The organism is Citromicrobium bathyomarinum (assembly GCF_038594485.1).
Taxonomy (GTDB): domain Bacteria; phylum Pseudomonadota; class Alphaproteobacteria; order Sphingomonadales; family Sphingomonadaceae; genus Alteriqipengyuania; species Alteriqipengyuania bathyomarina_A.
This window is the reverse complement of record NZ_JBCFZG010000001.1, coordinates 843,166-900,086: the sequence shown is the minus strand read 5'-3', so window position 1 is coordinate 900,086 and position 56,921 is coordinate 843,166. Positions and strand designations below refer to the sequence as shown.

Genomic DNA, 56,921 nt, shown 5'->3' with positions numbered 1-56,921 from the left:
GGGAGGATTTGTGAAGGAAACCGCTTACGCCAAGATCAACCTTGCGCTGCATGTCCGCCAGCGGCGTGAGGATGGCTATCATGAGCTGGAGACGCTGTTCGCCTTCTGCGAGCATGGCGATGTGCTGAGCGCTTCGCCCGCCGAGCGAGACAATCTGCGCACCCTCGGCGAATTCGCGGAGGTGGTCGGCGATCCGGGCGACAACCTCGTCGCGCGCGCGCTCAATACGTTGCCGCATCCGGGCGGCCTATCCATCACCCTCGAAAAGAATCTCCCCGTCGCGGCGGGGCTGGGCGGCGGTTCGGCCGACGCAGGCGCGGTTTTCCGGCTGATCGAGCGCACGCATGGCCTGCCAGACAATTGGCAGGAGCGCGCGCTGAAACTCGGCGCGGATGTGCCTGCCTGCGTGCGCAGTGAGATGGCGCTCGGGCGCGGGGTGGGCGAAGACCTCGCGCCGCTGGAGAACGATCTTGCGGGTACGCCCGTGCTGCTGGTCAATCCGCGCGTCGCGCTTTCCACCGGGCCGGTGTTCAAGGCGTGGGACGGGCAGGATCGTGGGGCTCTCCCCGAAGGGACGGCGCGCAAGATCGCGCTCAACGGCCGCAACGATCTCGAAGCGCCCGCCATCTCGATTTGCCCGGTGATCGCCGAGGTGCTCGGCGAACTGCGCGCCACCGCACCGATGCTCGCGCGCATGTCGGGCTCAGGCGCCACCTGCTTTGCGCTCTATGCCACCGCCGAAGCGCGCGATTCCGCAGCGCGTGCGATCGCCCGGCGGCACCCGGGGTGGTGGCAGATGGCAACCGCACTTAGATAGGGTACATGAGCGAACGGCATTCCCCCTTCATCCAGATCGGAACACCCCAGCGCGGCGGCATCGTCGCGGTCGCCGACCATGCGAGCAATTTCGTCCCGGACGGCATCGACCTGGGCATTGCGCCCGATCTGATGGAGCAGCACATCGCGATCGACATCGGCACGGCGGGCGTGGCCGTGCGGCTTGCGCGTCAGCATGGGATCGCCGCGCATCTGGCCAATGTCAGCCGCCTCGTGATCGATCTGCACCGCAACGAAGGCGACAAGGGCCTCGTTGTCACGAGCAGCGACGGACACACCATTCCCGGCAATATTGGCGCCGATTTAGAGCGACGGATCGCGGCCTATCATCGGCCCTATCACGATGCGTTCGCGCAGATGGTGGCCGAGGCGCAGCCATCGCTGATCCTCGCGATCCACAGCTTCACACCTGTCATGGGTTCCACAGGCGAACGCCGCCCGTGGGATGTCGGCCTGCTGTATAATCAGGACGATCGCGCGGCGCGGATTGCCATCGAATTGTTCGAGGGCATGGGCTTTACCGTCGGCGATAACGAGCCCTATTCGGGCAAACAGCTCAATGCGACGATGGATCGACATGCGGAGGCGAACGGCATTCCCTATCTGACGATCGAGCTGCGGCAGGATCTGGTCTCTCGCAAGAGCCACCAGGCCGTGTGGGCCGACCGGATCGCTCAGGTCGCCCAGCAGGTGCAGGCGGCGCTCGCCGCGACGCCGGAAACCTGATGATTACCTTTTGCGCCTAAACCTCCTCGCTCTCCGGGTTGCAGGAGACGTTTGAAGGTCATGTGGATGCGAATTGCTGCTGCACTCTGCGTGGCCGGGATCGCCGTATTGCTCGTCACTTGCGGAGGCGACGTCGTCGCCGGTGCAGGGGGCAGCAATGCGGGCGACCCACCGGGCACCTCGGCCCCGCCTTCCAGTACCGATGGCACCGGCAGCACGAGCCTTCCGCCGCTGGAAAGAACGACGATCGCCTGCGCGCTCGACGGATCGGGTGCTTTCGACAGCACATGTTCGGTCGAGCGGGTCGAAGTTGAGGGCGCGCGCCTGCTGACCGTGTTTCACCCGGACGGCGGATTTCGGCGGTTCGAGCAATTGGCGGACGGTTCCGGCCTCGCAGCGGTTGCAGGCGCGGACGCGGTGACGCAAACGCTCAAGGGTGACACGCTCGAAATCGCCATCGCCGCAAATCGCTACCGATTCCCCGTCGATTCGGAATGACGGGGCGCTCGCGCCGCGCCAGATCCTGACCGTCGAACAGGTGCGCGCTGCCGAGGTGGCGCTGTTCGAAGCGGGTATCGAGGAATGGGCTCTGATGAGCCAAGCCGGGCAGGGCGCGGCCGACTGGATCGCGCGGCTGGCTGCCGGTGGCCCGGTGACTGTGCTGTGCGGCCCGGGGCATAATGGCGGCGACGGCTATGTCGCGGCGGCTGCCCTGCGCGCCCGCGGCCTGCCGGTGAAGGTAGTCGCCCCGATTGCGCCGAAGACCGATCTCGCCAGGCGCGCTGCGGGCACGTTCGATGGAGAGGTGCTGGAGAACGGGGAGGGCCTTCATGGAGCGGTATTCGTCGATGCGATGTTCGGCATCGGCCTTTCGCGTCCGCTGACCGACGAACACCTCGCGCTGATCCGCAGCCTCCATCATGCGAATACGCGCTCGGTGGCGCTCGATGTGCCGAGCGGTATCGAATCCGACAGCGGGGAGGGGCCGGACGATCTTCCGACCTTCGATCTGACGCTGGCGTTCGGGGCGTGGAAGCCTGCGCATTTCGGCGGCGGTGCGCTGGCAAAGATCGGTGCGCCGCGCCTGGTCGAGATCGGCGTGCCCGATCAATCCGCCAGCACGATGCTCTCGCGCAATGCGCGCATCGCCGCTCCCGATTTCGGCGCCTACAAGTACACGCGCGGCCTTGTCGCGGTGGTGGGGGGTGCAATGCCCGGTGCCGGGCTGCTGGCTGCACGCGCTGCCGCGTTGGCGGGGGCGGGCTACGTCAAATGGATGAGCGCGCACGACCACCCCGGCCACCCGCCCGATCTTGTGCGCGACGACTCGCCGCTGGAAGAGGCGCTGTCCGACGAGCGGATCGGCTGCGTGCTGGTGGGACCGGGCCTTGGCCGTGACGACGATGCGCGCGAAAGGCTGAAGGCCGCGCTCGATTGCGGGAAGCCGCTGGTGCTGGACGCCGATGCCCTGCACCTGCTGCGTCCCGCCATGCTCGCCGACCGGAACGCGCCCATCCTGCTGACGCCGCACGCGGGCGAGCTGGGGACGCTGTGCGAAACCTTCTCTGTCGATGGCGCGACCAAGTGGGCCCGCGCAGCGCGGCTTTCGCAGGAGACCGCTTGTGCGGTGCTCGCCAAGGGTCCCGACACGCAACTGGCCTGCGACGGGCAGCTCCGCTTTTTCCCGCCCGGATCGCGCTGGCTCTCGGTCGCAGGATCGGGCGATGTCCTCGCCGGGATAGCCGCCGCGCGCCTCGCGGCAGATGACGAGACGATGCGCGCCACTTGCGAGGCAGTGCATCTGCATGGCCGTGCGGCGCGCTTCGCCGGGCCTGGATTCACTGCGGGAATGCTGGCCGAAGCGGTCAAGCCCGCGCTGGCAGAGATGATATGAGCGACCCAATTCTCCGCATCGCCGCCAAGGGCGATGGCCTGACCGAAAGTGGTCGTCACGTGGCCGGGGCCGTCCCCGGCGACACGGTCGATGCCGCTGGCACGATTACGCCCGGACCCCACCATATCGACCCCCCGTGCCGCCATTTTCCGCAATGCGGCGGGTGCGAACTGCAGCAGGCCGACGACGAGGTGCTCGCGCAATTCGTCGGCGAGCGGGTCGCTTTTGCTGCAGAATCGCAAGGACTGGAGCCGGGCGTGCTCTCGCCGCCGCATCTCTCGCCGCCGCACACGCGTCGCCGCGCCTCGCTTCATGCACAGCGCGCAGGCGCAAAGGTCGTGATCGGTTTTCGCGAGGGCGGATCGCACCGGATCATCGACATGGCCGAATGCCATGTGCTGCACCCAGCGCTGTTCGCGCTGGTCGATCCCTTGCGGCGTCTTCTCGGTCATTGGCAGGGAAGGCTAGCCGCCGACATCCAGCTGACGCTGGTCGATCAGGGTGTTGCGGCCGAGATCAGGGGAATCGTCCCCGACGGCCTCGCCCAGACCGAAGCCTTGCTCGATTTCGCGCGCGACAATGGGCTGGCGCGCCTCTCTATCGACGAGGGCTTTGGTGCGGAGCCGGTGTGGGAACCTCAACCCGCGACGGTGACGCTCGGCGGTGTGCCGGTCGATTTCCCGCACGGCGCGTTCCTTCAGCCGACGCAGGACGGCGAGGCGGCACTGCTTTCTGCCGCGCGTGAATGGACTGCCGGCGCGGGCACTATTGCCGATTTATTTTCAGGGCTGGGCACCTTTGCCTTCGTGCTGGCCGGATCGGCGAAAGTGCTGGCGGCGGAGGCCGACAGGGCGGCGCATCTGGCGTGTCAGGCGGCGGCGCGCAGCAATGGCAAGGCAGTCCATTCGCTGCACCGCGATCTCTTTCGCGATCCGCTGACGGCGCAGGAAATCTCGAAGTTCGACTGCATCCTGCTCGACCCGCCGCGTGCGGGCGCGCGCAACCAGATCGACATGATTGCGCAGAGCTCTGCCAGCCGGGTGGTCTATATCAGCTGCAATCCGCAAAGCTGGGCGCGCGATGCGCGGCGGCTGGCTGATGCGGGCTTCCGCCTCGCGGAGCTGCGCCCGGTAGGGCAGTTCCGCTGGTCGACGCATGTCGAACTGGCGAGCCTGTTCCTGCGCTAGGCGTGCGGCCTCAGCTGCGCAGGGCTTCGACCAGCCGTTCTTCCAGCCATTCCTTTGCGTGTGGCTCCGCGAACGCATGGCTCGCGCCCTCGCAACACGCGATCCGCGCATCGTCGGCCGGCCATGCGCCCTGGAATGCCTGCGCGGTGCGATCCGCGCTGGCGAGCAGGATGGTCACAGGCCCGTCGAAACGTTCAAGCCCGGCCCGCATTCTCATCGCGAGATTACCCGGCGAGGGCGCGGGGCGCGCCGCCTTGACGATGCCCCCTGCAAGCTTTCGCATATCGACGCCGCCGCGCAAAAGCCGGGCGACCTCGCGTGGATTGCGCAATTTTTCAGCATAGCGCGCGCGGATCGCCTGCGGAGGAGGGCTGTCGTCGGCATCGTCCTCGATGGTCCACGGATTGCTGAGCACCAGCCCGTCGCACCCCGCGCCGCTCGCCAGCATCAGCGCGCTGGCCGCGTCGCAATTTCCGAGCGCGAAGACCCGGTTCACTTGCGGAGCGATTGCCCGGAATGCCTCGATCGCGGCACGAATGTCGGGCTCCGATTGGGTGTAGCCGAGGTTCTCGCCCTCGCTGTCGCCGATCCCGCGACGGTCGAAGCGGAAGACCGGAAAACCGCGCTTGGCGATGGTCTGCGCGAGGCGTGCCTGACCGCGAAATGCGCCGGAGCGGATCTCGTTGCCGCCGCTGACCAGCAGCAGCCCGGTCGTCAAAGGCGCCGTGTCGAGCGTAGCGGCGAGCGTGGAACCCTCGCACGAAAAAGTGAGATGAAGGCGGCGCCTCATGCGCTGTCTCGCATCGCGATGGCGATTACGGCTGCGAGCGCGTCCGCCTGTGCCGCGTCGAAATCGGGCTCGGCGCGCAGCCAGAGCGGGCGACCGCCGATGGTTTCCTGATCGAGCAGTGCGACGCCATCCTCGCGGGTTGGCAGCTCAGCCGTCTCGAGCGCGGCGAACATCTCAGGCCCGATCTGCCATCCGGCCAGCGCGATGCCTTCGCTGCGGCCGGTGGCCTCGATCTCCTCGCGGGTTTCAGGGTGCCCAGCTTCCTTGCTTGCGATGACCCGCGCACGCACCATGCTGCGCAAAACCTTCGGCCCGTCTTGCGGTGCATAATCCCAGCCCGGCAGCCCGGCAGGGCGCAGCAAGGCGCCGCCACGAACCGTCAGAACCGCGCTGGCACGAAAATGCTCAGCCGCTTCGGCAGTGGCAGCACGCCATGCGTCGAGCGTCTGCTCGGCCAGATGTGCACGGCTTTCATTACAGCCGGGAAGATCGGGCATGAAGGAGTCGATCCCCGATCCATCGAGCCTGCGCAGCACCTCGACCAACTGGTGGCGCAGTTTGTTCGCTTCTTCGAACAGCGGCGGGATGACGAGCAGCCGCATCGCGCGCCCGGCATCGAACGCCAAGGCGGCTTCGTTCCGCGTCCCGCCATCGACGGTGGGGCTCGGCCATTCGATGAATTTGAGCGGTGTCGTCACGAGGTGACGGTCTTCGCCTCGGCGAGGGCGAGCAGGCCGCCGTAGGTCTCCAGATGATCGCCATCGACCTCGTCGTCTTCGATGATGATATCGAAGCGGTCTTCCATCTCGGTCAGGAGATCGGCGACCGCCTGGCTGTCGAGCTCGGGCAGGTGGCCGAAGAGTCCGCTGTCGGGGGTCAGTTCGGCAGCACGCTCTTCCGACAGGCCCAGCACATCGCGCAGGATCGCACGGAGCGTGGAATCGATCTTCGAACGTGCCGGACCTGTCTCGTCCGTCTGCGGTGATACTTGTGCGGTCATGGGCCCCGTGTACCTGCCATGAAAGTGGCGGCAGCCCTAGCGCCGGGGTTTGACACTGGCAAGGATGGCGCGCGCGGCGCGTTTGGCGAGCGGTGGCCACGCCTCCGGCCGCGAGGGGTTCAGCGCGTCGAGCCGATACCGCGGGCGGACCTCTTCCATCCAGTCGCGCTTATACGCATCCGAACCAGTACCGAAGTCGATGAGGGTCACCTTGTCCCTGTCAATGACGTGCTCGAACAGCGCGGCAGACAGGGTCGTGCCAGGCGAGATCGGCTTGGCGCTTTCGAGATGGGCGAGCTTGTGGATGTAGGCGACGCCGCTCTCCACCGTCCAGAACTGCGCCGCGACGGGGGTGCCTTCTGCATAGGCCACGCCTAGCCGGATACGCCCCGCTGCGCCTTCGTCTTGCGCGAAGCGGCGCAGCAGATCGGGTTCGTCCTCGCTCGGCTTCCAGCTTTCGGCGTAGATGCTTTCATAATGATCCCAGAGTCTTGCGTCGAAATACTCGACGATTTCGACCTCGACCTTTTTCGCCTTGCGCTTCAACGTGGTGCGCAGGCGTCCCGGGCGGTCGGTCCAGTATTCCGCGAAGCTGCGGCCCTTGACGTGCAGCACGTGGTTCTCGTCGCACTGGTCAAGTGACACCGCCCATCCGGCCTTGCGGAAGGCGCGGGCGAGGCGGGTAGCGGAACCGTCTTCGTCGGGCAGCGGCCAGAGCGTCACACGCGGAGCCTCGCGCTTGAGGTCGCGGGCGAGGGTAGCGAGTGATGCGTCGCCCGCTGGCCCAACGGGCACGTGCGGACGCCAGGTGAAAGCGTACCAGTTGCGCAGCGCTTCGATACGTCCGTCGACTCGGTTCAGTGCGAGGCTGGCGTGAGAACCATCCGTCTCGACTTCAGCCTCGAATGCACCGGCGCGCGAATCGGCGAGCAGGGCGAACCACTCCGGCCGGTCGAAGGGGGATGTGGCAGCACACCCGCGGGCTGGCGGTTGCGCAGCTTGCACAATAGTAACCTCCTTGTGATAGCGACCCGTCTCAGCATTCACGAGGCCAGAACTCCCTTCCGATGACCACGCCAGATCCAACCCCTTTTCCGATCGACCACGTTATCGAACGCGGCGGTGATGCGGACCCGGCGCTGGCTTTGCGCGAAGGCACCCTTAGCTTCGCGGACTTAAGAACCCGTGTCGGTGAGTTGGCGTCATGGCTGCGCGAACAGGGCGTTGAGCCCGGAGCACGGATCGCCTCGTGGGGCGCGAAAGGCGAACTGACCTGCCTGCTGCCGCTGGCTGCGCCGCGCGCCGGGCTGGTGCATGTCCCGATCAATCCGATGCTCAAGCGCGCGCAGGTGGCGCATATTCTGGCCGATAGCGGCGCTTCGCTGCTGATCGGCACTCCCGCGCGGCTCGCCACGCTGGAAGCGGGAGATGTGCCTTCTGAATGCGCGATCATCGGAGAAGTCGAGGCACTGGATGCCTCGCGATCCTTCGATGCGATGCCCGCATCCGACGCCGAACCTGAGGAAATTGCGGCAATCCTTTACACGTCGGGCTCGACCGGCAAGCCCAAGGGCGTCGTATTGAGCCACGCGAACATGTGGCTCGGCGCGGTCAGCGTGGCGTATTATCTTGACCTGGAGAGCGACGACGTCACGCTGGCGGTACTGCCGCTCGCGTTCGACTACGGCCAGAACCAGCTGTTTTCGACGTGGTATGCGGGCGGCTGCGTCGCTCCGCTCGACTACCTGATGCCGCGCGACGTCACCAAGGCGGTCGCAAAGCACCGTGCCACCACGCTCGCTGCCGTCCCGCCGCTGTGGCGTCAGCTTGTGGAGGCGAAGTGGGAAGACGGTGCGGGCGACAGCCTTAAGCGCCTGACCAATTCGGGTGGCGCGCTGACGCCGGACCTGATCGACGCGATGCGCGAAACCTGGCCGCAGGCGGATATCTACCCCATGTACGGACTGACCGAGGCGTTTCGGTCTACCTTTCTTGATCCCTCACTGGTCGCGGCCCACCCGACATCGATGGGCAAGGCGGTGCCGTTCGCGGAAGTGCTGGTGGTGAAGGAAGATGGCAGCCCCGCCGCCGCAGGCGAGGAGGGCGAGCTGGTCCATTGCGGGCCGTTCGTCGCAAAAGGTTACTGGCGCGATCCCGAGCGGACGGCGGAACGGTATAAGCCGGCGCCCGCGCATTCCGAATATGGCGGCACGGCGGTGTGGTCGGGCGATTATGTGAAGCGCGACGCCGACGGCTTGCTCTATTTCGTCGGGCGGCGCGATGCGATGATCAAGAGCGCGGGCAACCGGATCAGCCCGCAAGAGGTAGAGGATGCGGCGCTTGCCACAGGACTGGTCGCCGATGCCGTGTGTTTCGGCGTGCCCGATGCGATGCTGGGGCAGGCGGTGCATCTGGTGGTGCGCGGCGCGGGCGAAGAGGACGCGCTGAAGGCCGCACTCAAACGCGATCTGCCCAGCTTCATGCAGCCGCACGCGATCGAGTGGCGCGAACTGCTGCCGCTCAATCCCAATGGCAAGATTGATCGGACCGCGCTCTATCGCGAAGTCTCCGAAAGGCTCGCCGCATGAGCAGGCGCGATCCAAATTCGGCCAAGCCGCTCGGCCCGATCCCACAAGGGTTCGAGGCGATCGACGGAGAACTCGCGATCGGCGGGCGCAAGGTGAGCGATCTGGTCGATGAGGCTGGTGATACTCCGCTGTTCGTCTATTCGCGCGACATGCTCGACGCGCGCATGGCGGCACTGCGCGCTGCAATGCCCGATCGGCTGGCGATCCACTATGCGGTCAAGGCCAACCCGCGCCCCGAGGTAATCGCCCACATGGCCACGCTGGTCGACGGGTTCGATCTGGCATCGGGCGGAGAACTGGCGATCCTGCAAGGCGTGGGCATCGGTTCCGATCACATCAGCTTTGCCGGGCCGGGCAAGCGCCCGCGCGAAATTCGCGCGGCGATCGAAGCGGGCGTGACGCTGAATTGCGAGAGCGAAACCGAAGCGGCCCGCGCCCTCGAGATAGGGCGAAAGCTGGGCATTCAGCCCAAACTCGCGGTGCGGGTGAACCCCGATTTCGACATGCGCGGATCGGGCATGAAGATGGGCGGCGGGGCCAAGCAATTCGGTCTGGATGCCGAGCGCGTTCCTGCGCTGATCCGCCATCTGATCGAAAATGGTGCGGATTGGCGCGGCCTGCACATCTACACCGGCAGCCAGACGCTGGAGGCCGATGCGGTGATAGAGACGCAGGGCCATGTGCTCGACCTCGCAGCGCGGATCGCGCGCGAGGTTGGTCAAGCATGCCCCGTGCTCAACCTGGGTGGTGGGTTCGGCATCCCTTATTTCGCGGGCAACGAACCGCTCGATATCGATGCTGTCGGTGCGGCGCTGGGTGAACGTTTCGCGGATCTGCCCGAGGAACTGGCGGACACAGAAATGGCAATCGAACTCGGCCGCTATCTCGTGGGCGAGGCTGGCGTGTATCTGACGCGGATTGTCGACCGGAAGGAAAGCCACGGCGATCTTTTCCTCATTACCGATGGTGGCCTGCACCACCAGCTTGCCGCTTCGGGCAATTTCGGGGCGGTGGTACGGCGCAATTATCCGCTCGTAATCGCCAGCAAGTTCGACGCGCAACCTGTTGAAATTGCGAATGTTGTCGGTTGCCTGTGCACCCCGCTCGACAGGCTGGCGGACAAGGCGGAACTGCCCCGCGCCGAAATCGGCGATCTGGTCGCTGTCTTCTGCGCCGGGGCCTACGGCGCGACCGCGTCGCCGATGCATTTCCTCGGCCAGGGGCCCGCTATCGAAATGCTGGTCTAGAGAAGTTCCTCCCCTCTCTTAGGGGAGGGGAGATGTTCGTTTACCTTTCGCTAACCCGCCGTCCCGCTTCGGGACCGCGCCCTGACTCTTCCATTAGCTAACGGGATATTCACCCTTTTTGGCGAGGAACGATCCCAAATCGTCGGCCCGTAATGGTGGCGCGCTTCGCGGGCGCGTCATCTGGCCGACACGAATGGAAGGATCGATCCCATGCGCACAGGCGCAATTGCCCGGTTTGCCGCTCTTGTCTTCGGATTGCTGGCGCTCGCCGGATGTGTCGGCGGCGGTGGCGGGCCTCAGCTGCCGCCCGCCGCATTCGTGGCGACTCAGGAAGGGCCGAGCCAGGAATATGTGATCGGCCCGCTCGACGAGCTGTCGATCAACGTCTGGCGCAATCCCGAGCTGAGCGCGACCAATATCCAGGTCCGCCCCGATGGTCGGATCAGCATTCCGCTGGTCACCGACATGCCTGCCGTGGGGAAGACCCCGGCGATGCTGCAGGAGGATATCCGCCTGCACCTGTCGCAGTATATCGAACAGCCGATCGTCTCGGTGATCGTGACCAAGTTTGCGGGCACGTTTAGCCAGCAGGTACGGATCATCGGCGCGACCGAGAAGCCAGCGTCGATTCCCTATCGCGCCAACATGACCGTGCTCGATGCGATGATCGCGGTCGGCGGGCTCAATGAATTTGCGGCGGGCAATCGCGCGAAACTCATCCGGTTCGATCCGCGCGTCGGCCGCCAGCGCGAATATGCGCTGCGCCTGGCGGACCTCCTGCGTCGTGGCGACAGCAAGGCCAATGTCATGCTCGCTCCCGGGGATGTGATCATCATCCCCGAAAGCATGTTCTGAGGGGCTAGCACGCAGTGAACGAACTTTTCGACGAGGTACGCTCAGCGCTGTACTCCGCCTGGAGCCGCAAGTGGCTGGCACTGGGCGTGGCGTGGGCCGTGTGTCTGGCGGGCTGGCTGTTCGTCGCTTCGATCCCGAACACCTATGAAAGTCGCGCCAAGATCTTCGTCCAGCTGGACGACGTCCTGTCGAAACAGATCGGCATCGCGGGTAGCGACATGACCGATATTGCGCGCGTGCGACAGCGCCTGGCGAGCGCCTCCACGCTCGGGCAGGTGATCGAGTCGACGCGGCTGGGCGAGGGCATAAACTCGCCGCGCGCCATGGAAAGCGCCATTTCGGGCCTCGCCGAGCACGTGAAGGTGCGCAGCGAGGAGGACAACCTCTTCGAGATCACCGCCGACATGGGGCAGGCCCGCTTCACCGACGCCGAAAATGCCAAGCTGGCGCAAGACGTTGTCCTCAAGCTGCTCGATATCTTTCGCGAGGCGAATGTCGAAGGCACGCGCGGCGAGGTGAGCGACGCGGTCGCGCTGCTAGACGAGCAGCTCGATGCGCGGGCGAAGGAACTGGAACAGGCCGAAGCCCGCAGGACTGCGTTCGAATCGGAGCATCCCGAATTGATCGGCGGCGCGGCTGGAATTTCGACCAAGCTGCAGTCGGCGCGTTCCGAAATGCGCGGCGTCGAAGCGGATCTTGCCGCTGCGCAAAGTGCGCTTGCCGCGATTACCGGCCAACTTGCCAGTACGCCGAGGACGATCCAGGGAATGGGCGGTGCCGGCGGCGGCAGCGCGCTCGACCAGGCCGAAGCGCAGGTCGCCGAGTTGCGCGCGCGCGGATTGAAGAACAGCCACCCGGACATGCAGGCGGCCCTGCGGCAGGTGCAGATCCTGCGCCAGATGGGCGGCAGCGCGGCGTCGGCCGGCGGGATGCCGAACCCGGCCTACAGCTCGCTCGTCTCGATCCGGGCGGAACGGCAGGCGAATGTGCAGGCGCTGCTGGCGCGCAAGGCAGCGTTGCAGGCCGATATCTCGATGACCATGGCCGATCAGGTCAGCGAGCCTGGCCTCGCAGCCGAAGCGCAGCGGATCGGGCGCGATTACGAGGTGCTGAAGAAGAAATACGACGAGCTTTTGCAGGACCGCGAGGAGATGGAACTGCGCAGCCAGGTGGAAAGCCAGCGCAGCTCGTTCCGCTTCGACATTATCGACGCGCCCGGCGTGTCGTCGCGCCCGGCAGCGCCCAATCGCCCTCTGCTGCTCCTTGCGGTGGCCATCCTGGGCGTCGGCGCAGGGCTGGGCAGTGCGATCGCGCTGACCATGCTGAAATCGACCTTCTCGACGAGCGCGGGGCTGAAAAGATCGCTCGGCCTGCCGGTGATCGGGACGATCTCCAAGATCGTACCACCTTCGCGAAAGGCGAAGGAGGAACGCCAATTGCGCCTGTTCTACGCAGGGTCGGGTGCGCTCGCCGGACTGCTTGTCGTGCTGCTTGGCATCGAGTTCGTCCAGGTCGGCCAGGTGATGGCGTGAGGAGGCAGACATGACCGAACACCGTCCGATCAAAACATCCAAGGATGATGACAGCAGCTCGCTGCTCGAACGTGCCAGCGGCGCCTTTGGGCTGAACAATCTCGGGGCGGCGCCGATGCCGACCAGCTTCGACGACGTGCCGATGAAGCGCGCGCGCCCCTTGCGCAAAAGTACCGTCGAGAGCGCACCAGTCGCGCCGCCGCCTGCGCCCGCGTCGCCGCCCGATCCCGAAACGATCGCAATCGAAGACGCGGCTCCCCAGGCCAGCCTGCCGATACCCGTACGGCCCGCCGCACCGCCGCCTGCCGTCATCGAAGGCAATGCCAAGGCGATCGCCTTGTCTGGCGAGCCCATCGAGGTCGATTTCGCCCGTTTGAGGGAGCGTGGCTATATCGATCCCTCGGGTCAGGCGTCGGGCCTGGCGGAGGAATTCCGCATCGTGAAACGGCAGGTGCTCGATGCCGCGCGCCATGGCGCAAGGGGGCTCGCCCGCCGTATCCTGATCACATCGCCCCACGCTGACGAGGGCAAGACTTTCTGCGCGGTCAACCTCGCGCTTTCGCTTGCTGCGGAAACCGATCTCGAAGTCGTCCTGATCGATGCCGATCTGGCCAATCCGTCGATCAAGGAAGTGTTCGGCCTGCCCGAACGCGCTGGTCTGATGGACGTGCTCACAAATCCCGATCTTCTGGTCGAACAGCATGTTCTCCAGACCGATATCGGCGGTCTCTGGCTGTTGCCGCCCGGTCGCCAGGGCAACTACGCGAGCGAAGCACTGTCGAGCCGTCGCACCGCAGAAGTGTTCGAACGCCTGACCGCTCAGGCCCCCAACCGGATCGTGCTGATCGACAGCCCGCCCGCGCTCGCCGCATCGCCCGCTGCCGAACTGGCGAAGCATGTCGGCCAGACGATCCTGGTCGCGCGCGCCGACCGGACTGGGAAGAGCGCGCTGGAAGACGCAGCTCAGCTGCTTTCCGCCTGCCCGGACATCAAGCTTGTTCTGAATGGCGCGAATTTCAGCCCGAGCGGTCGCCGTTTCGGGAGTTATTACGGATGAGGATCCTTCCCATGACCCGCCTGCCCGTTCTCGCGTCCTTGATTGCTGCCGGGGCGCTGCTGCCTGCACCCGCCTTCGCCCAGTACGGGTGGAGCGACGACGAGGTGACGACCAGCAGCGGATCGACCGCCCAAGCTTCTTCCTATCCGTCGGGCGATCAGGCCGATGGCGGATATGACGACAACGGCGATGGCTATGGCAATGGCGGCGGTTCGCGCCCGGCCGGTGCGCCCGTGCGCCAGCGGCTGCGGATCGATCCCTATATCGAAGCCAATCAGATCGTCACCCAGCGCATCCAGCCCGACAGCGAAACGTCGGTCTATGGCGGAGTTGCCGCCGGGGTCGATGCGTCGGTCCAGGGCCGCCGCGCGGGCGGTTCGGTATCTTTGCGCTATGACCGCGTGATCAGCTACGGCGACGACCTGTCGCCCAATGTTTCCCCCAGCGACAGCCTGTCGGGCGTGGCCCGCGGCTATGTGGCTGCCGCACCGGGGCTGACGCTGGAGGCGGGCGGCCTCGCGGCACGCACGCGGGTGGATTCCAACGGCGGCAGCACGATCGCCAGCGGCCAGCCCATCGACAGCGATAACGAGGCGCGCGTCTATTCGCTGTACGCGGGGCCGAACCTGTCGACCAATGTCGGGGCTGCGCAAGTCTCGGCCAATTATCGTTTCGGATACAACCGCGTCGAAGAACCTTCGGCCACGCTGGTCGACAATACGGCCACCTTCAGCGACGTCGCAGAGGAAAGCGTCGTTCATTCGGCCAATGCCCGGATCGCGGTCGATCCCGGCCGTGTGCTGCCGGTTGGTGTCGCAGTGGGTGCCGGCGCGTTTCAGGAAGAAGTTTCCAATTCCGACCAGCGCGTGCGCGATTTCTATGGCCGGGGAGACCTCACCTTCCCCGTCGGCCCGGGTCTCGCCGTGGTTGGCGGCGTCGGTTACGAATATGTGCAGGTCGCCAACCGCGATGTGGTTCGCGATGGATCGGGCAATCCGGTGGTCGGCAGCGACGGACGTTACCAGACCGACGACAGCTCGCCGCGCAAGATCGCGTTCGAAACGGAAGGCCTGATCTGGGATGTGGGCGTGGTCTGGAAACCGTCGCGTCGCACCCAGCTGGAAGCGCACTACGGGCGCCGTTACGACAGCGACACCTATTACGGCACCTTCAGCTGGCGACCGAGTTCGCGGTCGGCGTTCAATGCGTCGGTCTACAGCGGCATCAGCGGCTTTGGCGGGGTCCTTACCAACTCGCTGGCCAACCTGCCGAGCGGCTTCATCGCCTCGCGCAACGCCCTTACCGGCGATTTCAGCGGTTGCGTTTCGGGTACGGGCGCTGCCGGATCTGCCGATTGCCTTGGCGGTGCGCTAAGCTCGGTTCGCAGCGCGGTGTTCAAGAATCGCGGCGTCAACCTCGGCTACTCGGCGACCAATGGGCGGGTCACGACCGGTTTCGGTATCGGTTACGACCGTCGCAGCTATTACGGCGCACCGGGCACACTACTCGCGGCGGCCAATGGCCAGGTTGATGAGAGCTTTTACGGCAACGTGAGCCTGGGTGCGCCTCTTGGCCCGCGCGGCTCGGTCGCGGTGAACGGGTACGCCAGCTACCTGAAGCAGGCCGACGAGGCGCTGAGCGATGCGCTGCTGCTGGGCGCTTCGGCGGCCTACAGCCGGTCGATCCTCGGCAACCTTTCCGCCCGCGCTGCGCTGTCGCTCGACACGATCGACAGCGAACTTATCGACGAAACCAACGCATCGGCCCTGTTGGGCCTGCGCTACGACTTCTAGACGCCTGAGGGACTACGCAAGATCATGTTCGACCAGTATTACGGTTTCTCGGGCCGACCTTTCCAGCTGACGCCGGACCCGAATTTCTATTTCGAGAGCATCACGCACCGCAAGGCGCTGAGCTATCTCGGTTACGGGATGGCGCAGGGCGAGGGCTTCATCGTCATCACCGGCGAAATCGGATCGGGCAAGTCGACGATGGTCGCGCACCTGATGCGCAAGGTCGATCCCAACCAGATGACGGTCGGCCAGGTGGTGACCAGCAATCTCGATGGGTCGGAACTGGTGCATCTGGTGGCGCAGAGCTTCGGCCTCGACGTGGCCGGACAGGACAAGGCGAGCGCGCTGGGCGCGATCGAGGCTTTCCTTCACGAAGAAGCCCGCGACGGTCGACGCTGTCTGCTGGTGGTCGACGAAGCGCAGAACCTCAGTTTCGAGGCGCTCGAAGAGCTGCGGATGATGAGCAATTTCCAGTTGGGCTCGCACCCGCTGCTGCAACAGCTGCTGCTGGGCCAGCCGGAATTCAAGCAGACGCTCGCCCAGCACGACAGGCTGGAACAGCTGCGCCAGCGCGTGATCGCGGCCCATCACCTCACGGCGATGGAGGTGCAGGAAGTCGCACCCTATATCGAACACCGCCTGTCGCTGGTGAACTGGAAGGGTTACCCTTCCTTCGATCCCAAGATCTTTCCGAAAATACATGAGGCAAGCGGCGGTATCCCGCGCCGGGTCAACCAGATCGCGACCCGCCTTCTGTTGATGGGTGCGGTCGAGCAGCGCAGCCAGATCGACTGCGCGATGCTGGATCAGGTCGTCGAGGAAATGGCGCGCGACAACCGGTCCGAGGAGGCCCAAGAGCGCAAACCGGCATTCTCCCGGCCAGCTATCGATCTTTCGTCTACCTCAGCGCCGCCGCGTGCTCCGGCTGCAACCCCGGCTCCCGCGGCGACACAGCAGCAGAACAATGCTCCTCCGAGGCCGAACGACGACGAAATCTCCGATCTTCGGGCAGCGATCGCCACCCTGTCGCGCGCCATTGAGGGTTCGCCGCGCACGGATGGCGACCTCGCCAAGCGTGTGGAGGCGCTCGAAACGCGTCTTGAAGAGCAGGAACAGAGCGTTCGCTACCTGCTGCAACTATTGATCGAATGGCTCGACAAGGACGGTCGGCAGAAGGCCGCCTGACGATGGACCTCGCGCCTGACCACCAGCCTCATCCGCCCGCACCGAAGGTCGTCAACGGCCTGTCGGTCGACGTAGAAGACTGGTTTCAGGTCGGCGCCTTCGAGACCACCATCAAGCGCGGCGACTGGGATGGCTGCGAGTTGCGGGTCGCGCGGAATGTAGACGCTATCCTCGCGCTGTTCGAACGCGCGGGGGTGAAGGCGACGTTCTTTACGCTCGGCTGGGTGGCCGAACGCGTGCCGCAGGCGATCCGCGCGATCGTCGCTGCCGGGCACGAACTCGCCAGCCACGGCTACGATCACCAGCGCGTGTTTACCTTTGCACCGTCCGAATTCGCCGAAGACCTGAAGCGGTCGCGCGGCATTCTGGAGGACATCGGCGGCACCAAAGTGACCGGCTACCGCGCGCCCAGCTTCTCCATCGATGCGCGCACGCCGTGGGCGCACGAGGAGCTCGCCGTGCAGGGCTATGCCTATTCGTCCAGCGTCGCGCCCATCGCGCATGATCATTACGGCTGGCGCGAAGCACCACGCTTTGCCTTCCGTCCGGTGGCGGGGGCAAATCTGGTCGAAATGCCGGTGACGACCGCGATGCTTGGCCAGCGCAGGCTGGCGGCTGGCGGCGGCGGATTCTTCCGCACGCTGCCTTATGCATTCTCGCACTGGGCCATTTCGCAGGTGAACCGCGAAGAGGGCCGCCCGGCGGTGTTCTATTTCCACCCGTGGGAAATCGACCCCGGCCAGCCGCGCGTGGACAATGCGCCGCTGCGCTCGCGCCTGCGGCACTACACAAAGCTGGCGGCGATGGAGGGCAAGCTCGAACGCCTGCTGCGCGACTTCGCGTGGGGCAGGATGGACGAGATTGTCGCTGCCGGGACCCCCGAACGCGAAAGGGAAGCGGCATGAACGCGCCCTTTGCTCCCGAGCGCGCGGATGCGACCATTATCTCGCACGCCGATTTGCATGATGACGCGCTGTCGGACCGCATCGCCGCTTTCGTCGAAGATCGGTACGGGAGCCCGTTCCATCTGCCCGAATGGCTGGTCGCGATCGAACGCGGAACGGGTCAGCGTGCGTGCGGGCTTGTCGCAGAGCGGGCAGGGCAGATCATCGGATGGCTGCCGCTGACGCTGGTTCATTCACCTCTGTTCGGGCGCGCGCTGGTTTCGAGTGGCTTTGCCGTCGATGGCGGGCCGATCGCGAGCGAACCGCATGTGGCGCAGCGTCTTGCGGATGCAGCGTGCGAGCTTGCCGTGCGCCATTCCTGTGCCGAGGTCGAACTGCGCGGCGGCGCAACGCCTGGCGGTTGGGAAGTGGTCACTGGCAAGCATTGCGGTTTCGTCACCGATCTGGCCGCTGACGACGAAGCGCAACTGCTCGCGATACCGCGCAAGCAGCGCGCCGAGGTCCGCAGGAGCCTGAAGAACCCGCTTACGGTCACCGTCGGAGTCGCAGAGCGCGACCGCGAGGCGCACTACGCCTGCTATGCGGCGAGCGTGCACAATCTCGGCACGCCGGTATTTCCGCGCAGCCTGTTCGATGCAGTGCTGCGCAACTTCCACGAGCGCGCCGATATCCTGACTGTTTGGGAAGGTGACCAACCGCTCGCCAGCGTGCTGACGCTTTACCACCAAGGCACGGCCTATCCGTTCTGGGGCGGGGGCGTGTGGCGCGCGCGAGAGGCCCGCGCGAATGAGCGGATGTACTACGCGCTGATGTGCCATGCGCGCGACGCGATGGCCTGTGCGCGCTTCGATTTCGGTCGCTCCAAGACCGGCAGCGGGCCGTATCACTACAAGAGAAACTGGGGTTTCGAGCCGCAGCCACTCGCCTATTCGCGGTGGAGCGCACCGGGGGCAGAGGCGCGCGACGTCGACCCGACCAGCGATGCCTTCGCGCGCAAGATTGCGCTGTGGAAGGCATTGCCGCTTCCGGTGGCCAACCGGCTCGGCCCGATCATCGCAAGGGGGCTCGCATAATGGGCGAAACGCTGTTCCTCGCACACAGGGTTCCGTTCCCGCCCGATCGGGGAGACAAGATCCGATCGTTCCACGTGCTGCGCGCGCTGGCCAGGCTGGGCCCGGTGCATGTCGGCACATTCGACGATCGCTCCGGCTATGGCGACGAGTTTCTCACGGGCATCGCCGCCAGCCACCACCTCGTCCCTGCGCGCAAGCGCGACATGATCGCGGCGGCAGAGGCGATGGCTAAGGGTCAGCCCGTCAGCCTTGCGGCCTTCGCCAATGATCGCCTGCACGAATGGGTGGCACAGGTGCTCCATTACCGCCCGATCGATGCAATCTACGTGTTCTCGGGCCAGATGGCGCAATATGTCCCGCCGCATTTTCCCGGGCGCGTCGTGCTCGACCTGTGCGACGTCGATAGCGCCAAGTTCGAAGCCTATGGCAATGCCGGGCATGGGCCCAAGGCGTGGATTCATGCGCGCGAGGGCAGGCTGCTGGCTTCTGCCGAAGAGCGCTTTGCGCGCGCTGCCGACACGACGCTGCTGATCAGCGAGAACGAGGCGAACCTTTTCCGCACCCGCGTATCGAACATGCACCAGATCGACCTGCGCGTGATGCGCAATGGGATCGACGCGAACTTCTTTGCGCCCGATGCGGTCAAGGCGGAGCCGACGCTTTACGGACCGGGGCCCAACATCGTGTTCACCGGACAAATGGACTACGCGCCCAACGTCGCCGCGGTGGAGCGGATGGCGCAGCGTATCCTGCCCGCGATCCGCGAGGTGCATCGCGATGCCGAGTTCCACATTGTCGGCCGCGCGCCCACTCCGGCGGTGAAGGCGCTTGGCAAGCATGCCGGGGTTACCGTGTGGGGCGAAGTGCCCGATGTGCGACCTTATCTGGCCGAGGCAGACATCGTCGCTGCGCCGCTGACGATTGCGCGCGGTATCCAGAACAAGGTGCTCGAAGCGATGGCGATGGCCAAGCCCGTGCTCCTCTCGCCCGAGGCGGCGACCGGAATCGACGCCGAGGATGGCGTACATTTCGCTGTCGCGGAGGGTGACCGGATGATGGCTGGCCGCGCGCTCGCGCTGATAGACGACCGGGCGAAGGCTCGCGCGATGGGCGAGGCGGCACGTGCCTTCGTGCTTGAGCATCAGGGCTGGGCTGCGATGCTGTCCGGCCTGGGGGAGCTACTGCGGCCTTCGCTGGCCGATCCGGTGCGCGATGCCGCCTGAACTTGCCCAGGGGCTGGATCGTCGGTCGAAGGCGGGAGCGTTCAAGCGCCTGCCAGCGGCATGGGCAAATTCGCTCGGCTGGCTAGCGCTGGCGGGGTTCGCCGCACTTCTGCTCACCTCACCGCAGTGGATCGCGATGGGGCACCAATGGCTGACCGTCTCGGCCTACCAGCATATCCTCTTCGTGCCGCCGATTATCGGCTGGCTTGTCTGGAACCGGCGGACTGTCCTGGCACGGATGACCCCGCGTGCGTGGTGGCCGGGGCTGGCGCTCGTGATCGGTGCGTTGCTGCTCTGGCTCGCCGGATCGCTGACTTCGATCGATATCGTGGCGCAAGGCGCTGCGGTGCTGCTGTTGCAGGGCGTGACGATCGCAATCGTGGGGCCGAGGGTCGGTGCAGTGCTAGCCTTTCCGCTCGCCTTTGCGTTCTTCCTGGTGCCCTTCGGCGAGGAGATCGTGCCGCCGCTGCAGGCTCTAACCGCGGAGATGGTCATCGGCCTGACCCACCTGAGCGGCATCGACGCGACGATCGACGGCGTATTCATCGCCACTCCGGCGGGGCTGTTCGAAGTCGCTGCCGCATGCGCAGGCGTGCAGTTCGTGGTCGCGATGGTCACGCTCGGCGTGCTGGCCGCGAAGGTCGGGATGAGCCGCTGGCCCCGCCGGATCGCTTTCATGGCGCTGTGCGTGATCGTCCCGATTCTCGCCAACGGAGTGCGCGCGTGGGCGATTGTCGCGGTTGCGCAGGTTGTCGGTGCAGAGCGGGCCGGCGGGATCGATCACATCGTCTATGGCTGGTTCTTCTTCGCCATCGTCGTCGCGCTGGTGATGGCGCTGGGGTGGCGCTGGTTCGATCGCGATCCGGAGGCGGAGGGTGTGGCGTCCGCCGCATGGGCGCGTGATCCGCTGATCGCGGCGCTCGATTCCAGGCACGCCCGCGCCAGTACGATGGCACCGATACTTGTCGCAGCGATCCTGCTGGTGGGCCTGTGGGCAGGGCTTGCGCGCGCGGGCGAGGCTTCTCTGCCAAGTCTCGAAGCCCCGGAGATTGGCGGGTGGACGCTGGTCGAGACACCGCAAAAACCAGCGTGGCAACCTGTCGGAAGGGAGGCGGGCGAACGTTTGCACGCGATCTATCGCAACCCGCAGGGCGAGGAGGTCGATCTTTATCTCGCCGGATACGTCGGGGAGGCCGATCCGACGGCGAATGCCGAGGGTGCCGTCCCCCCCGATACCGCATGGCGATACGTCACCGCGGTGGCGGTACCGTCGCCCCTGAGGGGTGAGGAACTGCTCGCCTTCGGTAGCGAAAGGCGGCTTGCATGGTCCAGCTATGTCGCGCGCGGCAATGCGACAGCCGATCCGCTTGCCTTTCGTCTTGCGGGGTTGGGCGACAGGCTGATGCTCAGCGCCGAGCCGCGCTGGCTGGTCATCATCTCCACAGCCTCGCCATCGACCGCGCAGGCGGGCGATCTGCTGCGTCGCTTCAACGACGAGTCGGGCGGGCCGGCGGCGCTGGTGGCAGCGGCGCTTTCTCGGTAGGGCACGCGAATGTGCGGCATTGCTGGCCTTTTAACCCATGATCCCGGCGCGCCGATCGACCTTTCGGTCCTGACGCGAATGCGCGACGCGATGCACCACCGCGGGCCCGACGGGGCGGGGATATGGAGCGACGATGGCGTTGGGCTCGCCCACCGCAGGCTCTCGATCATCGACGTGGAAGGTTCGCCGCAGCCGATGCATTCGGCTGACGGGCGGGCGGTCATCACCTTCAACGGAGAGATTTACAACTATCGCGAATTGCGCGGCGAGCTGGCGGCGCTGGGGTACCGCTTCAGGACGCAGGGCGATACCGAGGTGATCCTTGCCGCCTGGCGCCAATGGGGCACCGATTGCCTGCAACGCTTCAACGGCATGTTCGCTTTCGCGATCTACGACCGAGCCACGCGCAGCCTTTTCCTTGCGCGGGACCGGTTCGGGGTGAAGCCGCTTTTCACGGCGACCTTGCGCGACGGCACATTCGCATTTGCATCCGAACTCAAGGGCTTGCTGGCAAATCCTGCGGTAGATCGTAAGATCGATCCGCTCGCGATCGAGGACTATTTTGCGTGGGGCTACGTGCCCGATCACCGTTCGATCCTTGCGGGCGTGGAGAAGCTGCCCGCAGGCCATTACCGCATTGTCGAGCATGGCAAGGGCCCGTCGTCTCCGGTCGGCTGGTACGATGTGTCCTTCGATCAGCAGCACCGGATGCCCGAAGCCGACGAGGGTGAAGCTATCCGCGCGCTCCTGAACGATGCCGTCGGCTCGCGCATGGTCAGCGACGTTCCGATCGGGGCTTTTCTGTCGGGCGGGGTGGACAGCTCCACCGTCGTCGCACTGATGGCGAAGCAGGCCGATCGCCCGATAACGACGTGCTCGATCGGCTTCGATGTGGCCGAGCTCGACGAGACCGAGCATGCCCGGCTGATCGCAGGGAAGTTTGGCACCCGACACCACGAACGGATCGTCGATCCCGGCATGTTCGACAGGATCGATGCGATCGCGGCGATGTTCGACGAACCCTTTGCCGATGCGTCGGCCCTGCCTACTGCAGAGGTGTGCGCGCTCGCTCGCCAGCATGCCACGGTAGCGCTCTCGGGTGACGGCGCGGACGAGGCCTTTGCAGGCTATCGCAGGCACGTGTTCCACGCCGCCGAACAGGGCGCGCGCGATCTCCTGCCGGCACCGGTTCGCAGGGCCCTTTTCGGTCCGCTAGCGGCGCTTTACCCGAAGGCGGACTGGGCGCCGCGCCCGCTGCGCGCCAAATCGACCTTCCAGGCGCTCGCGATGTCGGGGGAGGAGGCCTACGCCCATGCCCTGTGCGTGATGCCGCCGACGGCCCGCGATGCGATTTTCTCATCAAGGATGACCCGCGATCTTGGCGGATATCGCGCCGAGCAGCCTTTGATCGACCTCATGCGGTCGGCGCCTGCGCGCCGCGGCCTCGACCGGGCGCAATACGCCGATCTCAAGTTCTGGCTCCCCGGTGACATCCTGACCAAGGTGGACCGGACCAGCATGGCCGTCAGTCTCGAAGCGCGCGAGCCGCTGCTCGACCATCGACTGGTGGAATTCGCAGCCGGCCTGCCGCAAGCGAGCAGAGTGCGTGGGACGGAGGGGAAGGTTGCGCTCAAGCGGTCGATGGAAGGCCTCCTGCCGAACGACATCCTGTATCGACGCAAGCAGGGGTTCGTCCTGCCGATCGCGCACTGGTTCCGCACCGATCTGAGCGAGGCGGCCCGTGCCGCAGCGCGCAGCGAAACTCTGCTCGACACTGGCTGGTTCGACCCAAAAGCTCTGTCCCGGCTCGCCGAAGACCATATTGCCGGTCGCCGCGATTACGCTCGCGAACTGTGGCAGTTGCTGATGCTGGAGCGAAATGTGAGTCTTTTGAGCAACAATTAGACTCGTTCCATCGCAAAAATGATCCAAATTTGGGTTATGGTAAATAAATCGTTGCCGCCGAGTCCCGCACGGGTCTAGTTTCGCATTGCGCAGCGGGCTTCCGCCCGTCCGTCAAGAAGAACACGGGGGTCGCAATGAACCGGGTCAGCACCAATTTCGAACAGCACATCATCCTCGATGAGTCGGGGAATCCGATGCTCGTCGAGGATGCGCCGGCGATCAGACCTGCCCTGTTCGCACTGTCCGAACTGCGGGTCGAATATGATAGCGATACCAAGGCGCTTTGGACGCATATGGTGCCTAAGGGCCGCCCGAGTTTCACTCCGTCGATGCTGTGCGATTTCGAGCGTTGGCAGGATTTGATCCAGGCGAGTTTCGGCCCCGACGATCTGCGCTATCTGGTGCTTGGCAGCCATGCGCCGGGGGTGTTCTGCTACGGCGGCGACCTCGCGCTGTTCCGCGAACTGATCATCGCGGGCAATCGCTCGGCGCTGGTCGATTATGGCCATCGCTGCTGCCGTATTCTCCACCGCAACATCAACGCGCTCGGTCTGCCGACGCTCACCATCGGGATGGTGCAGGGCGATGCGCTGGGCGGCGGGCTCGAGGCACTGCTTTCGTTTGACTTTATCATTGCCGAGGAAAGCGCGACTTTCGGGCTGCCCGAGATCATGTTCGGCCTGTTCCCCGGGATGGGCGCGCATGCATTTTTGAGCCGCCAGCTCGGCTCCGTCGAGGCGGAACGGCTGGTCACATCGGGCAAGACCTTGTCCGCCCGCGAGATGCTGGACCTCGGCCTTGTGCATGACGTGGTGCCCGACGGGACCGCGGAAGACGCGGTGCAGACCTTCATCCAGAAGAACGACCGGCGTCATGCAGGCTTGCTCGGATCGCGGCGTGCGACGAAGCGCAACTGGAACCTTTCGCTGTCCGAGCTGACCGACATCACCGAAATCTGGGCCGATACCGCGCTCAGACTGACAGAGCGCGATCTCAAGCTGATGGGCCGGCTCGCCGACAAGCAGCGCCGCACATCGTCGGCGCGCAGCGTCGAGCCGGCCTGACGCGTCAGCGCGAATCGACCAGAACCACTTCGGCGTCTTCCAGCGCCTTGACTGTCAGCACGCCTTCATCCTTCGTGGCAATGCCGTCTCGCGGACCGGCTTCATGGCCGTTGACCTTGATGCGCCCGGTCGGCGCGACCAGGTATTGATGACGGCCCGGTGCCGCCCGCCATTCGGCGGTTTGCCCGGCTTTCAGCGTTGCGGCGGCAACCTTCGCATCGGCTCTAATGGATAGAGCACCGTCGGCTTCGGGTGTCCCGCTGGCGAGAATCTCGAACCCGCCATCGCGGCTCGCCTTGGGAAATTCGCGCTGGTCCCAGCCGGGGGCCTCGCCCTGGCTATCGGGCAGGATCCAGATCTGGAAGAGCGTCGTCTTCTCGTCTTCCACGTTGTATTCGGCGTGGGTGATGCCGGTCCCTGCGCTCATCACCTGAACGTCGCCCGCAGCGGTGCGGCCCTTGTTACCGAGCGAATCCTCATGCGTGATCGCACCCGTCCGCACGAAGGTGACGATTTCCATGTTGTCGTGCGGGTGGGGCGGGAAACCGCTCTGGGGCGCAATCGTGTCGTCGTTCCACACGCGGATGCGGCCCCAGCCCATGCGGGCGGGATCGTAATAGCTGGCGAAGCTGAAATGGTGCCGGGCATCGAGCCAGCCGTGGTCTGCGGCACCGAGGGTGTCGAAGGGTCGGATATCGATCATGCGAGTATCTCACATCGGCGGGGAGAGATTGTCCGCCGGGACGAGGCTGATGTGGTGCGCAAATCCTCCCCTGCAAGGGGAGGGGGACCAGCCGCAGGCTGGTGGAGGGGCTTGCGGGCAGTGCCCCTCCGTCAGCGCAAAGCGCTGCCACCTCCCCGGCGCGGGGAGGATCAGGATTGCCCGTGCCCCAGTGCCATGTAATCCGCGCTCTGCATTTCGCGCAGGCGGCTCACGGTACGTTCGAATTCGAAGCTGCCGTCGCCTGACGGATAGAGTTCTTCGGGTTCGGCGGCGGCCGTTGCGAACAGCTTCACCTTATGCTCGTACAGCGCGTCGATCAGCTTGGTGAAACGGATCGCTTCGTTGCGGTTCTCCGGACCGAGCGCGGGAATGCCGACCACGATGACCGTGTGAAATGCCCGCGCGATCGCGAGGTAATCCGCCGAGCCGCGGTTCTCTCCGCACAGCCGCTTGAAACTGAACACGGCGACGCCTTTCAGGCACTTGGGCACATGCAATGTGCGACCGCCGCCAAGGTCCAGCTCGCCGCTGGGGACGTGCTCCGCATCCTCGGGATTGTAGTCGGTCAGCCGGAAAAACGCCTCGCGCACCTGCGCTGTCGCGGCATCGCCCAGCGGCGTGTGCCAGCTGTCGAGACCGCCAAGACGATGAAGCCGGTAATCGGTCGGGCCATTGAGCGAGAGCGTGTCCAGTTCGCGCTCGACCAGTTCGATGAAGGGCACGAACAGCGAGCGGTTGAGCCCGTCCTTGTAAAGATCGTGCGGCGGGCGATTGCTGGTGGTGACGATGGTCACCTTGTGCTGCTCGATCAGAGGAGTGAACAGCCGCGCCATGATCGCGGCGTCGGCGGTATTGGTCACCACCATCTCGTCGAACGCGAGGCAGCGGACGTCCTGCGCGATCCGCTCGGCCACCCGCCGCACCGGGCCTTCGGTCTTCTTCTCGCGCTCTTGTGCGATCATCGCGTCGACTTCGAGCATGAAGGCATGGAAGTGGACCCGCCGCTTGCGCTCGATATCGAGGCATTCGAAGAACAGGTCCATCAGCATCGATTTGCCGCGCCCGACGCCGCCCCACATGTAGAGGCCTCGCGGGTTCTCCGCCTTGCGACTGCGGAGCTTGCCTAGCAGGCCCTTGCGCTCGCCGGTCGCTTCCAGCTCAGCTTGCAGCCGGTCGAGCCGCTCCACCGCCGCGCGCTGGTCGGCGTCGTCGCGCAGTTCGCCTGCGGCAAGCAGAGCCTCGTACCGTTCGAGCACGCCGGTCAAGTCAGGCGCCGCCTCGTGAGGAAAGCTTGCGCACAATGCCCGAGAAGCTCGCGACCATGTGATCTTCTTGAACCACCTGGCCACGCAGGAACACCATGCGTCCGGTCTCGCGCACGATTTCGGTCACGGCGTCGAGGGGGTGTTCGGGTTTGCCCGCGCCCACGAACTGCGTCGACAGCTCCAGCGTGACCGACGGACCCGCTTCGCCGTTGCCCAGTGTGTGGACGGCCGCGAACAGGGCGATGTCGATCAGGGCCAGCGTCGCCGCGCCGTGGATGATTTCCTGCAAATTGGTGTGGCGATGCTCGGGGACCATCCGCAGGCGGCAGACCTCGCCGCCGGGGGCAGCCTCGCGCCGGGTGATCAGCTCGCCCAGAATGGCGTAGTTGAAGCGCGTGCGGTCGACCGGGTTCCAGCTGTACCAGCCGTCGCCCCCCGGAATCTCTTCGTAGTCGAAGTACTCGCTAGCCCTGCTCACCGGTCGTTCGCGCGCGCGATCAGATCGCGCGCTCGGCGATCATCTTCTTGGTTTCGGCGATCGCCTTTGCGGGGCTGAGGCCCTTGGGGCACACATTCGCGCAGTTCATGATCGTGTGGCAGCGATACAGCCGGTACGGATCTTCCAGCTGGTCGAGCCGCTCGCCGGTCATCTCGTCGCGGCTGTCGGCGAGCCAGCGATAGGCCTGCAACAGGATCGCCGGGCCGAGGAACTTGTCGCTGTTCCACCAATAGCTGGGGCACGCGGTCGAGCAGCAGGCGCACAAAATACACTCGTACAACCCGTCGAGATTCTCGCGCTCTTCGGGGCTCTGCAAACGCTCCTTGCCGCTCGGCGTCGGGCTGACGGTTTGCAGCCAGGGACGGATGCTGGCGTATTGCGCGTAGAAATGCGTGAAATCGGGCACCAGATCCTTGACCACTTCCATGTGCGGCAGCGGGGTGATGCGGATATCGCCTTTCAGATCCTCGATCGCGGTGGTGCAGGCGAGCGCGTTGGACCCGTTGATGTTCATCGCACACGATCCGCAGATGCCTTCGCGGCACGAGCGGCGGAAGGTCAGCGTCGGGTCGATCTCGTTCTTGATCTTGAACAGCGCGTCGAGGACCATCGGCCCGCACGCATCCAGATCGAGCTCGAACCGGTCGTAATGCGGGTTTTCGCCGCTGTCCGGGCTGTAGCGGTAGATCTTGAACTTCTTGACCCGGCCGGAACCCTCCGGCGCGGTGTGAACCTCGCCCTTGTCGCGGATCTTGGAATTCTTGGGGAGGGTGAAAGTCGCCATAGGAAGGTCCTGAATTCTGCTTGGGTCTCACCTAGCGCCTGCGGCGGAAGGTGCAAGGGCACTAAAGCCTGTCTTTTCGGTTCGCCTGACACACCTGACACAGTGTCCTGAAGAGGAAAACGCAACCGGGGCATCCGGTGCGAAGACGGCAGGGCACGGGTTTAAAGGACATGACGGAAGTAGGACAGCAGCTTGACCGGGCGATCGTATTCGGCGCGAGCGGGGGAATAGGCTCGGCGCTCGTCGCCGAACTGGTGGCGCGCGGCGTGGGGACGGTGTTCGCGGCAGCGCGCACCCGGCCGGCCGCATTGCCCAAGGGAGCGATCTGGGTGCGGTTCGATCTCGATAACGAGCGCACGATTGCCGCGGCTGCACAGGCGACGGGCAGCATGCCGCTCGATTGCGCGATCGTCGCCAGCGGCGTGCTGTCGCTGGAGGGACGGGCGGGCCCCGAGCGCAGTTACAAGCAGGTCGAAAGCGAGGCGATGGCGCGCGTCCTGCACCTCAACACCATCGGCCCCGCGCTGATCGCCAAGCATTTCCTGCCACTGCTGCCGCGCGATCGGCGCGCGGTGTTCGCTGCCCTCTCGGCACGGGTCGGCTCGATTTCGGACAACCGGATCGGTGGCTGGCATTCGTACCGGGCGAGCAAGGCGGCGCTCAACATGCTGGTGCGCAACTACGCGATCGAACTGAGCCGTACGCACAAGCAGGCGGTGTGTGTCGCACTGCATCCGGGGACGGTCGATACTGCGCTGTCCCAGCCGTTTCAGGCAAACCTGCCCGAAGGTCAGCTGACCGCGCCTGCCGAGGCTGCGCGCAACCTGCTTCGGGTGCTCGATAGGCTGACGCCGGAGGATAGCGGCAACATGTTCGATTGGGCGGGGGAGCGGGTGGAGTTTTAGAGCGGCCCGCTCACATCGCACTAAACCGCTCCTCCCCCTTGAGGGGGAGGCTGGGTGGGGGTGTACGGCGCGTGGCTTGGTCGTACAAATGCCGAGAGCGCCGAACCCTCACCCCCGGCCCCTCCCCAAGGGGAGGGGAGAGTTTGCTCTAAACCCCAGCGCGCTTGGCGGTTTCGAGGATAACCGCCGCGAATCCTTCGGGGTCGTCTTCCTGAATGAAGTGATGGCCGCTGAGCGTGTGGTGCAGCGGATTGTCCTTCGCACCCGGCACCTTTTCGCGGAACTTGGTATCGCCGCCGCGCGTGATCGGGTCCTTGTCCGAAAAGGCGCAGGTGAAGGGCTTCGCGAAGGTTTCCAGAACCTCCCACGCCTTGATCTGGTCGGGCACCGCCTCGTTTTCGCCGAGCGGGACGAGCGAGGGGAAAATGCGTGCACCCGCCTTGCTCTGCCGATTGGGGAAGGGCGCGTCGTAGGCGCCGACCTCGGCCTTGCTCAGCGTGCGGACCGTCGCCTTTTGCAGGATCTTGCCGACCGGGAAGATCGGGCTGTGTTTCGAAAACGCCCGCCATTTCCTGAAGGCGTCTGGCGCGGGGTCGCCAGCCGGCAGGCCGCCATTCGACAAGACGACGCCTGCGAACCGATCGGGCATCTCGGCAACCAGCCGCAAGCCGATCAGCGAACCCCAGTCCTGGCAGGCGAGCACGATGTTCCTGAGGTCCATCGTTTCGACCCAGTCGCGCATCCACGCGACGTGCAGGGCGTAGGAATACTCGCTTTGCCGCGTGAGCTTGTCCGACTTGCCGAACCCGATCAGGTCGGGTGCGAGCACGCGGTAGCCCGCCTCTACAACGGGGCCGACCATGTGGCGATAGAGGTAGCTCCAGCTCGGTTCGCCATGCATCATCAGCACGGGCGTCGCGTCGGCATCGCCTTCGTCGATATAGTGCATCCGCAGCCCCTCGCGCAGCAGGTGATAGCGCGGCTGGAAGGGGTAGTCGGGCAGGTTCGCGAAACGGGAATCGGGCGTGCGGTGGACGAGGGGCATCTTGGTTGGAGTTCCTTCTACATCCACCGCACGCTGTTCGTTACGCCCCGAAGGTGCGCTGCCACCAGCCACCACGGCGCGGCTTGTCGTCGTCGCCTTGGCTGCCAGCGCTGCCGTCGTTCGACGCTGCCTTGGGTGCGGGAGCCTTCTCCGCAGCCGCCTGAGGATCGGCAGGCGTATCCTGCGGCCCGGCAACCACGGCGATATCGTCGTTCAGCTGCTCCTTGGGGGTAGCAGCCTTGGCAGCAGGCTTCGCCGCCTTCTTGGCCGGAGCCTTGCGCGGCGCACGCGCGGCGGGCTTCTTCTCTGCTCCATCGCCATCATCCGCCTTGGTGTCGTCGGCCTTCTTGGCGGTGCGACGGCGCGGTTTCGGCTTCTCCTCGGCCGTCTCGTCCGCGGGAGAAGCCTCGGCAGTGTCGGCCTTCTTGGCCCGCGAAGCGCGCTTCTTGGGAGCCGGCTTCTCGTCGGCCTTTGCCTCTTCGGCTTCGGCGGGCGCGTCGTCGGCCTTTTTGGCGCGCGAACGGCGCTTTGGCTTGGGCTTTTCCTCGGCTGTGGCAGCATCGGCGGTCGCGAGCGCATCATCCGGCCCGGCGACAACCGCCATGTCCTCTACCACGTGCTCGGAAACCGCTTCCTGGCCTTCGTTGCCGTTTGCATCGTCCTGCTTCTTGCGGCGACCGCGACCACCGCGACTGCGACGCTTGCGCGGCTTCTCGTCGCCATCGTCGCCGTTCGAGTCCGACTCACTGCTCGGCTGATCCTCGTCCGAAGAGGAATCGTCGGACTGGTCGTTCGAATCCTCGCCTTCGCCGTTTTCGCGCCGCTTGTTGCGACCGCGGCCACCGCGACGGCGCCTGCGCTTTTTCCTGGGGCGACCGTCTTCGTCGGTCCCGTCATCGGAGCGGTCGTTGGAACGGCTGCCGCGCTCGTCGCGGTCTTCGCGCTCATCGTCCTCGTCGCTGTCCGCTGCGTCTTCGATGTCGTCATCGGCGTCTTCGATCACGATCGGCTCGAACCGGGGTGCCTCGGTCGGCTTGGGGCCAGAGCTGGCGACCGTCATCTTGGCGCCTTCGTCCTCGCCTTCCGGAACGATCTCGACCTTCACGCCATAGCGTTCCTCGATCTCGACCAGATCGGCGCGCTTGGAGTTGAGCAGGTAGACGGCCGCTTCGGTGCTGGCCGACAACGTGATGATCGTGCCCTTGCCCTTCGCCGCCTCGTCTTCGATCAGGCGCAGCGCCGACAGACCCGCGGAGCTGGCCGTGCGGACGAGGCCCGTGCCGTCGCAATGCGGGCATTCGCGCGTGGTCGCTTCCAGCACGCCTGTGCGCAGGCGCTGGCGGCTCATTTCCATCAGGCCGAAGCCCGAAATGCGCCCCACCTGGATGCGCGCGCGGTCGTTCTTGAGCGCGTCCTTCATCGCGCGCTCGACCTTCCGGATGTTGGAGTTGTACTCCATGTCGATGAAGTCGATCACGACCAGGCCGGCCATGTCGCGCAGGCGCAGCTGGCGGGCGATTTCCTTTGCCGCTTCGAGGTTGGTGGCGACCGCCGTCTGCTCGATCCCGTGCTCCTTGGTGGAGCGGCCCGAGTTGATGTCGATCGACACGAGCGCTTCGGTCGGGTTGATGACGAGGTAGCCGCCCGATTTGAGCTGCACAACCGGTTCGTACATCGCGCGCAGCTGATCTTCCGCGCCGTAGCGCTGGAACAGTGGCACCGGATCGGAATAGGCTTTCACCCGGCGCGCATGGCTGGGCATCAGCAATTTCATGAAGGCGCGGGCGGACTTGTACCCTTCCTCACCCTCGACCACGACCTCTTCGATCTCGCGGTTATAAATGTCGCGGATCGCGCGTTTGATCAGGTCGCTGTCCGAATGGATCAGCGAGGGCGCGCTGGAGCCCAGCGTGCGCTCGCGAATCTCGTCCCACAACCGGGCAAGATAGTCGAAGTCGCGCTTGATCTCGGTCTTGGTGCGGCTGAGCCCGGCGGTGCGGACGATCAGGCCCATCGTGCGCGGCAGGTTGAGGTCGCCGACGACCTGCTTCAGGCGCTTGCGGTCCGAAGCGCTGGAAATCTTGCGCGAAATCCCGCCGCCGTGCGACGAGTTCGGCATCAGCACGGTGTAGCGGCCCGCGAGGCTGAGATAGGTGGTCAGCGCAGCGCCTTTGTTGCCGCGCTCTTCCTTGACGACCTGCACCAGCAGTACCTGGCGGCGCTGGATGACGTCCTGAATCTTGTAGCGGCGACGCAGCGCCTGGCGGCGCGCGCGCGCTTCGTCGACTTCCTTGGCGCGGCTCGAATTGCCCTTGCCCTGGCGACGCGGACCGCCACGGCCCCGACGACCGCCGCGACCGCGCCGACCGCCATTGTCTTCGCTCGATTCCTCTTCGTCGGAATCGTCGTCGTCATCATCGTCGTCGGAGGAAAGCTGGCCTTCCTCGATCGTGGAGACACGATCCTTTTCCGACGTATCGATTTCCTCGAGCCCGTCTTCGGCGAGGTCTTCGGCCAGCGCTTCGGCGGATTCTTCGTCCTCGGCGTCGTATTCCGCGCCGGGCATGTGGCCCGCTTCTTCCTCTTCGGAACGCAGCCGCTCTTCTTCTTCGGCGGCTTCCGCCTCTTCGGCGAGCAGCGCGTCGCGGTCTTCCTTGGGAATCTGGTAATAGTCGGGGTGGATTTCGCTGAACGCCAGGAACCCGTGGCGATTGCCGCCGAAGTCGACGAACGCCGCCTGCAGCGACGGCTCTACCCGCGTAACCTTGGCGAGGTAGATATTGCCCTTGATCTGTTTGTGTTCAGCCGACTCGAAGTCGAATTCTTCTATCCGGTTGCCCTTGAGAACGGCCACACGGGTTTCTTCCGTGTGGCGCGCATCGATAAGCATGCGCTGTGCCATGGTGTAATCTCCACGCACCTCGCCTGCGTCAGCCTGGTGGGGCCATCGCGGCAGGGCGCGTTATCTGTCTTGAAAAATCGCCCGGCTTTGGAGCCTGAGCGGGATGGAAAATCCGCCGCCCGCCCGGTGAGAGGCTGGCGGGGAGCGTATGTGTCTGCTGCCAGGCGCACGTCTGCCTTTTGTGTGGCCCCTGCAACGTGCCCGACCGCACGGCCAATGGGCCTTGCGGTTTCGAATTTGCTGGGGGTGCGCATTGGTTGCATCAACCTGTTGTCTTGTCTTGCCACCGCCCGGGAAGAATAACCCGTGCGGTCGATATCGTCGTCCCGATCGCCTGCCGCCCCGTGTCGATCGGAAAAATCCAACCGTCTGAACGAGGGTGCGCGCCTCGCGACCCGAAGGGGCTAGCATCGCGGGACAAGCGCGGCAACTCTATTGCGCAGGCGCGCCTCGGCAATTTACAAAGCATCCGGGATGGGCCGCTTCTTTCAAATTCTCGCAATCTTCCTGCTGCCGGTGGTGCTGGTGGGCGGGGTGTACCTTGCCGGGCTGACCATTCCCGTGCCGCATCTGGGCCGCGATTACGTGATCACGCTGGTGTTGCCCAAGGCCGGGCAGCCGGTCGACCTTCCCAAGATCTATGGCCCGCCGGACAATTCGCGTCCGCTGGTGGTGATCGATGCAGGGCATGGAGGGTTGGACCCTGGCGCGGTCTCCGGCGGGCGTCAGGAGAAAGACCTTGTCCTCGCGCTGGCGCTCGCGCTGCGCGACAAGCTGGTGGCGGAAGGGGGTGTTCGCGTGGCCCTTACCCGCGAGGACGATACCTTCCTCGTCCGCCAGGAACGCCCAGAGATCGCCCGCCGCATGAACGCGGACCTGTTCATTTCTCTGCATGCGGACAGTGCCGGCGATTCCGAACAGGCCTACGGCGCCAGCGTCTATACCCTTTCGCGCGAAGCATCGAGCGAGGCTGCGGCGCGGTTCGCCAACCGCGAAAACAATGCCGATCTGCTCAACGGCGTAGTGGTCAAGAACCAGAGCGACCCGGTCAACGACATCCTCGTCGACCTGTCGCAGCGGCGTGTTCAGGAAACCAGCCGCGAGTTCGGCCGCCTGATCGAGCGAGAGGGGAAGGGCGTGCATCGCTTCCATTCGCAAAGCCAGCGTTCCGCCGCGCTGGCCGTGCTGCGCGCGCCCGACGTGCCTGCGGTGCTGTTCGAAGTCGGCTTCCTCACAAATCCGGAGGATTCGGCCCGCCTGACGTCGGCGGAGGGGCGCGAGGAGTTCGCGACCTTCCTCGCCCGCGCGATCCGCATTTTCTTCGCCCGCCAATCGACCAGCGGAGGCTGAGCGCGGCGATGTTCACCATTGGTTATGGCGGTGTGCGAAAGAGGCGTGCTAAGGGCCGCTGCGCATCATGACCGAGATCACACTAGACCATCTAAGCTATCGTATCCGGCGCGGATCGCAGGATGCCTTTGCCGAGTTCAAACAGACCTGGCACGACAACTGGGCCGTGCGCTGGATCAGCTATGGCGCAGGCGCATTCCTGCTGCTGCTGGTGATCGCATGGCTCCTGATCGGCCGCAATCTGCCCGATGCCTCTGCATTGCAGGATTACGAGACGCCGCTGCCCACCGTGGTGAGGGGAGATGACGGCGAAATCGTCGGCAGTTACGCCCGCGACAGGCGCGTGCAGCTCAACTTCGTCGATTTTCCCAAGCCGCTGATCAACGCGTTTCTTTCGGCCGAGGATGAAACTTTCTGGAGCCACAACGGCGTCGACATCACGGGCACGCTGAATGCCGTGATCGACTACGCCCGCAAGGCGGGGACGGACGAGCGCGCGGTAGGCGGCTCCACGATCACGCAGCAGGTCGCCAAGAACGTGCTTTTGAGCGATGAATACTCGGTCACCCGGAAGGTGAGGGAAATCCTCGTCGCACGGCGGATCGAGCAGACGCTTACCAAGCCCGAGATCCTGACGCTTTACCTCAATGAAATTCCGCTGGGACGCCGCAGTTTCGGCGTGCAGGCGGCGAGCCGCGCCTATTTCGACAAGGATGTCGAAGACCTGGAATTGCAGGAAATGGCGTTTCTCGCGATCCTGCCCAAGGCGCCCGAACGCTATGGCCGCAAGAAGTACGAGGACATGGCGATCGAGCGGCGCAACTGGGTGCTCTCCAAAATGGTCGAAAACGGCTGGGCGACACCCGAAGCGGCCAATGCCGCAAAGGCCAAGCCGCTGGGGCTGACCAAGGGAGCGAGCAGCATCCGCAATGCCGACGCGGGCTACTTTATCGAGGAAGTGCGCCGCCAGTTGCTCGACCGCTTCGGCGAAACCGCCGATGACGGCCCAAACAGCGTCTATGCAGGCGGGCTGTGGGTGCGCACCTCGCTCGACCTCGAATACCAGAAGGCGGCGCGCGACGCGCTGCGCAAGGGGATGCTGCGCTATCACGGCGGGCGCGGGTGGAGCGGCCCGGTCGCGACGCTCGACCCGAGTAAGGGCGATCTCGGCAGCCAGCTCGCCAGCTCAAACATCGGCATCAATTACAAGGATTGGCGCGTCGCGGTTTTCACCGGGTCGGGTCAGATCGCATTTTCCGGTGGCGAGAGTGCCAGACTGGGCAACGCGCCCAGTTCGTTGCGCGTGGGCGACGTCATCGCGGTGCGTCCCGATGGCAATGGCTGGCGGGTCGCGGTCATTCCCGAGGCGTCGGGCGGGATCGTAGTCGAGGAACCGCAGACCGGCCGCATCATGGCGATGCAGGGCGGGTGGGACAGCCGGCTGGAAAGCTTCAACCGTGCCACGCAGGCCAATCGCCAGCCCGGTTCGACCGTCAAGCCGTTCGTCTACGCCACCGGGCTGGATCAGGGCATGACCCCGGCGAGCCAGATCGATAACAGCAGCTTCTGCGCCTATCAGGGCGCACAATACGGGCAGAAATGTATCCGCGGCGGCCGCGCGGGCACCTACACGCTGCGCTACGGGCTCGAAAACTCGCAGAACGTGATGACCGCGAACATCGCCAACGAAGCGGGCATGCCCAACGTGATCAAGACCTACGAGCGGGTCGGGATCGGCTCTTACAAGCCCTATATCGCGTTCGCGCTGGGGGCGGGGGAAACGACGGTCGAGAAAATGACCAATGCGTTCTCCACGCTCGCCAATCATGGTCGCTACAACGATCCCACCGTGATCGACTATGTGCAGGATCGGCGCGGCAAGGTGATCTGGCGTTCGGACAAGCGCGATTGCGAGAAGTGCAATATGTCCGAATGGGATGGCTCGGCGATGCCGCGCCCCGGCCCGATGGGGCGCCAGACGGTCGATCCGCGCACCGCTTTCCAGATTACCCACATCCTCGAAGGCGTCATCACCCGCGGTACGGCAAAGACGCTGCGCGGGACGGGGCTGCCCCTGTTCGGCAAGACCGGCACGACCACCGGGCCGAAGGACGTGTGGTTCGTCGGCGGAACACAGCAGCTGATGGTCGGCACCTATCTGGGCTTCGACCGGCCGCGCAACATGGGCGGCTATGCGCAGGGCGGCACGGTCGCCGCGCCGATCGTGAAGGATTTCATCGAGGAAACGCGCGATCGCTGGCGCAGCAATCCGGCTGTCGCGCCCGCGGGTGTTCGCATGGTTCGCATCGATCGCCGCACCGGCGGCCGTGTCTACGACCAGTGGCCCGGTACCGACGACAACGCGGCGGTGATCTGGGAGGCGTTCAAGCCCGATACCGAACCGCCCCGGTCGACTCGCGCGTCGGAAATCGCGGCGCAGCGGCAGGAACTGCTCGACCTGATCCGGCGTGCCCGGCGCGCCCAGGCGAACATGAACCAGGCTGCCGAGCGCGAGGAACCGCCCGAAAGCTTCGTCGAGGAACAGGGCGGCATCTACTAGCCGCCGCCTCACCAACCCCCGGGCCGATACACGGATCGCGGCTTGCCTTGCTGGCCACGCCGCCGTAGCGCTGCCCGCCCGTTTCTGGAGAGAATACCATGCGTGCCGAAGGGCAGGCCCATATCGACCGGATCGAAGCCGCGCTGGCGCTCGTGCGCCGGTCGCTCGACTGGGAGCGTGCGCTGCGCGAACTCGACGAGCTTAACGCGCGGGTCGAGGACCCGACCCTGTGGGACGATCCCAAGCAGGCGCAATCGATCATGCGCGAGCAGAAGCGGCTCGAAAGCGCGATCGGCACGGTGAATACGATCTCGTCCGAGATGGCCGACGCGATCGAGTTCGTCGAAATGGGTGAGGCCGAAGGCGATGACGACATCGTCAACGAAGGGCTGGCCAGCCTCGGAAAGCTGGCCGCGCGCGCCGATGCGGACAAGGTGCAGGCGCTGCTTTCGGGCGAGGCGGATGCCAATGATGCGTACCTGGAAGTGCACGCAGGTGCCGGCGGAACCGAGAGCCAGGACTGGGCCGAAATGCTCATGCGGATGTATGTCCGCTGGGCGGAAAAGCGCGGGTTCAAGGTCGATACGGTGGAGTATCAGGCGGGCGAACAGGCCGGGATCAAATCGGTCACGCTCCAGATCAAGGGCGAGAATGCCTATGGCTACGCCAAGACCGAAAGCGGCGTGCACCGGCTCGTGCGGATCAGCCCGTATGACAGCAGTGCCCGGCGGCACACCTCGTTCAGCTCCGTCTGGGTCTATCCGGTGATCGACGACGATATCGAGATCGAGATAAACGAGAGCGACCTCAAGATCGACACCTACCGCGCGTCCGGCGCGGGCGGGCAGCACGTCAACACGACCGACTCTGCGGTTCGCATCACCCACCAGCCGACGGGTATCGTCGTCGCCAGCCAGAACGACCGCAGTCAGCACAAGAACCGCGCGACCGCGATGAGCATGCTGAAAGCGCGGCTGTTCGAGCGTGAGATGGCCGAGCGCGAAGCCGTGGCGTCGGGCGAATATGCCGAGAAAACCGAGATCGGCTGGGGCCACCAGATCCGCAGCTATGTCCTCCAGCCCTATCAGCTGGTGAAGGACCTGCGCACCGGTGAAACCTCCACCGCGCCCGGCGACGTGCTCGACGGCGCCATCGACCCGTTCATCTCTGCCGCGCTGGCGCAGCGCGTGACGGGCGAAGCGGTCGAAGTGGAAGACGTCGAATAGCAAGGCGATTGCGGCTTGGCTCTTGCGGCTAGTCGCGTCTAAGTGCGCCGACATGATAGTGCGGGTAGCATCCTTTGTTGCGATGAGCATGGCGCTTGCGCTGGCAGGCTGCGGTCCGGCGGATGATGCTGCCGAGCGTCCTGAGACCGCGCGCGCATTTCCCGAGCCCGACCGCCCGGTTTCCGAAGTGGGTTCCAACCAGTTTTCTACAGAAGACAAGCGCGACAGCCAGGGCGAGGCCCAGAAGGTGATGGACACGGCCGATATCGAGCCGGGCATGACCGTGGCCGATATCGGTGCGGGCGAAGGGTACTACACGGTCCGGCTGGCGGAGCGGGTGGGCGAGCATGGCCGGGTGCTGGCGCAGGATATCGACCGCGGTGCGCTGGAGCGGCTCGGACGGCGGGTTGAGCGGGACCGGCTCGACAACGTGTCGATCAAGTTCGGTGCCGCCGACGATCCGCGCTTGCCCGAAGATAGTTTCGACCGGGTACTGCTAGTCCACATGTATCACGAGGTGGAGGAGCCGTACGCGTTTCTATGGCGTCTCTGGCCCGCGCTCACGCAGAACGGGAAGGTGATCGTGGTCGACATGGATCGCCCGACGGACCGCCATGGAATCCCGCCCGCGCTGCTCTCCTGCGAGTTCGAACGCGTCGGATATCGTCTCGACCGGATCGAGAACGCGCCGGAGATTTCTGGATACTTTGCACAATTCAGTCGCGGCGCTACAAGGCCCGACCCAGACGACATCGTACCCTGTACAGGGCAAGGCAGCGCGGCAATGGCCGACGAGGCGAAATCGAGGGGCTAAAGCGCGCCCCGATCTGAGATAATTGGAAATTTCATGGCATTCAAAGGACTGCGACCGATCGAATATGGTGGTCGCGAAGTGTGGCCGCTGATCGAAGGCGGCAAGGGCGTTTCGGCCACCAACCACCTGAGTTCGGGTGCATGGGCCGCTGCGGGCGGGATCGGCACCGTGTCTGCGGTCAACGCCGACAGCTACGATGAAGATGGCAATCCGATTCCGCAGGTCTATCCGCAGGCGACGCGCAAGGAGCGGTTCGAACAGCTGGTTCGCTATGCCATCGATGGCGCGACCGAGCAGGTGAAGCGCGCGCACGAGATCGCGGGCGGTAAGGGCGCGATCAACATCAACGTGCTGTGGGAAATGGGCGGCGCGCAGCAGGTGCTCGAAGGGGTGCTGGAAAACTGCAAGGGCCTGATCACCGGCGTCACCTGCGGCGCAGGCATGCCCTACAAGCTGGCCGAGATCGCGGCGCGCTTCAACGTCCACTACCTGCCGATCGTGTCCTCCGCGCGCGCTTTCCGCGCGCTGTGGAAGCGCAGCTATTCCAAGGTGCCCGACTTGATGGCGGCGGTGGTCTACGAAGACCCATGGCTGGCAGGTGGGCACAACGGCCTCTCCAACGCCGAGGACCCGACTAGGCCCGAAGACCCGTACCCGCGCGTAAAGGCGCTGCGCGATACGATGCGCAAGGAAGGCGTCTCGGAAGACACCGCCATCGTCATGGCCGGCGGTGTGTGGTTCCTTCGCGAATGGGAAAACTGGATCGACAATCCGGAGCTGGGCAAGATTGCCTTCCAGTTCGGTACGCGTCCCTTGCTGACAGAGGAAAGCCCTATCCCGCAGGTGTGGAAGGACATGCTCCGCACGGTCGAGCCGGGCGATGTGCTGCTGCACAAGTTCAGCCCCACCGGGTTCTATTCCAGCGCGGTCAAGACGCCGTTCCTCTACGATCTGATGCACCGCAGCGAGCGGCAGATTCCGATCTTCAAGCGTGACGAGGAAGACGGCACGATCCCGCTTTCCGACCACGGCAAGGCCAAGTATTTCTTCGTCCACCCCGGCGATCAGCGCAAAGCGCAGGCGTGGATGCACGAAGGCTTTACCGAAGCGCTTAAGACGCCCGACAACACGGTCGTCTTCGTGACCCCGGAAAGCGCCGAGCAGATCCGTGCCGACCAGCAGGGCTGCATGGGTTGCCTGTCGCACTGCCAGTTTTCGAGCTGGAAGGATCACGACGATCACACCACCGGGCGCCTCGCCGATCCGCGCAGCTTCTGCATCCAGAAGACCCTGCAGGACATCGCGCATGGCGGCGATCCGGACGAAAACCTCGCCTTTGCAGGTCACGCGGCGTATCGGTTCAAGCAGGACCCGTTCTATTCCAACAACTTCACGCCCAGCGTGAAGCAGCTGGTAGACCGCATCCTGACCGGAGACTGACCCTCGTGACCCAGCCGATAGACGGAAAACGCGACGATTCGCTGGCACCGTCTTTCGGCACGTGGCTGCGCGAACTCCCCAACCTGCCGATCATCTGGTCGAGCCCGGTCCGTCGGGTCCGGCTGCCTGCATCGGCGGGAGATAGCCTTGCGCAGAGGCCGCGACCGCCCGTGCTGGTCCTGCCCGGCATCCTGTCGAACGACGGCGCCACCTCGCTGATGCGGCGCACGCTCAATGCGGTCGGCTATCCGACCTATCCCGCGCGGCTGGGCCTGATTACCGGCATTACCGAAGAGGTTTTCGCGCGCGCCGAGGCACAGCTCGATCATGTCTTTCGCGAGCAGGGGCGGCCCGTGATCGTGATCGGGATCAGCCTTGGCGGATTGTACGCCCGCGTGCTTGCGCAGCGGCATCCGGAAAAGGTCGCGATGGTGATGACGCTCGGCACGCCATTCTCGGGCGACCGCCGGGCCAATAACGCCTGGCGGCTCTACGAGGCCATCAACGACCACTCGGTCGATAATCCGCCGCTGCCCGACGACCCGCGCCAGAAGCCGCCTATGCGCACGATCGCGATCTGGTCGCCGCTCGACGGGGTGATTGCGCCCGCGTGTTCGCGCGGGGAGGAGGGCGAGTGCGACCGGGCGATCGAGGTGCGCGAAAGGCACTTCGAATTCTCCGCCAGCCGCCGCTCTATCGAGCGTATCCTCGCGATCCTCGAAGAAGAGGTCGCCGCGCTCTAGGGTTCGAAATCCCAGCCGCGTTCGCCGTGGGTCGTGATATCGAGACCGGCTGCCTCACGCTTCTTCTTCACCCGCATCGGGGCGACGATGCCGATACCGAGCGCGAGGATTGCCGTCATCACCGCGCTCCAGAGCGCGACCGCAGCAATCCCCACCGCCTGCGCGCCGAGCTGCCCGAGTGGGGTCATCCCCGGGGCATAGCCGGTGCCGCCGAGCGCCGATGACACGAACAACCCGAGTAGCAGCGTGCCGAGCATCCCGCCGACGCCGTTGATCGCGAAAACGCCCGCCGCGTCGTCGATCCCCCATTTGCGAATCTGGAGGAGAGCGCCGAAGCACACGACCGAGGCCAGCGCACCGAACAGGATCGACGCACCGGGCGAGATGTAGAGTGCCGCAGGCGTGATCGCGACCAGTCCGGCCAGCGCGCCGCTGGCCCAGCCCATGCTTGTGGTCTTGCCGTTGCCGATCCGCTCTATCAGCAGCCAGACCAGCGCCGCCGTCGCTGCCGCGACATGGGTGTTGATGATGGCGGTCGAGGCATCGTCGGTCGCGGCGAGGGCAGAGCCTCCGCTGAAGCCGAACCAGCCGACCCACAGCAGGGCAACCCCCGCCATCGAAAGGATCGGCGCGTGGGGGGGTGAGGGTGTTTCGGGGAAACCGTCGCGGTTGCCCATGATGATGGTTGCGACAAGAGCGGAAACGCCAGCGCTCGTCTGCACCACCAGGCCGCCGGCGAAATCGAGCGTGCCGAATTCGCTCGCGAGCCATCCGCCGCCCCATACCCAGTGGGCGATGGGGGCATAGACGACCACGCTCCACGCAGCGCAGAAGATCACCACCCATGAAAACCGCGCCCGACCGGCCCATGCGCCGATCATGAGGGCGGACGCAAACAGGGCAAAACCCATCTGGAACAGCACGAAGGTGCTTTCGGGAAGCGTGGTGCCGATCCTGACGTTGGTCAGCTCGATCAGCATCCATGCGCGGCCATTGCCGACCCAGCCGCCGGTCACGTCGCCAAAGGCGAGCGTGTAGCCGGTCACGATCCATAGCAGCGAAACGAAGCACGCCACGGCGCCGATCTGCATCGCGACGGAGAGCACGTTTTTTGCGCGGCCCCGGCCAGCATAAAGAAGCACCAGCCCCGGCAGCGACATCATCAGGACCAGCGCAGATGCGGCGAGCAACCAAGCCGTATCGCCGGTGTCGTTAACGACGATTTCCCCCACATCCTGCGCATGGGCGGGCACTGCGAGCAGTCCCGACAGAATCAGCGCGAGCGACAGGAATCTTGGCATCGGGCAGGCGTCCTCAAGCAGGCATGGCGCGTCGGAAGGCTCGCCGACGCGTCGAGAACAAGCCTCATAGGCCCGATTTTGCGCATATGTGGTTAATCTAGAGAAGCGCGTCGAGCACCTGATCGGGCGGCCGGTGGCCGTCGGCCCAGAAGCGGATATTGGCGATCACCTTCTCGCCGGAGGCGGCGCGCCCTTCGGCGGTGGCGCTGCCGATATGCGGCAGGGTCATCACGTTGGGATGGTCGAGCAGGCGCTGGTCCACCGCAGGCTCGTCGGGATAGACATCCAGCCCGGCCCCCGCGAGATGGCCCGATTGTAGCGCCGCGATCAGCGCCTCCTGATCGACCAGATCGCCGCGCGCGGTGTTGATGAGGCAGGCATCCGGCTTCATCCGCGCGATCGCCTCCGCATCGATCATGTGATGGCTTTCCGGGTTGGAGGGGCAATGCAGGGTGAGGATGTCGGTCTGCGACAGCAATTCGCCGAGGCTTTCGACATAGGTCGCGCCGAACATCCGCTCCACCGCTTCGGGCAGCCGCTTGCGGTTATGGTACGCGATATTGAGCCCGAAGGCCTTGGCTCTGTGCGCCACTGCCTGGCCGATCCGGCCCATGCCGACGATGCCCAGCACCTTGCCCGCCAGCTTGCGACCGAGCAGGGCGGTGGGGGCCCAGCCGCTCCATTCGCCGCTGCGGACCAGCGAGACGCCTTCCCGCATCCGGCGCGGCACGCCGATGATCAACGCCATCGCAAGGTCGGCGGTGTCCTCGGTAAACACGCTGGGCGTATTGGTGACGGTGATCTTGCGTTTGGCTGCTGCCGCGAGGTCCAGATGGTCGGTCCCGGCACCGAAGCTCGCGATCAGCCGCATCCTGTCGCCTGCGGCGTCGAGCATTGCGGCGTCGATATGATCGGTGACTGTGGGCACCAGCACATCGCATTCGCGCATGGCCGCGATCAGCTGTTCGCGCGTGTAGGGCGTGTCGCTTTCGTTGAAGCGGCAGTCGAAAAGCTCCGCCATGCGATCCTGCACCACGGGCGTAAGGGCGCGGGTCACGATGACACGCGGAGTGCCTTCGATACGGCGGGCGGGGTGTTCGGCAGCGCTGGACATGTCCCGTCGTGATTGGCGCTTGGTGCAAAACTGGTCAAGCGCAGTAACGAGCCAGCTTGTCAGCCGACCGGCGCTTGCGGTAAAACCTGCCGCCATGCTGAGACGCGCCATTCCGCTCGCCATGGGCCTCGCCCTGATCACCGGCACCCCCGCCGGGGGCAAGAACGACGACGTGCCCTATTGGGCGACGATCGACGTGACCGTGGCGAACATGCGAGTCGGCCCGAGCCGGGAATACCGGATCGACTGGGTTTACAAGCGCAAGGGCTTGCCGGTGAAGGTGCTGCGGATGCGCGAAGGCTGGCGGCTGGTGCAGGATCCGGACGGCGACAAGGGCTGGATCGCCGCACGTATGCTCAGCCGCGAACCCGGCGGCATGGTGATCGGCAAGGGGCTCGCCGAGATGCACGAGAGCGGCAGCGTCGGATCGCCGCTCATGTGGAAGCTGGAGCCGGGCGTCGTCGGGACCCTGGGCGATTGCGTGGCCAACTGGTGCGAGTTCTCGGTCGGCAAGCGGAGCGGCTTCGTCGAGGCAAGCCGCCTGTGGGGCGCGGGCGAACCTTAGCTGCTTCTAAATCCTCCCCATCATGATGGGGAGGGGGACCAGCCGCAGGCTGGTGGAGGGGCACCAAGCGCGCTCGCGTTGTCGCCCCCACCCCTCGATCCCCTCCCCCGAAGGGGAGGGGAGGAGGTTTTTAAACCATCTCCACCGCAACGGCCGTCGCTTCGCCGCCGCCGATGCAGAGCGAGGCGATGCCGCGCTTCTTGCCCTGGTGCTTGAGCGCGTTGAGCAGCGTCACGATGATCCGCGTGCCGCTGGCGCCGATGGGGTGGCCCAGCGCGGTGCCGCCGCCGTTGACGTTGATCTTGTCGTGCGGGATGCCGATGTCGCGCATCGCAAACATCGCGACGCAGGCGAAGGCTTCGTTGACTTCCCACAGGTCGACATCGTCCGCGCTCCAGCCGGTCTGTTCGAGCAGCTTTTCGATCGCGCCGATAGGCGCGACTGTGAACTTGCTCGGCTCCTGCGCGTGCGCGGCGAGGCCGACGATCTTCGCCACCGGCGTCTGACCGTTTTCCCTGGCAACGCTTTCGCGGCTGAGGACCACGGCAGCTGCGCCATCGGAAATGCTCGAAGAGGTCGCCGCGGTGATCGTACCGTCCTTGGCGAAGGCGGGGCGCAGCTGCGGGATCTTGTCCGGGTTGCCCTTGCCGGGGGCTTCGTCATGCTCAACCGTGGTTTCGCCCTTGCGGGTCACGATCGTGACGGGGACGACTTCGCCATCGAAGGCGCCGCTCTCGATCGCGGCATTGGCGCGGCGCAGCGATTCGATGGAATAGTCATCCATTTCCTCGCGGGTCAGCTGGTATTCGTTGGCGGTGTCCTGCGCGAAGGTGCCCATCGCGCGGCCTTCCTCGTAGGCATCTTCCAGCCCGTCGAGGAACATGTGGTCATACGCGGTATCATGGCCGAGCCGCGCGCCGCTGCGATGCTTTTTCAGCAGGTAGGGCGCGTTGGTCATGCTCTCCATGCCGCCGGCAACCACATAGTCCACTGTGCCGCTGGCAAGTGCTTCGGAACCCATGATGACGGTCTGCATGCCGGAACCGCACACCTTGTTCACCGTGGTCGCCTGAACCGACTTGGGCAGGCCTGCCTTGATCGATGCCTGACGGGCCGGGGCCTGGCCGAGGCCTGCGGGAAGCACGCAGCCCATGTAGGTGCGGTCGAACTTGTCCACCGGCACGCCCGAGCGGTCCACCGCCGCCTTCACCGCCGTCGCGCCGAGATCGGTCGCAGTGGCGTCGGCCAGTGCGCCCTGCATGCTGCCCATCGGGGTGCGCGCATAGGAGAGGATGACGATCGGATCTGCTTCGGAAAACTGGGGCATTGGTAAGTACGTGCCTTTCTGTTGTCGCAACGCTTTGGCTCAATTCGCGTTCGATGTAATAGCACTGCCAAGAAACACAATCGGAGAGCCGAGACATGAGCGAGACCGCACCCCAGACCCTTGATCGCATTCTCGAAACGCAGCGCAGGGCCTTCGTCGCGGCGCGTCCGGAGCCGCTCTCGGTTCGACGCGACCGGATCAAGCGGGCGATCTCGATCCTCTCCGATCACGGCGAGTCGCTCGCCGAAGCGATGAATTCGGACTTCGGCAGCCGCAGTTTCAAAGGATCGATGATGACGGACATCGTCAGCACGATCGGCTTCGGCAAATACTGCCTCAAGAACATGGAGCACTGGGCCGCGCCCGATAAACGCTCGGTCCGCTTCCCGCTCGGCCTGATGGGTGCGAAGGCGGAGGTCCGCTACGAGCCCAAGGGCGTCATTGGCATCATGAGCCCGTGGAATTTCCCGGTGAACCTCAGCTTCGGCCCGCTGATGCAGGTGCTCGCCGCAGGCAACCGCGCGATGATCAAGCCGAGCGAGTTTACGCCCGCGACCAGCGACCGGATGCGCGAACTCGTTGCCGATGCTTTCGGTGAGGAAGAGGTGACGGTTGTGACCGGCGGCCCCGACGTGGCGCAGGCGTTCTCGTCCCTCCCGTTCGACCATCTGGTGTTCACCGGATCGACCGAAACGGGCCGCAAGGTGATGGAAGCCGCGGCGAAGAACCTGGTGCCCGTCACGCTGGAGCTGGGCGGCAAGAGCCCGACGATCATCGGCAAGGGCGCCGATCTGACCCGTGCGGGCGAGCGGATCGCGCTCGGCAAGATGCTCAACGCGGGGCAAATCTGCCTCGCGCCCGACTACCTGCTGGTGCCCGAGGATCAGGAGGAAGGCGTGGTCGCGGCGGTGCAGCTGGGTGTGCACGAGATGTACCCCACGCTGCTCGACAACGAGGATTACACCGCGATCATTTCCGACAAGCATTTCGAGCGGCTCAAGGGAATCGTCGAAGACGCAAAGGCCAAGGGAGCCGAGGCGATCGAGGTCAATCCGGCCAAGGAATCGTTCTCGGGCGCCAACACGCGCAAGATGCCGCTGACGATCCTGCGCAACGTCACCGACGACATGAAAGCGATGCAGGAAGAGATCTTCGGTCCGGTGCTGCCGGTGAAGACCTACAAGGCGATCGACGAAGCGATCGACTACATCAACGATCACGATCGCCCGCTCGGCCTGTATTACTTCGGCAGCGGGAAAGAGCAGGAACAGGTGCTCGAACGCACGATCTCGGGCGGGGTGACGGTCAACGATGTGATTTTCCACATTTCGGTCGACGATATGCCGTTTGGCGGTGTCGGGCCTTCGGGCATTGGCTCTTATCACGGGCCCGAAGGCTTCCGCGAATTCAGCCATGCGCGCAGCACCTATACCCAGCCCAAGATCGACGTTGCCAAGCTGGCCGGGCTCAAGCCGCCCTATGGCTCGGCGGCGAAGAAGGCGATCGCGCGCGAGATGAAATAGCATCTGGTGATGGCCATCGCGCCGGCGATGGCGCAAATTGCACAAATTCCAACGGGTGTTGCACCTCAGGCTCCCTTGCGCCCCGGCGGCGCGGGCCTTAGAGGCGGGCACCGAAAGCCAGACTCTTGGAAATTCGCGTGATCGATCTCGAACAATATCTTCCAATCCTGATGTTCCTGGGCGTGGCGCTGGCCATATCCTGCGTCTTCGTGTTCCTGCCGATGGGCGTATCGCGCCTGACCGGGGTCCATAACCCGACGGCGGACAAGCTGAGCGAGTACGAATGCGGCTTTCCTGCGTTCGAGGAGCCGCGCAGCCAGTTCGACGTGCGGTTCTATCTCGTTGCGATCCTGTTCATCATTTTCGATCTCGAAGCGGCGTTCCTGTTTCCGTGGGCGGTCAGCCTCGATTTCACCGGTTGGTCGGGCTGGACCACGATGATGATCTTCATCGGGGAACTCGCCATCGGCCTTGTCTACGCCTGGAAGGTAGGAGCGCTGGAATGGGAGTAGATACCAGCCCGACGAACCCGAAGCTCAACCCGGCGCTGCACGACGCACCGACGGCGCAGCCCGGTGAATTCCGTGCGCCCGATCAGGACTACTTCAACGCGCTCCAGACGGAGGTGAACGACAAGGGCTTCCTGCTGACCAGCACCGAAGACCTGTTCCAGTGGGCACGGACCGGATCGCTGTGGTGGATGACCTTCGGCCTTGCGTGCTGCGCGGTCGAGATGATCCACGTCAACATGCCGCGTTATGATATGGAGCGGTTCGGCGTCGCGCCGCGCGCATCGCCGCGCCAGTCGGACGTGATGATCGTCGCGGGCACGCTGTGCAACAAGATGGCACCGGCGCTGCGCAAGGTTTACGACCAGATGTCGAACCCCAAGTACGTCATCAGCATGGGCAGCTGCGCCAATGGCGGCGGCTACTATCACTATTCCTACAGCGTCGTGCGCGGCTGCGACCGGATCGTGCCCGTGGACATCTATGTGCCCGGGTGCCCCCCGACCGCCGAGGCGCTGCTTTACGGCGTGATGCAGTTGCAGCGGAAGATCCGCCGCAGCGGGACGGTGGAACGGTGATTCTGCTTCGCAAGTCTGCGCTGCTTTTGTGCGCTGTGGCAATCGTCGGAGCCGCTGCCCCGGCCGCAGCCGAAGACGGCTGGCACAGCTACTCGACGCCGCAGAATATCGGGTCGTTCGAGGCGCCGTGCGAGCCCGACACCGTCGAGGCCAAAACGACCGCCACCTACGATCGTTGGATGTGCACATCCGGCGGTCTCAATTATGTGTCGGGCGTCGTGCCGATTTCGCAACTGGCCCGTGACGACTTCACCGACGAACAGGCCGCAAACTACACCTTCGCGGAACTTGAGGCGGACGCCGAAGCCGATCCCGAAACGACCGGCTTTCTGGCAGTGGAATATGGCGGTTTTCCCGCGTTCTATGCGGCGTCCGCACCGGACCTGCTGGTCCAGCGCATCCTGATCATGGATCTGGGGAATGGCAGAGTTCTCATGATGTTGGCCGCATCCGACGATGTGATCGAAGGCACCGGCGCTGCGCAGGCGCTGGGCGAGTCGGCCGAGCAATTCCTGATTTCGTTCAAGGTGACGCCGCAATGACGGTCCTCCACTCCGCCCCCAAATTCACCCTCATCGACGGGTTGAAGGATACGCTATCCGGCGCGCTCGGCGACATGCTCGTCGAAGCGAAGGAAGAGCATGGCGAGTTGCTGCTGACCGTTCAGCGCGATTCGCTCGAAGACGCGCTGCGCCTGCTGCGCGACGAGCATTCGTACCAGCAGCTGATGGAAATCGCCGGGGCCGACTATCCGAGCCGCGCAGAGCGGTTCGAAGTCGTCTACATGCTGCTCTCGCTGACCAAGAACAGCCGCATCATGGTCAAGGTGACCGCGAGCGAGGCGACGCCGGTGCCCACCGCCACGACGCTGTGGCCCAATGCGGGCTGGCTCGAACGCGAAGTGTTCGACATGTACGGCGTGGTGTTCGCGGGCAATATGGACCTGCGCCGCATCCTGACCGACTACGGCTTCGAAGGGCATCCCTTCCGCAAGGACTTCCCGCTGACCGGCTATGTTGAACTGCGCTATTCCGAAGAGGAAAAGCGCGTGGTCTACGAACCGGTCGATCTGCCGCAGGACCTGCGTACGTTCGACTTCATGTCGCCGTGGGAAGGTGCGGACTACGTGCTGCCGGGCGACGAGAAGGCGCATACGCCGCCGGTCGACGAACCGAAGACGACCGATTCCCCGAAGGAAACCGGGGCAGGGGCGAAGGCCGACAAGGAAGCCGAGGACAAGGTCAGCAAGGGTGCGCCTGCAGAGGAGGGCACCGAAAAGGATCGCACGCCTGCGCCCGAGCCGACCGAGGACCGCAAGGATCGCCCGAAACGCAAGGGCAAGACGACCGATACGGCCCCCTCCACCCAGCCGAAGGGAGGCAAGAAGTGAGCGGACTTCACCTCGAAGAATCGCCGACCACCGGCGACGAAGAAATCACGAACTACACGATCAACTTCGGCCCCCAGCACCCTGCGGCGCACGGCGTGCTGCGCATGGTGATGGAGCTGGACGGCGAAATCGTCGAGCGGATCGACCCGCATGTCGGCCTGCTGCATCGCGGCACCGAAAAGCTGATCGAGCACAAGACCTACCTGCAGGCGCTGCCCTATTTCGACCGGCTCGATTACTGTTCGCCGCTGTGCATGGAGCACTCCTACGTGCTCGCGATCGAGAAGCTGCTCAACTTGGAAGTGCCGATCCGCGCGCAGTACCTGCGCGTGCTGTTCGCCGAATTGACGCGCATTTCCAACCACATGCTCAACATCGGCAGCCACGTGATGGATGTCGGCGCGATGACGCCCAACCTGTGGGTGTTCGAACTGCGCGAAGACTGCATGAATTTCTTCGAGCGGGCTTCGGGCGCGCGGATGCACTCGGCCTGGTTCCGCCCCGGCGGCGTGCACCAGGACGTGCCCGAAAAGCTGCTGGTCGATATCGGCGAATGGCTCGACACGCGCCTGCCCGAACTGTTCGGCGACGCGATGAGCCTCGTCATGGACAACCGCATCTTCAAGCAGCGCAACGTCGATATCGCGGTCGTCAGCCGTGAAGACGCGATTGCGTGGGGCTTCTCCGGCCCGCTCATCCGCGCGGCGGGCGTGCCGTGGGATCTGCGCAAGTCGCAGCCCTACGATGTCTACGACCGGATGGATTTCGAAATTCCGGTGGGCACCAATTCGGACTGCTACGACCGCTTCATGGTCCGCGTGCAGGAAGTCTACCAGAGCGCGAAGATCATCAAGCAGTGCCTGGCCGAAATGCCGACCGGCCCGATCGCTTCGGACGACCGCAAGGTCTCCCCGCCCAAGCGTGGCGAGATGAAGCAGTCGATGGAAGCGCTGATCCACCACTTCAAACTCTACACCGAAGGCTTCCACGTGCCCGCGGGCGAAGTCTACGTCGCGACCGAGAGCCCCAAGGGCGAATTCGGCGTGTACCTGGTCAGCGACGGGTCGAACAAACCCTACCGCTGCAAGATTCGCCCGACCGCCTTCAGCCACCTGCAGGCGATGGACATGATGACCAAGGGTCATATGCTGCCCGACGCCACCGCAATCCTCGGCGCGATCGACGTCGTGTTCGGGGAGTGCGACCGGTGAGAGTTGTCGCGGCCTCTGCTGTTTTTTTGGTTGGGGTACTGAGTGCTTCTCCGGCGCTCGCCGAGGGGTTCGAGTTCGATCTCGTCCCAGCGGGTTCCGAGCTCTACCTAGTCGAGAAAAGCTCAGGCTGCGTATGGCGCAAGGGCTCGAACGGCGACTGGCTGTTCGAAGGACCCAATGCGGCGACCCGGCGAGCCCAGTGTGACATCATAATCGAGAAGGCGCCGCGCGTGGCGAACCAGAATGGCTGATCGTACCCCCGCACCCGACACCCCTGAACTGCGCGAGCGTTGGGGCAATTTCGCTTTCAACGAAGCCTACGAGGCGAAGGCGCAGAAGGCGCTTGCTCGCTATCCCGAAGGGCGCAAGAAATCGGCGGTGATGCCGCTGCTCGACCTTGCCCAGCGGCAGGTTGGCGAGGAAACCGATACGCAAGGGTGGCTGCCGCTGCCGGTGATCGAATACGTGGCGAACTATCTCGACATGCCGGTGATCCGCGTGCTCGAGGTCGCGACCTTCTACTTCATGTACAACATGAAGCCGGTGGGTAAGTACCACGTGCAGGTCTGCGGCACGACGCCGTGCATGCTGCGCGGCTCGGACGACATCATCGCCGCGTGCAAGGCGCGCGGGATGAAGAAGGGCCATGTCTCGGACGACGGGCTGTGGACGCTCACTGAAGTCGAATGCATGGGCAATTGCGCGACCGCGCCGATGGTCCAGATCAACGACGACAATTACGAGGACCTGACGGTCGAGCGGCTCGACGCCGTGCTCGATGCGCTGGCGAAGGGTGAGAGCCCCAAGACGGGCACGCAGGAGCCAGGGCGTCACACATCCGAACCTTCAGGTGGGCCGACCACGCTGAAGGAAATGGTCACCGAGAACCACGATTACCGGGGTGAATGGTGATGGAAGGCGCTGCCAAAAAGGGCGTGCCGGCGATCGGGATCATCTTCCTCGTGCTTGCGCTGGTGAAGTTCCTGCAAGGCGATAATTGGGTCGTTTGGCTGATCCTTGGCGTCGTTTTTGGCGGCCTCGGGATATTCGGTCTTGGCAAGAGTAGCGAAGAGGCGGGCCGATGACCCCCAAACGCATGTACCAGATGGCTGCGGCGCTGTTTTTCGTCGCCGCGATCCTGTTTTTCGTCTCCGGGAATACCGCCCTCGGTGCGACTTTCCTCGCGCTGGGCGCTGCATTTCTCGCAATATCCAACGGTAAGCTGGATGCATCCGAAGGTAAGGGCGGCTGATGGAAATCAATATCGTCACCATCGTCGTCGCGCTGATCGCGGTCGCGATCGCGTGGAAAGTGCTTAGCGGCATTTTCAAGACGCTCGCGCTGCTCGCGATCCTCGCCGTGGCGGCCTTTGTTGTGTTTGGAGTTATGGCATGAGTCTCGCGGACAAGGACCGCATCTTCACCAACCTCTACGGGTTTCAGGACTGGGGCCTGAAGGCCGCGCAGGCGCGTGGCGATTGGGACGATACCAAGGCGCTGCTCGCCAAGGGGCAGGATTCGATCATCGACGACATGAAGGCCAGCGGCCTTCGCGGTCGCGGCGGGGCCGGCTTCCCGACGGGCATGAAGTGGTCTTTCATGCCCAAGGAGAGCAAGGACGGGCGGCCCAGCTTCCTCGTCATCAATGCCGACGAATCCGAGCCGGGTTCGTGCAAGGACCGCGAGATCATGCGGCACGATCCGCACAAGCTGATCGAAGGCGCGCTGGTCGCGGGCTTCGCGATGCGCGCGCGCGCTGCCTACATCTACATTCGCGGCGAATATATCCGCGAAGCCGAGACGCTGCAGAAGGCGATCGACGAGGCGTACGACGCCGGGCTGATCGGCAAGAACGCCTGCGGTTCGGGTTACGACTACTACGTCTTCCTGCACCGGGGTGCGGGCGCGTATATTTGCGGCGAAGAAACCGCGCTGATCGAAAGCCTCGAAGGCAAGAAGGGCCAGCCGCGCCTCAAGCCGCCGTTCCCGGCGGGTGCGGGCCTCTATGGCTGCCCGACGACGGTGAACAATGTCGAGTCGATCGCGGTCGTGCCCACGATCCTGCGGCGCGGCCCTTCGTGGTTCGCCAGCTTCGGGCGCGACAAGAATCAGGGCACCAAGCTGTTCCAGATCAGCGGGCATGTCGAAAAGCCCTGCGTGGTCGAGGAAGAGATGAGCATTTCCTTCCGCGAACTGATCGAGCGGCATTGCGGCGGCGTTCGCGGCGGATGGGACAACCTGCTAGCGGTGATCCCGGGCGGTTCCTCCGTCCCGCTCGTCCCCGCAGAGCAGATCATGGACTGCCCGATGGACTTCGACGGCCTGAAGGAACTGGGCTCCGGCCTCGGCACCGCCGCCGTGATCGTGATGGACAAGTCGACCGATATCGTCCGTGCGATCAGCCGCATCAGCTACTTCTACAAGCACGAGAGCTGCGGCCAGTGTACGCCGTGCCGCGAAGGCACGGGCTGGATGTGGCGTGTGATGAAGCGGCTCGAGACGGGCGATGCCGATATCGACGAGATTGACATGCTCCAGACCGTTACCAAACAGGTGGAAGGTCACACGATCTGCGCGCTGGGCGATGCCGCCGCGTGGCCGATCCAGGGCCTGATCCGTCACTTCCGGCCGGAGCTGGAGCGTCGTATCGCCGAACGTGCAGAGGGCCTCGCGCAAGCCGCAGAGTAGGTAGCGACGTTTTCGAAAACGTGCCGCTGCACTTAACTTTGTGAATATTGCCAAGGTGCGATCTTTGGCGCATGCTCTCTTCCTGAGGAGGATCCGACCATGCGTGTTTCTTTAGCTGTAATTGCACTTGCCCTGGCTGTGAGCGGTACCGCCGTACCGGCAATGGCGCAGCAGACGCCGAACCCGACGCCAACGGGAAGCAGTCTCGGTTCGAACCCTGTGTCGAGCCAGGATTCGAACATGCGATATCCCAATCAGAGGTACTTCGAGCGCGAGTTCGACATGCGTCGCCTGGTAAATGGCGAAGTCGATGGATCGAGATACTATTCGGATGCGATGGGGGTAGCTAATTGCATCTATGCCTCGTCTGACGGCAAGGTATCGCCCCTCGTGGGTGGGCCGCTGAGCGACGATCCCGACTATTCGCACCTTACCAAGGCGATGCGCAAGCCGAGCGCTTGCCTGCGGCGAACCAACCCGGCGTTCGCCTTCTTCGTTGGGGCAGCGCTTGCGGAGAAATCCGTGCTCGCAGAGCACGAATCGCTTCCGCCGCGCGCGATGACGCTCAACATGGATGTGGCTGAGCCGTTCTACACCCCGGCATCCGGATCGCCGACGATCGATCACATCGCGCGCTGTCTTGCGGTGTTCTCACCCGGTCTGGCGGAGGACGTGCTGAAGACCAAGGTGGGCACCGATGCCGAGAAATCCGCGCTCGACAAAGCGTATTCCTCGTCCCCCGAATGCGGTGTTTCGAAAGCGCCCGAAACTATTCCTCCGCTCATGCAGCGCGCGGCGATCGCGTATGGCCTGGAGGCCTGGATGCGCGAGAGCGCGTCCTAAGCAATCGCGCAATCTGCGGGGTCCGGGGCAGGGTGACCTTCCCGGACCCTTTTTGCCTGCAAATGATGCGCATCGCGTGGCGAAAACCGTCGCGACACGTCTTGTAATACCGGACTCTATCGGCGAGAGGGGCGCATGCTTTTTTCTCGTAGGTCGCGTTCAGCCAGTGCGATGCGGATCCGGACGGGTCGGCCTCTTTCGCGCGATGTATTTGCGTCGATCGGTCATGAGATGACTGATAGGGCGAGCAAGATGGCGGTTGCCGACCAAATCGTCACCTCGACCTATCGATCCGAAAGCTTTACCGGGGCGGCGAAGCGTGCTTTTGCGCGCCCGAGTTCCTCGAGCAGCCTGACCCGCTGTTTCGATACACCTTCATCCGGCAGATACTGCTGCGCCAAGAGATCGACGAATAATGCCTAAAGTCACCGTAGACGGCCAGGAAATCGACGCGCCCGATGGCGCGACCGTGCTGCAGGCGTGCGAGCTTGCGGGCAAGGAGATCCCGCGTTTCTGCTATCACGAGCGGCTGAGCATTGCGGGCAACTGCCGCATGTGCCTGGTCGAGGTGAAGCCCGGGCCGCCCAAGCCGCAGGCGAGCTGTGCGCTGCCCGCGACCGAAGGCCAGGAAATCCGCACCGACACTCCTATGGTTCGCGCGGCGCGCGAAGGGGTGATGGAGTTCCTCCTCATCAACCACCCGCTCGACTGCCCGATCTGCGATCAGGGTGGCGAATGCGACCTGCAGGACCAGTCGGTTGCCTATGGTCGCGGCGGATCGCGCTATCACGAGAACAAGCGCGCGGTGACCGAGAAGTACATGGGCCCGCTGATCAAGACGATCATGACCCGCTGCATCCACTGCACCCGCTGCGTGCGCTTCTCCGAAGAGATCGCAGGCGTGGACGAAATCGGCGCGCTCTATCGCGGCGAGGACATGCAGATCACGACCTATCTCGAACAGGCCGCGAAGCACGAGATGAGTGCCAACGTGATCGACCTGTGCCCGGTCGGTGCGCTCACCAGCCGCCCCTACGCGTACGAAGCGCGTCCGTGGGAGCTGAAGAAGACGCTCAGCATCGACGTGTCCGACGCGGTCGGCGCGAATATCCGTCTCGATAGCCGTGGTCGCGAGGTCATGCGCGCGCTCCCGCGGATTAACGACGACGTCAACGAAGAGTGGATTTCGGACAAGGCGCGCTATCAGGTCGACGGCCTGACCGCGCGGCGGCTCGACCGCGTGTGGATGCGCGCGAAGAAGGGCGGCAAGCTCGCCCCGGCCAGCTGGGAAGACGCGTTCGATGCGATCGTGAAGGCTGCGAAGAAGGGCGGGGAAGGCTCGATCGCGGCGGTCGCAGGCGACCTCGTCGATTGCGAAACCATGTTCGCTGCGAAGCGCCTGCTCGCCGAACTGGGTTCGGACAAGCTCGAAGGCCGCCAGACGGGGCTCGACTACGACTGCTCCAGCCTTGCCGGCATCGCGTTCAATTCGACGCTCGCGGGTATCGAGACGGCCGATGCGATCCTGATCGTCGGCAGCCAGATCCGCCACGAAGCGCCGCTGATCAATGTTCGCCTGCGCAAGGCGGCGAAGCGCGGTGCCAAGATCTTCCTGATCGGGCCTGAGTGGGACACCACCTTCCCCTGCGAATTCCTGGGCGAGGATGCGGGCCTGCTGCACGATCTCCCTGGCCACGTTGCTGATGCGTTCAAGGATGCGGCGCGGCCTGCGGTCATCGTCGGCCCCGGCGGGCTCGCGGCGGGTGCGCTGCACCCCGCGCTCTCGCTGGCGAACGAGTGGAACCTCGTGCGCGATGTGGATGGTGAAGCGTGGAACGGCTTCAACGTCATCCACACCGCCGCCGCTCGCATGGGCGCGGTGATGCTGGGATATGCGCAAAAGGGCGGGATCAAGGACGTGGTCGAGGCCGCGCCTGCCGTGCTGCTTTCGCTCGGCGCCGATTCGCTCGATTACGGCGCGTTCGAGAAGAGCCTGAAGGTCTATATCGGCCACCACGGCGATGCGGGCGCACACGCGGCGGATATCATCCTGCCTGCGGCTAGCTACGCCGAGAAGGACGGGACCTACGTCAATACCGAGGGCCGCGTGCAGTTCGCCGAAAAGGCCGTGTTCGCGCCGGGTGACGCGCGCGAGGACTGGACGATCCTGCGCGCGCTGGCCGATGCGTTCGGCGTGACTGTCGGCTTCGACAGCTTCGCACAGCTCCAGTCCGCGATGATCGCGGCCGTGCCCGCGCTCGGCGAGGAAGGCATCGCGCCGCTGGGCAAGCTGCCCAAGGGCAAGAAGACGCCCAAGGCCAAGGGCAAGATCGCCTACCCGATCGCCGATCCGTACCTGACCAACCCCATCGCCCGCGCCAGCGCGACGATGCAGCGCTGCTCGACCGAACTGGTCCACGGTGAAGACATGCTGGAGGCCGCAGAATGAGGTTTTTTCCCTCATGTATGGCAGCGGTCTCGCTATTGCTCGTAAGCTCGCTGTGCTATTCGAGCCCTAGTTTCGCGCAATCGGGCGACCAGCAGGCGACCGACAGGAAGGTTGAGGATTTCGCGGCGTGTTTTGTCCGATCCCCGAAGCATAGGGCGTTGCGCAAGAAAGTCCTTTCGATCCCGGCCAATAGCACCAAGGCTATCAAGAATTTTGAGGGGGTTGCCATGTCGGATTGCATGGACAAGGTTGACCACCCCAGAGCGTCGGCAGGCGACATTGTAGGCGCTGTGTATACGTCGCTATACCGCAGGCTTGAACGCGACGACGCTCCTGAGATTACCAGTCGGACGAATTTTGACAGCGAGTATGACGAGGATGCCCTTCCGCTTCCTCAGGCCACGGTCGATCTTCGGGTCTACGGTAACTGCTTGGCATCGTATGCGCCGGATGCCGCCCATCGCTTCGTAGTTGCGCCAATCTGGTCGGACAGCGAATCTGTGGAAGTTCCGTCCATCGGGAAGGCTCTGCAGGCATGCGGCGAGCCCCCGAAATTTGCGAGAAGTCACTTGGCATTGAAGGGGCTGATTGCCGAAAGCCTCTATAAGTCCGCCCTCGCGCAAGATGATGAATAGGACCGTTTGGTAATGACCGAATTCTTCCAGAACCTCGGCATGAACTACGAGTGGGCGTGGTTCGTCGCGACCATTGCGGGCATCCTGCTGATCGCGCTGCCGCTGATGCTGGCGGTCGCCTACGTCAT

At 64.7% G+C, this 56,921-nt stretch carries 54 protein-coding genes and 1 pseudogene (2 of these 55 only partly in view); 42 read left to right on the top strand and 13 right to left on the bottom strand.

The annotated features are described in order from the left end of the window. The 6 genes in view from AAG591_RS04475 to AAG591_RS04450 are tightly spaced (at most 60 nt apart) and all read left to right on the top strand, a layout consistent with a single transcriptional unit that may run on beyond the window. Positions 1-14, top strand: partial view of an endonuclease domain-containing protein gene (locus tag AAG591_RS04475; protein ID WP_342529793.1) — the 3' portion only. The gene continues 355 nt to the left of window position 1, outside the view; only the last 14 of its 369 coding nucleotides appear in the window; its start codon lies off the left edge, out of view; the stop codon is at positions 12-14. Next, positions 11-817 carry a 4-(cytidine 5'-diphospho)-2-C-methyl-D-erythritol kinase gene (locus tag AAG591_RS04470; RefSeq protein WP_342529792.1) on the top strand — a complete coding sequence of 269 codons (807 nt, stop codon included), beginning with the start codon at positions 11-13 and terminating at the stop codon, positions 815-817. Before AAG591_RS04475 ends, AAG591_RS04470 begins: the two co-directional genes overlap by 4 nt. Positions 818-822: 5 nt before the next feature. Next, entirely contained in the window at positions 823-1,563 is a 741-nt protein-coding gene (locus tag AAG591_RS04465; protein ID WP_342529791.1) for an N-formylglutamate amidohydrolase, read from the top strand. 60 nt (positions 1,564-1,623) lie between these two features. Beyond that, positions 1,624-2,061 (top strand): hypothetical protein, encoded by a 438-nt coding sequence (locus tag AAG591_RS04460; protein WP_342529790.1) that lies wholly within the window; start codon positions 1,624-1,626, stop codon positions 2,059-2,061. Continuing rightward, positions 2,000-3,457 carry an NAD(P)H-hydrate epimerase gene (locus AAG591_RS04455; RefSeq protein WP_342529789.1) on the top strand — a complete coding sequence of 486 codons (1,458 nt, stop codon included), beginning with the start codon at positions 2,000-2,002 and terminating at the stop codon, positions 3,455-3,457. The genes AAG591_RS04460 and AAG591_RS04455 overlap by 62 nt, the downstream gene beginning before the upstream one ends. Continuing rightward, a complete protein-coding gene (locus tag AAG591_RS04450) occupies positions 3,454-4,644 on the top strand; it encodes a class I SAM-dependent RNA methyltransferase (protein WP_342529788.1) in 1,191 nt (396 codons plus the stop codon). The genes AAG591_RS04455 and AAG591_RS04450 overlap by 4 nt, the downstream gene beginning before the upstream one ends. Positions 4,645-4,654: 10 nt before the next feature. On the opposite strand, the gene AAG591_RS04445 is transcribed toward AAG591_RS04450, so the two are convergent. The 4 genes from AAG591_RS04445 to AAG591_RS04430 are packed head-to-tail and all read right to left on the bottom strand — an operon-like array spanning position 4,655 to position 7,439. After that, positions 4,655-5,434 carry a hydrolase 1, exosortase A system-associated gene (locus tag AAG591_RS04445; RefSeq protein WP_342529787.1) on the bottom strand — a complete coding sequence of 260 codons (780 nt, stop codon included), beginning with the start codon at positions 5,432-5,434 and terminating at the stop codon, positions 4,655-4,657. Next, positions 5,431-6,132: an alpha/beta hydrolase family protein gene (locus tag AAG591_RS04440; protein WP_342529786.1), complete on the bottom strand. Its 702-nt coding sequence runs from the start codon at positions 6,130-6,132 to the stop codon at positions 5,431-5,433. Before AAG591_RS04440 ends, AAG591_RS04445 begins: the two co-directional genes overlap by 4 nt. Beyond that, positions 6,129-6,434 carry an acyl carrier protein gene (locus AAG591_RS04435; RefSeq protein WP_342529785.1) on the bottom strand — a complete coding sequence of 102 codons (306 nt, stop codon included), beginning with the start codon at positions 6,432-6,434 and terminating at the stop codon, positions 6,129-6,131. The genes AAG591_RS04440 and AAG591_RS04435 overlap by 4 nt, the downstream gene beginning before the upstream one ends. 36 nt (positions 6,435-6,470) lie before the next feature. Then, positions 6,471-7,439, bottom strand: a complete 969-nt coding sequence (locus tag AAG591_RS04430; RefSeq protein WP_342529783.1) for a GNAT family N-acetyltransferase — start codon at positions 7,437-7,439, stop codon at positions 6,471-6,473. A 62-nt stretch (positions 7,440-7,501) separates the two neighbouring features. On the opposite strand from AAG591_RS04430, the gene AAG591_RS04425 reads away from it, so the two are divergent. The 13 genes from AAG591_RS04425 to AAG591_RS04365 all read left to right on the top strand — a co-directional run bounded on the left by AAG591_RS04425 (position 7,502) and on the right by AAG591_RS04365 (position 24,404). After that, complete coding sequence (locus AAG591_RS04425; protein ID WP_342529782.1) at positions 7,502-9,022, top strand: acyl-CoA ligase (AMP-forming), exosortase A system-associated; 1,521 nt, start codon at positions 7,502-7,504, stop codon at positions 9,020-9,022. Further along, on the top strand, positions 9,019-10,269 hold the full coding sequence (locus AAG591_RS04420; protein WP_342529781.1) for a pyridoxal-dependent decarboxylase, exosortase A system-associated: 1,251 nt from the start codon (positions 9,019-9,021) through the stop codon (positions 10,267-10,269). Before AAG591_RS04425 ends, AAG591_RS04420 begins: the two co-directional genes overlap by 4 nt. Positions 10,270-10,479: 210 nt before the next feature. Next, entirely contained in the window at positions 10,480-11,124 is a 645-nt protein-coding gene (locus tag AAG591_RS04415) for an XrtA/PEP-CTERM system exopolysaccharide export protein (RefSeq protein ID WP_342529780.1), read from the top strand. A gap of 14 nt (positions 11,125-11,138) precedes the next feature. After that, positions 11,139-12,656 carry an XrtA system polysaccharide chain length determinant gene (locus AAG591_RS04410; protein ID WP_342529778.1) on the top strand — a complete coding sequence of 506 codons (1,518 nt, stop codon included), beginning with the start codon at positions 11,139-11,141 and terminating at the stop codon, positions 12,654-12,656. 10 nt (positions 12,657-12,666) lie between these two features. Then, complete coding sequence (locus AAG591_RS04405) at positions 12,667-13,713, top strand: P-loop NTPase family protein (protein WP_342529777.1); 1,047 nt, start codon at positions 12,667-12,669, stop codon at positions 13,711-13,713. Continuing rightward, positions 13,710-15,506 carry a TonB-dependent receptor gene (locus tag AAG591_RS04400; RefSeq protein ID WP_342529776.1) on the top strand — a complete coding sequence of 599 codons (1,797 nt, stop codon included), beginning with the start codon at positions 13,710-13,712 and terminating at the stop codon, positions 15,504-15,506. Before AAG591_RS04405 ends, AAG591_RS04400 begins: the two co-directional genes overlap by 4 nt. A gap of 24 nt (positions 15,507-15,530) precedes the next feature. Further along, positions 15,531-16,691: an XrtA/PEP-CTERM system-associated ATPase gene (locus tag AAG591_RS04395; protein WP_342529775.1), complete on the top strand. Its 1,161-nt coding sequence runs from the start codon at positions 15,531-15,533 to the stop codon at positions 16,689-16,691. A 2-nt stretch (positions 16,692-16,693) separates the two neighbouring features. Continuing rightward, positions 16,694-17,596, top strand: coding sequence for an XrtA system polysaccharide deacetylase (locus tag AAG591_RS04390; protein WP_342529774.1), 903 nt, complete (start codon positions 16,694-16,696; stop codon positions 17,594-17,596). Next, the gene (locus AAG591_RS04385) at positions 17,593-18,669 is read left to right on the top strand and encodes a FemAB family XrtA/PEP-CTERM system-associated protein (RefSeq protein ID WP_342529773.1); all 1,077 of its coding nucleotides are present in this window, start codon (positions 17,593-17,595) and stop codon (positions 18,667-18,669) included. The genes AAG591_RS04390 and AAG591_RS04385 overlap by 4 nt, the downstream gene beginning before the upstream one ends. Then, positions 18,669-19,892, top strand: coding sequence for a TIGR03087 family PEP-CTERM/XrtA system glycosyltransferase (locus tag AAG591_RS04380; RefSeq protein ID WP_342529772.1), 1,224 nt, complete (start codon positions 18,669-18,671; stop codon positions 19,890-19,892). The genes AAG591_RS04385 and AAG591_RS04380 overlap by 1 nt, the downstream gene beginning before the upstream one ends. Further along, positions 19,882-21,435, top strand: a complete 1,554-nt coding sequence (gene xrtA, locus AAG591_RS04375) for an exosortase A (protein WP_342529771.1) — start codon at positions 19,882-19,884, stop codon at positions 21,433-21,435. The genes AAG591_RS04380 and xrtA overlap by 11 nt, the downstream gene beginning before the upstream one ends. A 9-nt stretch (positions 21,436-21,444) precedes the next feature. Continuing rightward, a complete protein-coding gene (locus AAG591_RS04370; protein ID WP_342529770.1) occupies positions 21,445-23,340 on the top strand; it encodes an XrtA/PEP-CTERM system amidotransferase in 1,896 nt (631 codons plus the stop codon). A gap of 134 nt (positions 23,341-23,474) precedes the next feature. Next, complete coding sequence (locus tag AAG591_RS04365; RefSeq protein ID WP_342529769.1) at positions 23,475-24,404, top strand: crotonase/enoyl-CoA hydratase family protein; 930 nt, start codon at positions 23,475-23,477, stop codon at positions 24,402-24,404. A gap of 4 nt (positions 24,405-24,408) precedes the next feature. Here the strand turns inward: AAG591_RS04365 and AAG591_RS04360 are convergent, their stop codons facing one another. The 4 genes from AAG591_RS04360 to AAG591_RS04345 all read right to left on the bottom strand — a co-directional run bounded on the left by AAG591_RS04360 (position 24,409) and on the right by AAG591_RS04345 (position 27,676). After that, positions 24,409-25,107 carry a pirin family protein gene (locus AAG591_RS04360; protein WP_342529768.1) on the bottom strand — a complete coding sequence of 233 codons (699 nt, stop codon included), beginning with the start codon at positions 25,105-25,107 and terminating at the stop codon, positions 24,409-24,411. 170 nt (positions 25,108-25,277) lie between these two features. After that, complete coding sequence (gene zapE, locus AAG591_RS04355; protein ID WP_342529767.1) at positions 25,278-26,393, bottom strand: cell division protein ZapE; 1,116 nt, start codon at positions 26,391-26,393, stop codon at positions 25,278-25,280. Position 26,394: 1 nt separating this feature from the next. After that, positions 26,395-26,871: a PaaI family thioesterase gene (locus tag AAG591_RS04350; protein ID WP_342529766.1), complete on the bottom strand. Its 477-nt coding sequence runs from the start codon at positions 26,869-26,871 to the stop codon at positions 26,395-26,397. Between the two features lie 19 nt (positions 26,872-26,890). After that, positions 26,891-27,676 (bottom strand): succinate dehydrogenase iron-sulfur subunit, encoded by a 786-nt coding sequence (locus AAG591_RS04345; RefSeq protein ID WP_342529765.1) that lies wholly within the window; start codon positions 27,674-27,676, stop codon positions 26,891-26,893. A gap of 170 nt (positions 27,677-27,846) precedes the next feature. Between AAG591_RS04345 and AAG591_RS04340 the strand changes: the two genes are divergently transcribed. Continuing rightward, positions 27,847-28,581 carry an SDR family NAD(P)-dependent oxidoreductase gene (locus tag AAG591_RS04340; RefSeq protein ID WP_342529764.1) on the top strand — a complete coding sequence of 245 codons (735 nt, stop codon included), beginning with the start codon at positions 27,847-27,849 and terminating at the stop codon, positions 28,579-28,581. A 148-nt stretch (positions 28,582-28,729) separates the two neighbouring features. On the opposite strand, the gene AAG591_RS04335 is transcribed toward AAG591_RS04340, so the two are convergent. After that, positions 28,730-29,626, bottom strand: a complete 897-nt coding sequence (locus tag AAG591_RS04335; RefSeq protein ID WP_342529763.1) for a haloalkane dehalogenase — start codon at positions 29,624-29,626, stop codon at positions 28,730-28,732. Between the two features lie 40 nt (positions 29,627-29,666). Continuing rightward, positions 29,667-32,528, bottom strand: a complete 2,862-nt coding sequence (locus AAG591_RS04330) for an Rne/Rng family ribonuclease (protein WP_342529762.1) — start codon at positions 32,526-32,528, stop codon at positions 29,667-29,669. A 474-nt stretch (positions 32,529-33,002) separates the two neighbouring features. Between AAG591_RS04330 and AAG591_RS04325 the strand changes: the two genes are divergently transcribed. The 6 genes from AAG591_RS04325 (at position 33,003) to AAG591_RS04300 (ending at position 40,661) form a co-directional block, all read left to right on the top strand. Then, positions 33,003-33,878, top strand: a complete 876-nt coding sequence (locus tag AAG591_RS04325; RefSeq protein ID WP_342529761.1) for an N-acetylmuramoyl-L-alanine amidase family protein — start codon at positions 33,003-33,005, stop codon at positions 33,876-33,878. A 67-nt stretch (positions 33,879-33,945) separates the two neighbouring features. Next, the gene (locus AAG591_RS04320; RefSeq protein WP_342529760.1) at positions 33,946-36,438 is read left to right on the top strand and encodes a penicillin-binding protein 1A; all 2,493 of its coding nucleotides are present in this window, start codon (positions 33,946-33,948) and stop codon (positions 36,436-36,438) included. Positions 36,439-36,536: 98 nt separating this feature from the next. Further along, a complete protein-coding gene (prfB, locus tag AAG591_RS04315; protein WP_342529759.1) occupies positions 36,537-37,664 on the top strand; it encodes a peptide chain release factor 2 in 1,128 nt (375 codons plus the stop codon). 52 nt (positions 37,665-37,716) lie between these two features. Further along, on the top strand, positions 37,717-38,478 hold the full coding sequence (locus tag AAG591_RS04310; protein ID WP_342529758.1) for a class I SAM-dependent methyltransferase: 762 nt from the start codon (positions 37,717-37,719) through the stop codon (positions 38,476-38,478). A gap of 33 nt (positions 38,479-38,511) precedes the next feature. After that, on the top strand, positions 38,512-39,918 hold the full coding sequence (locus AAG591_RS04305; protein WP_342529757.1) for an NAD(P)H-dependent flavin oxidoreductase: 1,407 nt from the start codon (positions 38,512-38,514) through the stop codon (positions 39,916-39,918). 5 nt (positions 39,919-39,923) lie between these two features. Further along, positions 39,924-40,661 carry an alpha/beta fold hydrolase gene (locus tag AAG591_RS04300; RefSeq protein WP_342529756.1) on the top strand — a complete coding sequence of 246 codons (738 nt, stop codon included), beginning with the start codon at positions 39,924-39,926 and terminating at the stop codon, positions 40,659-40,661. On the opposite strand, the gene AAG591_RS04295 is transcribed toward AAG591_RS04300, so the two are convergent. Further along, positions 40,658-41,962, bottom strand: coding sequence for an ammonium transporter (locus AAG591_RS04295; RefSeq protein WP_342529755.1), 1,305 nt, complete (start codon positions 41,960-41,962; stop codon positions 40,658-40,660). The genes AAG591_RS04300 and AAG591_RS04295 overlap by 4 nt on opposite strands. Positions 41,963-42,059: 97 nt before the next feature. Continuing rightward, positions 42,060-43,076 (bottom strand): 2-hydroxyacid dehydrogenase, encoded by a 1,017-nt coding sequence (locus AAG591_RS04290; RefSeq protein WP_342529754.1) that lies wholly within the window; start codon positions 43,074-43,076, stop codon positions 42,060-42,062. 94 nt (positions 43,077-43,170) lie between these two features. On the opposite strand from AAG591_RS04290, the gene AAG591_RS04285 reads away from it, so the two are divergent. Further along, entirely contained in the window at positions 43,171-43,641 is a 471-nt protein-coding gene (locus tag AAG591_RS04285; RefSeq protein ID WP_342529753.1) for an SH3 domain-containing protein, read from the top strand. Positions 43,642-43,771: 130 nt separating this feature from the next. On the opposite strand, the gene AAG591_RS04280 is transcribed toward AAG591_RS04285, so the two are convergent. Next, positions 43,772-44,968, bottom strand: coding sequence for a thiolase family protein (locus tag AAG591_RS04280; protein WP_342529752.1), 1,197 nt, complete (start codon positions 44,966-44,968; stop codon positions 43,772-43,774). Between the two features lie 86 nt (positions 44,969-45,054). Here AAG591_RS04280 and AAG591_RS04275 point away from each other — a divergent pair. The 15 genes and pseudogenes from AAG591_RS04275 to nuoH all read left to right on the top strand — a co-directional run. Beyond that, positions 45,055-46,491: pseudogene (locus AAG591_RS04275) on the top strand (coniferyl aldehyde dehydrogenase); the annotation flags it as partial. A 137-nt stretch (positions 46,492-46,628) separates the two neighbouring features. Continuing rightward, entirely contained in the window at positions 46,629-47,003 is a 375-nt protein-coding gene (gene ndhC / locus AAG591_RS04270) for an NADH-quinone oxidoreductase subunit A (protein WP_342529751.1), read from the top strand. Beyond that, a complete protein-coding gene (locus AAG591_RS04265; RefSeq protein WP_342529750.1) occupies positions 46,994-47,578 on the top strand; it encodes a NuoB/complex I 20 kDa subunit family protein in 585 nt (194 codons plus the stop codon). Before ndhC ends, AAG591_RS04265 begins: the two co-directional genes overlap by 10 nt. Before the next feature lie 35 nt (positions 47,579-47,613). After that, positions 47,614-48,120 (top strand): hypothetical protein, encoded by a 507-nt coding sequence (locus AAG591_RS04260; RefSeq protein WP_342529749.1) that lies wholly within the window; start codon positions 47,614-47,616, stop codon positions 48,118-48,120. Next, on the top strand, positions 48,117-48,968 hold the full coding sequence (locus AAG591_RS04255; protein WP_342529748.1) for an NADH-quinone oxidoreductase subunit C: 852 nt from the start codon (positions 48,117-48,119) through the stop codon (positions 48,966-48,968). Before AAG591_RS04260 ends, AAG591_RS04255 begins: the two co-directional genes overlap by 4 nt. Next, positions 48,965-50,179 carry an NADH-quinone oxidoreductase subunit D gene (locus AAG591_RS04250; protein WP_342529747.1) on the top strand — a complete coding sequence of 405 codons (1,215 nt, stop codon included), beginning with the start codon at positions 48,965-48,967 and terminating at the stop codon, positions 50,177-50,179. The genes AAG591_RS04255 and AAG591_RS04250 overlap by 4 nt, the downstream gene beginning before the upstream one ends. Positions 50,180-50,422: 243 nt before the next feature. After that, the gene (gene nuoE, locus AAG591_RS04245) at positions 50,423-51,091 is read left to right on the top strand and encodes an NADH-quinone oxidoreductase subunit NuoE (RefSeq protein ID WP_342529746.1); all 669 of its coding nucleotides are present in this window, start codon (positions 50,423-50,425) and stop codon (positions 51,089-51,091) included. Then, complete coding sequence (locus tag AAG591_RS04240) at positions 51,085-51,264, top strand: hypothetical protein (RefSeq protein WP_342529745.1); 180 nt, start codon at positions 51,085-51,087, stop codon at positions 51,262-51,264. The genes nuoE and AAG591_RS04240 overlap by 7 nt, the downstream gene beginning before the upstream one ends. Continuing rightward, a complete protein-coding gene (locus AAG591_RS04235; protein WP_342529744.1) occupies positions 51,261-51,431 on the top strand; it encodes a hypothetical protein in 171 nt (56 codons plus the stop codon). The genes AAG591_RS04240 and AAG591_RS04235 overlap by 4 nt, the downstream gene beginning before the upstream one ends. Then, positions 51,431-51,574: a hypothetical protein gene (locus AAG591_RS04230; protein ID WP_342529743.1), complete on the top strand. Its 144-nt coding sequence runs from the start codon at positions 51,431-51,433 to the stop codon at positions 51,572-51,574. The genes AAG591_RS04235 and AAG591_RS04230 overlap by 1 nt, the downstream gene beginning before the upstream one ends. Beyond that, on the top strand, positions 51,571-52,866 hold the full coding sequence (nuoF, locus tag AAG591_RS04225; RefSeq protein WP_342529741.1) for an NADH-quinone oxidoreductase subunit NuoF: 1,296 nt from the start codon (positions 51,571-51,573) through the stop codon (positions 52,864-52,866). The genes AAG591_RS04230 and nuoF overlap by 4 nt, the downstream gene beginning before the upstream one ends. A gap of 240 nt (positions 52,867-53,106) precedes the next feature. Beyond that, positions 53,107-53,709: a hypothetical protein gene (locus tag AAG591_RS04220; RefSeq protein ID WP_342529740.1), complete on the top strand. Its 603-nt coding sequence runs from the start codon at positions 53,107-53,109 to the stop codon at positions 53,707-53,709. Between the two features lie 415 nt (positions 53,710-54,124). Then, the gene (gene nuoG / locus AAG591_RS04215) at positions 54,125-56,158 is read left to right on the top strand and encodes an NADH-quinone oxidoreductase subunit NuoG (protein WP_342529739.1); all 2,034 of its coding nucleotides are present in this window, start codon (positions 54,125-54,127) and stop codon (positions 56,156-56,158) included. Then, entirely contained in the window at positions 56,155-56,793 is a 639-nt protein-coding gene (locus AAG591_RS04210) for a hypothetical protein (protein WP_342529738.1), read from the top strand. Before nuoG ends, AAG591_RS04210 begins: the two co-directional genes overlap by 4 nt. Before the next feature lie 12 nt (positions 56,794-56,805). Further along, positions 56,806-56,921, top strand: partial view of an NADH-quinone oxidoreductase subunit NuoH gene (nuoH, locus tag AAG591_RS04205; RefSeq protein ID WP_342529736.1) — the 5' portion only. It continues 940 nt past the right edge of the window; only the first 116 of its 1,056 coding nucleotides appear in the window; the start codon lies at positions 56,806-56,808; its stop codon lies off the right edge, out of view.

Bases quoted from the DNA above. Each gene is read 5' to 3' on its own strand.
- AAG591_RS04465 (WP_342529791.1), top strand. From the start codon at position 823: ATGAGCGAACGGCATTCCCCCTTCATCCAGATCGGAACACCCCAGCGC.
- AAG591_RS04460 (WP_342529790.1), top strand. From the start codon at position 1,624: ATGTGGATGCGAATTGCTGCTGCACTCTGCGTGGCCGGGATCGCCGTA.
- AAG591_RS04450 (WP_342529788.1), top strand. From the start codon at position 3,454: ATGAGCGACCCAATTCTCCGCATCGCCGCCAAGGGCGATGGCCTGACC.
- AAG591_RS04445 (WP_342529787.1), bottom strand. From the start codon at position 5,434: ATGAGGCGCCGCCTTCATCTCACTTTTTCGTGCGAGGGTTCCACGCTC.
- AAG591_RS04435 (WP_342529785.1), bottom strand. From the start codon at position 6,434: ATGACCGCACAAGTATCACCGCAGACGGACGAGACAGGTCCGGCACGT.
- AAG591_RS04425 (WP_342529782.1), top strand. From the start codon at position 7,502: ATGACCACGCCAGATCCAACCCCTTTTCCGATCGACCACGTTATCGAA.
- AAG591_RS04420 (WP_342529781.1), top strand. From the start codon at position 9,019: ATGAGCAGGCGCGATCCAAATTCGGCCAAGCCGCTCGGCCCGATCCCA.
- AAG591_RS04415 (WP_342529780.1), top strand. From the start codon at position 10,480: ATGCGCACAGGCGCAATTGCCCGGTTTGCCGCTCTTGTCTTCGGATTG.
- AAG591_RS04405 (WP_342529777.1), top strand. From the start codon at position 12,667: ATGACCGAACACCGTCCGATCAAAACATCCAAGGATGATGACAGCAGC.
- AAG591_RS04400 (WP_342529776.1), top strand. From the start codon at position 13,710: ATGAGGATCCTTCCCATGACCCGCCTGCCCGTTCTCGCGTCCTTGATT.
- AAG591_RS04395 (WP_342529775.1), top strand. From the start codon at position 15,531: ATGTTCGACCAGTATTACGGTTTCTCGGGCCGACCTTTCCAGCTGACG.
- AAG591_RS04390 (WP_342529774.1), top strand. From the start codon at position 16,694: ATGGACCTCGCGCCTGACCACCAGCCTCATCCGCCCGCACCGAAGGTC.
- AAG591_RS04385 (WP_342529773.1), top strand. From the start codon at position 17,593: ATGAACGCGCCCTTTGCTCCCGAGCGCGCGGATGCGACCATTATCTCG.
- AAG591_RS04380 (WP_342529772.1), top strand. From the start codon at position 18,669: ATGGGCGAAACGCTGTTCCTCGCACACAGGGTTCCGTTCCCGCCCGAT.
- xrtA (WP_342529771.1), top strand. From the start codon at position 19,882: ATGCCGCCTGAACTTGCCCAGGGGCTGGATCGTCGGTCGAAGGCGGGA.
- AAG591_RS04370 (WP_342529770.1), top strand. From the start codon at position 21,445: ATGTGCGGCATTGCTGGCCTTTTAACCCATGATCCCGGCGCGCCGATC.
- AAG591_RS04365 (WP_342529769.1), top strand. From the start codon at position 23,475: ATGAACCGGGTCAGCACCAATTTCGAACAGCACATCATCCTCGATGAG.
- AAG591_RS04360 (WP_342529768.1), bottom strand. From the start codon at position 25,107: ATGATCGATATCCGACCCTTCGACACCCTCGGTGCCGCAGACCACGGC.
- AAG591_RS04345 (WP_342529765.1), bottom strand. From the start codon at position 27,676: ATGGCGACTTTCACCCTCCCCAAGAATTCCAAGATCCGCGACAAGGGC.
- AAG591_RS04340 (WP_342529764.1), top strand. From the start codon at position 27,847: ATGACGGAAGTAGGACAGCAGCTTGACCGGGCGATCGTATTCGGCGCG.
- AAG591_RS04335 (WP_342529763.1), bottom strand. From the start codon at position 29,626: ATGCCCCTCGTCCACCGCACGCCCGATTCCCGTTTCGCGAACCTGCCC.
- AAG591_RS04330 (WP_342529762.1), bottom strand. From the start codon at position 32,528: ATGGCACAGCGCATGCTTATCGATGCGCGCCACACGGAAGAAACCCGT.
- AAG591_RS04325 (WP_342529761.1), top strand. From the start codon at position 33,003: ATGGGCCGCTTCTTTCAAATTCTCGCAATCTTCCTGCTGCCGGTGGTG.
- AAG591_RS04320 (WP_342529760.1), top strand. From the start codon at position 33,946: ATGACCGAGATCACACTAGACCATCTAAGCTATCGTATCCGGCGCGGA.
- prfB (WP_342529759.1), top strand. From the start codon at position 36,537: ATGCGTGCCGAAGGGCAGGCCCATATCGACCGGATCGAAGCCGCGCTG.
- AAG591_RS04310 (WP_342529758.1), top strand. From the start codon at position 37,717: ATGATAGTGCGGGTAGCATCCTTTGTTGCGATGAGCATGGCGCTTGCG.
- AAG591_RS04305 (WP_342529757.1), top strand. From the start codon at position 38,512: ATGGCATTCAAAGGACTGCGACCGATCGAATATGGTGGTCGCGAAGTG.
- AAG591_RS04295 (WP_342529755.1), bottom strand. From the start codon at position 41,962: ATGCCAAGATTCCTGTCGCTCGCGCTGATTCTGTCGGGACTGCTCGCA.
- AAG591_RS04290 (WP_342529754.1), bottom strand. From the start codon at position 43,076: ATGTCCAGCGCTGCCGAACACCCCGCCCGCCGTATCGAAGGCACTCCG.
- AAG591_RS04285 (WP_342529753.1), top strand. From the start codon at position 43,171: ATGCTGAGACGCGCCATTCCGCTCGCCATGGGCCTCGCCCTGATCACC.
- AAG591_RS04280 (WP_342529752.1), bottom strand. From the start codon at position 44,968: ATGCCCCAGTTTTCCGAAGCAGATCCGATCGTCATCCTCTCCTATGCG.
- AAG591_RS04265 (WP_342529750.1), top strand. From the start codon at position 46,994: ATGGGAGTAGATACCAGCCCGACGAACCCGAAGCTCAACCCGGCGCTG.
- AAG591_RS04255 (WP_342529748.1), top strand. From the start codon at position 48,117: ATGACGGTCCTCCACTCCGCCCCCAAATTCACCCTCATCGACGGGTTG.
- nuoE (WP_342529746.1), top strand. From the start codon at position 50,423: ATGGCTGATCGTACCCCCGCACCCGACACCCCTGAACTGCGCGAGCGT.
- AAG591_RS04240 (WP_342529745.1), top strand. From the start codon at position 51,085: ATGGTGATGGAAGGCGCTGCCAAAAAGGGCGTGCCGGCGATCGGGATC.
- AAG591_RS04235 (WP_342529744.1), top strand. From the start codon at position 51,261: ATGACCCCCAAACGCATGTACCAGATGGCTGCGGCGCTGTTTTTCGTC.
- AAG591_RS04230 (WP_342529743.1), top strand. From the start codon at position 51,431: ATGGAAATCAATATCGTCACCATCGTCGTCGCGCTGATCGCGGTCGCG.
- nuoF (WP_342529741.1), top strand. From the start codon at position 51,571: ATGAGTCTCGCGGACAAGGACCGCATCTTCACCAACCTCTACGGGTTT.
- AAG591_RS04220 (WP_342529740.1), top strand. From the start codon at position 53,107: ATGCGATATCCCAATCAGAGGTACTTCGAGCGCGAGTTCGACATGCGT.
- nuoG (WP_342529739.1), top strand. From the start codon at position 54,125: ATGCCTAAAGTCACCGTAGACGGCCAGGAAATCGACGCGCCCGATGGC.
- AAG591_RS04210 (WP_342529738.1), top strand. From the start codon at position 56,155: ATGAGGTTTTTTCCCTCATGTATGGCAGCGGTCTCGCTATTGCTCGTA.